The sequence below is a fragment of the Planosporangium spinosum genome (assembly GCF_049999945.1).
GTDB lineage: Bacteria > Actinomycetota > Actinomycetes > Mycobacteriales > Micromonosporaceae > Planosporangium > Planosporangium spinosum.
Genome location: NZ_JBLYUB010000038.1, coordinates 1 through 53310 on the forward strand (window position 1 = coordinate 1; position 53310 = coordinate 53310).

The following is a 53310-nucleotide window of genomic DNA, read 5'->3' on the forward strand; positions in this document are numbered from 1 at the left end:
CCACCGAGGACGGCTATGCCGCTCCGCAGACCGACACCGAGCGGGTCATCGCCGCCGTCTGGGCCGACGTGCTCGGCCTCGACCGGGTCGGCGTCCACGACAACTTCTTCGACCTCGGCGGCGACTCGGTCCGCAGCCTGCACATCGCCTCGCAACTCCAGGCGGCGTTCGACGTCGCGCTGACCCCCCGCGAGGTCCTGGTGACCCGTACCGTCGCCGCCCTGGCGGAGCTGGTCGAGGAGAAGGTCCTTTCCGAACTCGAGCGGGTTGCCCTCGGTGACGGCAACCGTGACGACCGCTAAGGAGCTCAAGCATGCCGTCATCCCGGGACAGTCGTATCTCCGCTCTTCCGGAGCACGTACAGCAAATGCTACGGCAGCGCCTGGCCGGCCGGGCGGTACGCGCCGACCGGATCCCGTCCGCCGACCGGTCCGCTCCGCTGCCGCTGTCGTTCGCCCAGCAGCGACTGTGGTTCCTCAACGAGTTCCGGCCCGGTAACGCCGAATACAACAGTGCGCTCGCCCTGCGCCTGACCGGGGCGCTCGACGTACCCGCTCTGGTACGCGCGTTGCGGGGTCTCGTCGCCCGGCACGAGTCGCTGCGGACCACCTTCGACGACGTGGACGGCAAGGGTGTCCAGGTCATCCACCCGGACGGCGACCTTCCGGTTCCCGTGGCCGACCTGACCGACCCGGCCGGTCGCGGCCGGGCAGGGCTGGACCGGTTGCTGCGGGAGGAGTACGCCAAGCCGTTCGACCTCCGGGGCGGCCCGTTGCTGCGGGCGCTGCTGGTCCGCCTGGCCGACGACGAGCATGTACTCCTGCTCACCGCGCACCACATCGTCACCGACGGCTGGTCGATGGGCATTCTGGGCGAGGAGCTGAGCGCCCTGTACGGCGCCGCGGTGCGCGACGAGGAGGCGACCCTGCCGGCGCCGTCGCTGCAGTACGCCGACTTCGCGGTGTGGCAGCGGGAACGCCTGAGCGGGCCGGCTCTGGACGAGCATCTGGGTTACTGGCGGACGCGGTTGGCGGGGCTGTCCCCGCTGGAGCTGCCGACGGACCGGCCGCGTCCAGCGGTACGCGGCTCCCGCGGTGCGGTACACGAGTTCACCATCCCGGCCGAGGTGAGCACCCGCCTGGCCGGCCTGGCCCGCGAGCAGGAGACCACGTTGTTCACCGCGCTGGTCGCGGCGTGCCAGGTGCTGTTCGCCCGGTACAGCGGGCAGGACGACATCGCGCTCGGCACGGTCGTGTCCGGCCGTAACCGGCCGGAACTGGACCGGGTCGTCGGCTTCTTCGTCAACACGGTCGTGCTCCGCGACACTGTGAACGGCTCCCGCTCCTTCCGCGAGATTCTCGGCGCCGCGAAGGAGACCGTGCTGGACGCCTTCGACCACGACGAGGTGCCGTTCGAGCGGCTGGTCGACGAGCTCCAGCCGCAGCGCGACCCCAGCCGCAACCCGCTGTTCGACGTCATGGTGGTGCTGCAGAACGGCCAGCGGCGCGCCGCCGAGTTCGCCGGCCTGCGCGTCGAGGACGTCACCGTGGCCAGGCGGGCGGCGAACTTCGACCTGACCCTGGAGTTCCAGGAGTCCGGTGGTGTGTTGGCCGGGTCGCTGGAGTACAGCACGGACCTGTTCGACGCGGCCACGGTCGAGCGGATGGTCGGCAGCCTCCAGCTTCTCCTGCGCGGGTTCGTCGCGCAGCCCGACCGGCCGGTGGCCGACGCACCGGTGCTGACCGAGGCCGAACGGTCGCGGGTGCTGCATGCGTGGAACGACACCGCCTCCACGGTCCCCGCCGGTACCGTGCCCGGCCTCGTCGCGGAGTGGGTGCGCCGTTCGCCGGACGAGGTGGCGGTGGTCTGTGGTGGCGTCGAACTGTCGTACGCGGAGCTGGAGGCGCGGGCCAATCGGTTGGCGCATCGGCTGGTCGGGCTCGGGGTGGGTCCGGAGCGGGCGGTGGCCCTGCTGATGGACCGCTCGGCGGAGTTGGCCGTCGCCGAGCTTGCGGTACTCAAGGCCGGTGGGGCGTACGTACCGGTGGATGTGAAGGCGCCGGTGGAGCGGATGCGGCTGGTGGTGGGGGAGGCCGGCGCGGGTGTGTTGGTGACCGACCGGGCGTGGCAGGCCACCGCGGGTGAGGTGCACGCCGGTGCGGTGGTCGTGGTCGACGACGCCTCCCTGGCCGCGGAGCCGGCGGAGCAACCTGCCGTGGACCTTCATCCGGACAACCTGGCGTATGTGATGTACACGTCGGGGTCGACCGGCCGGCCCAAGGGGGTGGCGGTGCGGCACCGTGACATCGCCGCCCTCGCCTTCGACCGGCGGTTCGCCGGGGGTGGGCACGAGCGGGTGCTGTTGCATTCGTCGTTGGCGTTTGATGCGTCGACGTACGAGTTGTGGGTGCCGTTGCTGCGTGGTGGTCGGGTGGTGGTGGCGCCGCCGGGGGATCTGGACGTGGAGTCGCTGCGCCGGCTGGTGGTCGGGCACGATCTGACGGCGGTGTTCGTGACGTCGGGGTTGTTCCGGGTGGTGGCGCAGGAGGATCCGGGGTGTCTGGCCGGGGTGCGGGAGGTGTGGACCGGCGGGGATGTGGTGCCGGCGGGTGCGGTGCGTCGGGTGATGGCGGCGTGTCCGGGGATCGTGGCGGTGGACGTGTACGGGCCGACCGAGACCACGACGTTCGCCACGTCGTATCCGATGGCGGCGGTGGATGAGGTGCCGGAGGTGGTGCCGATCGGGCGGCCGTTGGACAACATGCGCGTCTACGTGCTGGATGAGTGGTTGCGGCCGGTGCCGGTGGGGGCGCCGGGGGAGTTGTGTATCGCGGGTGCCGGGTTGGCGCGGGGGTATCTGGGCCGGCCGGGGTTGACGGCGGAGCGGTTCGTGGCCGACCCGTTCGGGCCGCCCGGATCCCGGATGTACCGGACCGGGGATGTGGTGCGGTGGCGGGCCGACGGGGTGGTGGAGTTCGTCGGCCGGGTCGACGACCAGGTCAAGATCCGTGGTTTCCGGATCGAGCTCGGTGAGATCGAAGCGGCGCTGACCGGCCACCCCGACATCGGTGAGGCGGTCGTGGTCGCCCGCCAGGACCAGCCCGGCGTCAAGCGGCTGGTCGCCTACCTGGTCCCAGCGCCGGGCGCGACGCCGGAGCCGGCGGCGCTGCGGGCGTTCCTGGGCGGCTCACTGCCGGACTACATGGTGCCGTCCGCGTACGTGACTCTCGACGCGCTGCCGCTCAACCCCAACGGCAAGCTCGACCGGCGGGCCCTGCCCGACCCCGACTTCGGCACGGAGACGCAGGACGGCTACGTCGCGCCCCGTACCGAGACCGAGCAGGCCCTCGCCGGCGTCTGGGCCGGAGTCCTCGGCCACGACCGGGTCGGGGTCCACGACAACTTCTTCTCCCTCGGCGGCGACTCGATCCTCAGCATCCAGGTGGTCTCCCGCGCCCGGCAGGCCGGCCTGCGGCTCACCTCCCGCGACATCTTCCAGCACCAGACCATCGCCGACCTGGCGACCGTCGTGGGCGCGGAGGCCGCCACCGTGACCGCCGACGACGGGCCCGACGGCGGCCCCGACGGCGGGCCGGCGCCCCTGACGCCGATCCAGCACTGGTTCTTCACCACTCACGGGCCGTTGCGCCACTTCACGATGTCGATGCTGGTGGAGCTGAGCGACGATGTCGACGACACCGCACTCGGTGCGGCCGTCGACGCGGTCGTGGCCCACCACGACGCGCTGCGCACGCGCTACGAGTGTGTCGACGACGAGTGGCATCAGGAGGTCGTACCGGCGCAGGCGTTCGCGGGCCTGCTCGACCGGTACGATCTGTCCACTCTGGACGCCGCCGGGCAGCGGGCCAGGATCGAGGAGGTGGCCAACGCGGCCCGGGCCGACCTCGACCTCGCCACCGGCCGGATGCTGCGGGCCGCACTGTTCCGGCTCGGCCCCGACCGGCGGCCGCTGCTGTTCCTCACCGCCCACCACCTCGTCGTCGACGGCGTCTCCTGGCGCATCCTGCTCGGTGACCTCGACGCCGCCTACCGCAGCGCGGTCGCGGGTCGGCCGGTGGAGCTGGAGCCGACCGGCACCCCGTTCACCCGCTGGGCCCACCACCTCACCCGGTACGTCCGGGACGGCGGGTTCGACGACGCCCTGCCCCACTGGACCGCCGTCCCGACGGCCGCGCCGACCGAGCTGCCCGTCGACCGTACCGGGGTCAACACCTCCGGTTCCCGGCGGCCGCTCACCGTACGGCTGGACCGGTCGGATACGGACGCGCTGCTGCACCGGGTACCCGGCGTGTACCGCACCCAGGTCAACGACGTGCTGCTGGCCGCCCTCGGCCGGGTCCTGGCGGAGTGGACCGGTCGGGACCGTACCCTCATCGCGCTGGAAGGGCACGGCCGCGAGGAGATCGGCGACGGCGTCGACCTGTCCCGTACCGTCGGGTGGTTCACCAGTCAGTTCCCGGTGAGCCTGGCCGTGTCCGCGGACGCCGACTGGGGCACCGTCCTCAAGTCCGTCAAGGAGCAACTGCGGGCCGTGCCGCACCGCGGCATGAGCTACGAGGCGCTGCGCTACCTCGGTGCCGGCGACGCGCTGGCCGCCGACCCCACACCCCGGATCAGCTTCAACTACCACGGCCAGTGGGGTGGGGTGACCGGCGAGGACGGGCTGTACCGGCCCGCACGCGACAGCGCCGACCAGCCGATCGGCCCCGACCTGGCGCCCGACGAACCGGCCACGTACCTGCTGGACGTCACCGGCCTGGTCGACTCCGGCGAGTTGGCGTTGACCTGGCTGTACTCCGACCAGGTCCACGACGCGGAGACCGTGCGCCGCCTCGCGGAGCGGATGGTCGAGGTGCTGCGGGAGATCGTCGCGCACTGCGCGCGGCCGGACGCGGGTGGGCGTACCCCGTCGGACTTCCCCCTCGCCCGCCTCGACCAGGCGGCCGTCGACCGGCTCGCCGGTGACGGCCGGGACGTCGACGACATCTACCCGCTCACCCCGCTGCAGGCGGGCATGCTCTTCCACCACCTGGTCGACGGCGACTCGGGCGCCTACGTCGACCAGGCCCGGCTGCTGCTGGACGGGGTGTCCGACCCGGGGTCGCTCGCCGGGGCCTGGCAGCGCGTGGTCGACCGGACGCCGATCCTGCGCAGCAGCATCGTCTGGGAGGGCGTCGACGAGCCGCTGCAGGTCGTGCACCGGCGGGCGACGGTACCGGTCACGCAGGTCGACTGGCGGGGACTGTCCGACGACGAGCGGGACCGGGAGCTGGCGCGGCTGGCGGCCGACGACCGCGCCCGGGGGCTCGACCTGTCGGCCGCCCCGCTGATGCGGCTGGCCATCGCCCGGATCGCCGACGACCGGGCGTGGGTGATCTGGACCTTCCACCACCTCGTGCTCGACGGATGGAGCCTGGCGCAGGTGTTCGGCGAGGTGTGCGAGCAGTACGCCGCCATCGTCGCCGGCCGGCAGCCCGCGCTGGTGGCCCGCCGGCCGTTCCGGGAGTACCTGGAGTGGCTGCGCGGGCAGGACGTCCATCGGGCCGAGGAGCACTGGCGGGACGTGCTCGCCGGCTTCGACGAGCCCACCCCGCTGCCGTACGACCGGCCGCCGGCCGAAGCGCACCGCGCCGAGTCGTCGGCGCTGATCCAGGTGGCGCTGCCAGCCGACGCCTCGGCGCGGCTGCGGGAGATCGCGCGGCAGTTCGGGCTGACCGTCAACACGATCATCCAGGGCGCGTGGGCGCTGCTGCTGTCGCGGTACAGCCGGGAACCGGAGGTGGTCTTCGGCACCACCGTCTCCGGGCGCCCCGCCGAGCTGCCCGGCGTGGAGTCGATGGTCGGCATGTTCATCAACACCGTGCCGACCCGGGCCCGGATCGACCGCGCCCGACCGGTCACCGAGTGGCTGCGGGCGCTCCAGGCCCAGCAGAGCGAGTCACGTCGCTTCGACTTCGTCTCCCTGGCCCAGATCCAGGGCTGGAGCGGCCTGCCGGGCCGGGCCAACCTCTTCGACAGCATGGTGGTGTTCGAGAACTACCCGTTCGACGAGGCCGCCTCCGCCGCGTCCGGGGTGCGTATCAGCGACGTCCAGGCGCTCGACACGACCAACTACCCGCTCGTGGTGCGCGCCTACCTGACCGACCGGCTCGGCTTCGACTTCGCCTACGATCCGCGGCTGTTCGACGCCGCCACCGCCGACGCGATGGCGGCGCGGCTGCGTACGCTGCTGACCGGGTTCGCCGCTGACCCGGACGGCACGCTCGCGGACTGGGCGTGGCTGACGCCCGACGAGCGCCGCCGGGTGCTGGTCGACTGGAACCCCGACGGCCGCGAGACGGTCGACACCACGCTGGTGGACCTGTTCGAGGCGCAGGCCGCCCGCACACCTGCGGCGACCGCGCTCACCTTCTGCGACACCAGTCTGACGTACGCCGAGCTCAACGCCCGCGCCAACCGCCTGGCGCACCGGCTGACGGCGGCCGGTGCCGGTCCGGAGCGGTTCGTCGCCCTCGCGCTGCCCCGCGGCGTCGACCTGGTCGTCGCAGTCGTGGCGGTACTCAAGACCGGCGCGGCGTACCTGCCGCTGGACCCGGACTATCCGGCCGAGCGCATCGCCCACGTCCTCGCCGACGCCGCGCCGGTCGCGCTCGTCACCACCCGGGCCGCGGGAGTGTCCACCCAGGCCGGTGGGGTCGGCCGGCTGGTGCTCGACGATCCGGAGACCGTGGCCGCCCTCGCGGCGGCTCCGGACACCGACCCCGGCGACGCCGACCGGACCGCGCCGCTACGCCCCGACCACCCGGCCTACGCCATCTACACCTCTGGCTCCACCGGAAAGCCCAAGGGCGTGGTGATCACCCACGCCAACGTGGTACGCCTGTTCACCGCGACGCGGGCCTGGTTCGGCTTCGACTCCCGCGACGTGTGGACGCTGTTCCACTCGTACGCCTTCGACTTCTCCGTCTGGGAGATCTGGGGTCCGCTGCTGCACGGCGGCCGCCTCGTCGTGGTGCCGCACGAGGTGACCCGCTCCCCGGACGACTTCCTGCGGCTGCTCGCCGCCGAGCGGGTGACCGTGCTCAACCAGACCCCGTCGGCGTTCTACCAGCTGATGCGCGCCGACGCCGACGACCCCGCGACCGGGGCGGCGCTCAGCCTGCGGTACGTGGTCTTCGGTGGTGAGGCGCTGGACCTGTGGCGGCTGGCCGACTGGTACGACCGGCACGCCGACACCGCGCCGGTACTGGTCAACATGTACGGCATCACCGAGACCACGGTGCACGTGTCCTACGTGGCCCTCGACCGGGCGGCCGCCGCGACCGCGGCCGGCAGCGTCATCGGCGAGCCGATCGGCGACCTGCGGGTGTACCTGCTCGACGCCGACCTGTCACCGGTACCGCCGGGGGTGGCCGGCGAGATGTACGTGGCCGGTGGCGGGCTGGCGCGTGGCTACCTGGCCCGGCCCGGGCTGACCGCGCAGCGGTTCGTCGCCGACCCGTTCGGCGCGCCCGGCACCCGCATGTACCGCACCGGCGACCTGGCCCGGTGGAGCCCGGACGGGGCGCTGGAGTACCTCGGCCGCGCCGACCACCAGGTCAAGATCCGGGGCTTCCGGATCGAGCTGGGGGAGATCGAGGCGGCGCTCGCCGCCCACCCGGGCGTCGGCGAGACCGTCGTGATCGCCCGCGAGGACACCCCCGGCGTCAAGCGCCTCGTCGGGTACGTCGTACCGGCCGGCGGCACCGCGCCGGCCACCGGCGAGCTGCGCGCGTTCCTGGAACGGACCCTGCCCGACTACATGGTGCCGCAGGCGTTCGTGACCGTCCCCGCCATCCCGTTGAACGCCAACGGCAAGCTGGACCGCCGGGCGCTGCCGGCGCCGGAGCGGGACGTGGCCGCCCGACTCGATCATGTACCGCCCCGCACCGACGCCGAGCGCGCCGTCGCGCGGATCTGGGGCGAGGTACTGGAGGTCGACGGGGTCGGGGCGCACGACAACTTCTTCGAACTCGGCGGCGACTCCATCCTGAGCATCCGGGTCGCCTCGCGGCTGCGGTCGGCCTTCGGCGTGCGGGTGTCACCCCGGGCGGTCTTCACCAACCCGACCGTGGCCGGGCTCGCGGCGAGCATCGACGGGCAGGCGACGGCCGGACCGGCCGGCCCGGCCGTCGTGCGGGTACCCCGCGACGGCGACCTGCCGCTGTCGTACGCCCAGCAGCGGCTGTGGTTCCTCACCGAGTTCGAGCCGGACAGCGGCCAGTACATCACCTACGCCGGCCTCCGCCTGCGCGGCGACCTCGACGTCGCCGCGCTGCGGGAGGCGCTGACCGGGCTCGTCGCCCGGCACGAGTCGCTGCGCACCACCTTCCACGCCGTCGACGGCCGGGCCGTACAGCGCCTCCACCCGCCGCGGGAGGTGCCGCTGCCCGTGCGCGACCTGTCCGAGCTGCCGGAGGAGGTGCGCGCCGCCGAGCTGGACCGCATCCTCGTCGAGGAGAGCAGCCGACCGTTCGACCTGCGCACCGGTCCGCTGCTGCGACCCTGCCTGGTCCGGCTGGCGCCCGGCGAGCACGTGCTGAGCCTGGCCCTGCACCACATCGTCACCGACGGCTGGTCGATGGGACTGCTGCTCGATGAGCTGGCCGAGCGGTACCGGGCCGCGCGTGCCGGCGAGCCGGCGACCCTGCCGGAGCCGCCGTACCAGTACGCCGACTACGCCGCCTGGCAGCGGGAGGCGCTCGCCGGGCCGGCCCTGGACGCGCACCTGGCGTACTGGCGCGATCAGCTCGCCGACGTCGCGCCGCTGGACCTGCCGACCGACCGGCCCCGGCCGGCCGTGCAGACCAGGAACGGGGCCCTGCTGGAGTCCGCGGTACCCGCCGAGGTGGCCCGGCGGCTGCGTCAGCTCGGCCACCGGCACGACGCCACCCTGTTCGTGACCCTGGTCGCGGCCTGCCAGGTGCTGCTGCACCGGTGGTCGGGCCAGCGGGACATCGCGGTCGGCACGGTCGTGTCCGGCCGGGAACGGCCCGAGTGGGAGCGGCTGGTCGGCATCCTCGTCAACACGCTGGTGCTGCGCTCCGACGTAGACGGCGGGCAGACCTTCGCCGAGCTGCTCGCCGACGTCAGGGACACCGTGCTGGCCGCCTTCGCCCACCAGGAGGTGCCCTTCGAGCGGGTCGTCGACGAGGTGCGGCCGGCCCGCGACACCAGCCGGTCGCCGCTGTTCCAGGTGATGGTGAACCTGCACAACCTGGGCAACCGCGCCCCGCGGCTGGCGGACCTCGCCGTCTCCGAGGTCGTCCCGCCGGCGGTGCCGGCCAGCTTCGACCTGAGCATCGACTTCCATCCCGGTGACGACGGCGCGCTCACCGCCGTGTTCGAGTACAACACCGACCTGTTCGACGCCGCCACCGTCCGGCGGATGGCCGACCACCTGCTGGCCCTGCTCGACGGCGTCACGTCCGACCCGGAGCGCCGGATCGCCGACGTGGAGCTGATGGCCGACGCCGAGCGGGCCTTCGTCCTCGACGAGTGGAACGCCACCGGGTGCGACGTGCCCCCGGCGATGTTCCACGAGGCATTCGAGGCACAGGCCCGCCGGACGCCGGAGGAGACCGCGCTGGTGGCCGGCGCGACCACGCTGAGCTTCGCCGAACTGGACGCCCGGGCCAACCGGCTGGCGCATCACCTGATCGGACGCGGGGTCGGCCCGGAGCGGGTGGTGGCGCTGGCGCTGCCGCGCTCGCACCAGATGATCGAGGCGATCCTCGCGGTGGCCAAGGCGGGCGGGGTGTACCTGCCGGTCGACCGGGAGCTGCCCGCCGACCGGATCGCGTTCCTGCTGCGCGACGCCGGTGCGACGCTCGTGGTGACCACCGCCGACGCCCGCGACGTCCGCACCGCCGTCGGCGGGATCGACGGGGCCGGCGGAGCCGGCGGGGTCGATGTCGTCCTGCTCGACGACGCCGGCACGCGCGGCGACCTCGCGGGGCGCCCGGCGACCCCGCCCACCGACGCCGACCGGACCGCCCCGCTCACCGGCGACAACGCCGCCTACGTCATCTACACCTCGGGCTCCACCGGCCGGCCCAAGGGCGTCGTCGTCCCGCACCGCAACCTGACCAACCTGATGGCCAGCCAGCGGCACAGCTTCCTGGCCGACGCCGGTGACCGGCGGCTGCGGGTGGCGTTGACCGCCGCCTTCTCCTTCGACACCTCGTGGGAGGGCCCGCTGCTGATGGCGGCCGGCCACGAGCTGCACGTCGTCGACGAGACCACCCGTCTCGACCCGCAGGCCCTCGCCGACTACGTCGCCGGGTACCGGATCGACTTCCTCGATTTGACCCCGTCGTACCTTCAGCGGCTGCTGCCGGCCGGGCTGCTGGCCGACGGCCGGCACCACCCGGCGGTCCTGATGCTGGGCGGCGAGGCGCTCGGGACCGGGCTGTGGGAGCAGTTGGCCGCCGTACCGGACACGGTCGGTCACAACTTCTACGGACCGACCGAGTGCACCGTCGACGCGCTGTCCTGCCGGGTGACCCCGGGGACCCGGCCGACGGTCGGGCGACCGCTGCCGAACCTGCGCGCGTACGTGCTCGACGAGCGGCTGTGGCCGGTACCGGTCGGGGTGCCCGGTGAGCTGTACCTGGCCGGCGCCCAGGTCGCCCGCGGGTACCTGGGCCGGCCGGGGCTGACCGCCGAGCGGTTCGTCGCCGACCCGTTCGGCGCGCCCGGCACCCGCATGTACCGTACCGGCGACCGGGTGCGCTGGACCGCCGACGGGATGCTGGAGTACCTGGGCCGGGTCGACGAGCAGATCAAGATCCACGGGCTGCGGATCGAGCCCGGCGAGATCGAGGCGGCCCTGCTGCGCCACCCCGACCTGGCGGAAGCCGTCGTGGTCGCCCGCGACGACGACGGCCACCGGCGGCTGGTCGGCTACGTGGCGCCCGCCGGCCCGGACACTCCCAGCGCCGCGCAGCTACGGTCCTGGCTGAAGAGCAGCCTGCCGGAGTACATGGTGCCCTCGGTGTTCGTCGCCCTCGAGCGGTTGCCGAAGACCAGCAGCGGCAAGATCGACAAGCGGGCGCTGCCCGCACCTGAGATCGAACCGGAGCGGGAGACGGACTACGTCGCCCCGGTCACGACCACCGAACAGGCGCTGGCCCGGGTCTGGGCCGACGTTCTCGGCGTCGAGCGGGTCGGCACGGGCGACAACTTCTTCGCCCTCGGCGGCGACTCGATCCTGAGCATCCAGGTCGTCTCGCACGCCCGTGCGTCCGGCATCAGCCTGACCTCCAGGGACATCTTCGTCTACCAGACGGTCGCCGAACTGGCCGCCGCCGTCGACGCCCGGCCGGCGCCGGAGCCGGCAGTAGCCGGCCCGACGGCGACCGGTCCCGCGCCGCTCACCCCGATCCAGCACTGGCTGCTCGACGATGCGCGCGACGGCGGCACCCACTTCACCATGACCACCCTGGTCGAGTTGGACGCGACCGGCCGGGACGTCGACGCCGACGCGCTGCGCGCCGCCGTCGACGCGGTGGTCGCCCACCACGAGGCGCTGCGGATGCGCTTCACCCGCACCGCCGACCGCGAGTGGCTCCAGGAACCCGCGCCGGCCGAGTCGGCGGGCGTGTTCCGCAGTCATGACCTGTCCGGCCTCGACGACGGCGCGCGGGCGGCGGCCATGGAACGGATCGCCGTGGCCGCGCAGACCGGCCTCGACGTCGAACGCGGACCGCTACTGGCCGCCGTGCTGTTCACCTTCGGCCCGGACCGGCCACCGCAGTTGCTGCTCACCGTCCACCACCTGGTGATCGACGGGGTGTCCTGGCGCATCCTGCTCGACGACCTGCAGACCGGCTACACCCAGGCCCGGTCCGGCCAGCCGATCCGGCTGGTCGACACCACCAGCGGGTACCGCGACTGGGCGCGGCGGCTGGCCGCGCACGTGCGCGCCGGTCGGCTCGACGGCGACCTCGCGTACTGGACCGGCACGTCCGCGTACGCCGCCGACCTGCCCGTCGACCGGGCCGGCGGCAACACGGCCGGCTCCACCCGTACCCTCTCGGTGCGGCTCGGCCGCGACGATACCGACGCCCTGCTGCGTACCGTCCCCGACCTCTACCGGACGCAGGTCAACGACGTGCTGCTGGCCGCGTTGGGCCGGGCCCTGTCCCGGTGGACCGGGCGGGAGCAGGTGCTGATCGGCGTCGAAGGCCACGGGCGCGAGGACATCCTGGAGGGCCTCGACCTGTCGCGGACGGTCGGCTGGTTCACCGCCGAGTTCCCGGTCGGCCTGACCGTACCCGCCACCGCGGACTGGGGGACGGTCCTCAAATCGATCAAGGAGCAGTTGCGTGCCGTGCCCCACCGGGGGCTCAGTTACGGGGCGCTGCGCTACCTGAGCGCGCCCGACTCACCGGCCGCCGCGCTGCGGTCGGACCCCGCGCCGCAGGTCACCTTCAACTACCACGGCCAGTGGGGCGGCGGCGCCGACGGGGGCGACGGCCTCTACCGCGCCTGGCTGCCGGCGATCGGGCGTGACGCCGAGCCGGAGCGCCCCCGCGCCGCCCTGCTCGACGTCACCGGGATCGTCGCCGATGGGCAGCTGGAGCTGGGCTGGACCTACGCGGGGGAGGTGCACGACGAGGCGACCGTGCGGCGGCTCGCCGACGACGTCCTCGCGGCGCTGAAGGAGATCGTCGCGCACTGCGCGACGGCGGAGGCCGGCGGCCGTACCCCGTCGGACTTCCCCCTCGCCCGGCTGGACCAGGCGGCCGTCGACCGGATCGCCGGCAGCGGCCGCGAGGTCGAGGACATCTACCCGCTGACGGCGTTGCAGGCCGGCATGCTGTTCCACGGCCTCGTCGACGACACCGGCGCCTACCTCGACCAGCTGTGCCTGCGGCTGTCGGGAGTGTCCGACCCGTACGCGCTGGGCGCGGCCTGGCAGCGCGTGGTCGACCGGACACCCGCCCTGCGCACCCGGATCGTCTGGGAGGGCGTGGCCGAGCCGGTCCAGGTGGTGCAGCGCCGGGCCGAACTGGCCGTGGTCCACCACGACTGGCGCCACCTGTCCGAGGCGGACGCCGACGGCGAGCTGCGGCGGCTGCTCGCCGACGACCGCGCGGCCGGCATCGACCTCGCCCGGGCCCCGCTGATGCGGCTGACCATCGCCCGCGTCCGCGACGACGAGACCTGGGTGATCTGGACTTCGCACCACATCGTGCTCGACGGCTGGAGCGCAGGCCAGGTGTTCACCGAGGCCTGCGAACAGTACGCGGCCGTCGCGCGGGGACGCCGGCCACGGCTGGCCACCCGCCGGCCGTTCCGCGAGTACCTGCAGTGGCTGCGCCGGCAGGACCCGCACGCGGCCCACGAGTACTGGCAGCGGTCGCTGGCCGGCTTCGATTCACCGACCCCGCTGCCGTACGACCGCCCGCCCGTCCTGGCGCACACCACCGAGTCCAGCGAGACGATCCGGATCGAGCTGCCCGAGGAGGATTCGGCCCGGCTGCACCGGGCGGCCCGGCGCAGCGGCCTGACCGTCAACACGATCATCCAGGGCGCGTGGGCGCTGCTGCTGTCGCGTTACAGCGGCGAGCGCGACGTGGTCTTCGGTACCACCGTGTCCGGCCGGCCGGCGGAGCTGCCCGGCGTGGAGTCCATGGTCGGCATGTTCATCAACACCGTACCCACCCGGGTACGGATCGACGCGGCGCAGCGGATGGTGCCGTGGCTGCGCGCGCTCCAGGCGCAGCAGAGCGAGTCGCGCCGGTTCGACTTCGTCTCCCTGGCCCAGCTTCAGGGCTGGAGCGACGTGCCGGCCGGGGTGAACCTGTTCGACAGCGCGGTGGTGTTCGAGAACTACCCGATCGACGACGCCGCGGTCTCCGGTGACGGCGTACGGGTACGCGAGGTGCGCGCGGTCGACACCACGAACTTCCCCCTGATGCTGACCGCCCACCTGGCCGACCGGCTGCACTTCGGTCTCGCCTACGACCCCGGCCTGTTCGATGCGGCCACCGCCGGGGCGGTGGCGCAGCGGCTACGGACGCTGCTGACCGGGTTCGCCGCGGACCCGGACCGGCCGCTCGCGGACTGGGCGTGGATGTCGCCCGAGGAGCGCGAACGGGTGCTGGTGGAGTGGAACGACACGGTGGCCGAGGTGCCGGACGGTACGGTGCCGGGGTTGTTCGCGGAGTGGGTGCGCCGGTCGCCGGACGAGGTGGCGGTGGTCTGTGGTGGCGTGGCGTTGTCGTACGCGGAGCTGGAGGCGCGGGCGAATCGGTTGGCGCATCGGCTGGTCGGGCTGGGGGTTCGCCCGGAGAGCGCGGTGGGTGTGTTGATGGACCGCTCGGCCGATCTGGCGGTGGCGGAGTTGGCGGTGCTCAAGGCCGGTGGGGTGTATGTGCCGCTGGATGTGAAGGCGCCGGTGGAGCGGATGCGGCTGGTGGTGGGGGAGGCCGGCGCGGGTGTGTTGGTGACCGACCGGGCGTGGCAGGCCACCGCGGGTGAGGTGCACGGCGGCGAGATCGTGGTGGTCGACGGTGACGCGGGCCTGGTCCGGGAGTCGGCCGAGCCGCCGGCGGTGGAGATCCACCCCGGCAACTTGGCGTATGTGATGTACACGTCGGGGTCGACCGGCCGGCCCAAGGGGGTGGCGGTCACCCACCGCGACATCGTCGACCTGGTGTTCGACCGGCGGTTCGCCGGTGGTGGGCACGAGCGGGTGCTGTTGCATTCGTCGTTGGCGTTTGATGCGTCGACGTACGAGTTGTGGGTGCCGTTGCTGCGTGGTGGTCGGGTGGTGGTGGCGCCGCCGGGGGATCTGGACGTGGAGACGCTGCGGGGGTTGATCGCCGGGCATGCGGTTACCGCGGTGTTCGTGACGTCGGGGTTGTTCCGGGTGGTGGCGCAGGAGGATCCGGGGTGTCTGGCCGGGGTGCGGGAGGTGTGGACCGGCGGGGATGTGGTGCCGGCGGGTGCGGTGCGTCGGGTGATGGCGGCGTGTCCGGGGATCGTGGCGGTGGACGTGTACGGGCCGACCGAGACCACCACGTTCGCCACGTCGTATCCGATGGCGTCGGTGGATGAGGTGCCGGAGGTGGTGCCGATCGGGCGGCCGTTGGACAACATGCGCGTCTACGTGCTGGATGAGTGGTTGCGGCCGGTGCCGGTGGGGGCGCCGGGGGAGTTGTGTATCGCGGGTGCCGGGTTGGCGCGGGGTTATCTGGGCCGGCCGGGGTTGACGGCGGAGAAGTTCGTGGCCGACCCGTACGGGCCGCCCGGATCCCGGATGTACCGGACCGGGGATGTGGTGCGGTGGCGGGCCGACGGGGTGGTGGAGTTCGTCGGCCGGGTCGACGACCAGGTCAAGATCCGCGGGTTCCGGATCGAGCTCGGCGAGATCGAAGCGGCGCTGACCGGCCACCCCGACATCGGTGAGGCGGTCGTGGTCGCCCGCCAGGACCAGCCCGGCGTCAAGCGGCTGGTCGCCTACCTGGTCCCGGCGCCGGGCAAGTGGGTGCCACCGGCGACCCTGCTGCGCGAACTGCTCGGCGGCTCACTGCCGGACTACATGGTGCCGTCCGCGTACGTGACTCTCGACGCGCTGCCGCTCAACCCCAACGGCAAGCTCGACCGGCGGGCCCTGCCGGCACCCGACCGCGTGGACACCGACCCGGCCGGCTACGTACCGCCCGGCACCGACGTCGAACGGGCCGTCGCCGGCATCTGGGCCGACGTCCTCGGCGCCGACCGGGTCGGACTCCACGACAACTTCTTCGAACTCGGCGGCGACTCGATCCTCAGCATCCAGGTGGTCTCCCGCCTGCGGGCCGAGCTCGGCGTCGGGCTGTCGCCGCGGGTCCTGTTCACCGCGCCGACCGTCGCCGACCTGGCCGACGCCGTCGAGACCGCGGGCGCCGACGCACCGGCGCCCATCCCGACCGCGCCCCGCGACCGCCCGCTGCCGTTGTCGTTCGCCCAGCAGCGACTGTGGTTCCTCAACGAACTCGAACCCGACAGCGCCGAATACCTGACCCCGTCGGCGGTGCGGCTGCGCGGACGGCTCGACGTCGACGCCCTCCGCACCGCGTTCACCGCACTGGTGGCCCGGCACGAGTCCCTGCGTACGACCGTCGAGACCGTCGACGGGCACGGCGTCCAGGTGGTACATCCGCCGCGGCAGGTCGACCTGCCGGTGCTCGACCTGTCCGCGCTACCGGAGCCCGACCGCGACGCCGAGCTGCGGACGGTGCTGGCACGGGTCACCACGACCCCGTTCGACCTGCGGCGGGGGCCGCTGCTGCGCACGTGCCTGGTCCGGCTGGCCCCCGACGAGCACGTGCTGGTGATGGCGATGCACCACATCATCACCGACGGCTGGTCGATCGGGGTCATCGCCGACGAGTTGAGCGCGCTGTACACCGCGGCCGTCGACGGCGAGGAGGCCACGCTGGCGCCGCTGCCGATCCAGTACGCCGACTACGCGGTGTGGCAACGGGACCGGCTGTCCGACGCGGCGCTGGCCGACGCGCTCCGGTACTGGACGGACCGGCTATCCGGCGTCCCACGGCTCGACCTGCCGACCGACCGGCCACGCCCGGTCGTGCGTACCTCGGCCGGTGACCTGTACGAGTTCGAGGTGCCGGCCGAGGTGACCGTCCGGCTCAAGGAGCTGGGCCGGCACGGCGACGCCACCCTGTTCATGACGCTGCTCGCGGCCTGCACCCTGCTGCTGCGGCGGTGGTCCGGCCAGGACGACATCGCGGTCGGCACGGTCGTGTCCGGTCGGGAACGGGCCGAGTTGGGCGGGCTGGTCGGGTTCTTCGTCAACACCCTGGTACTCCGGTCCACGGTGGACGGGGACCGGACGTTCCGCGAGTTCCTGGCGGAGGTACGCGAGACCGCACTCGGCGCCTTCGCCCACCAGGAGGTGCCGTTCGAGCGGGTCGTCGACGAGCTCCACCTGGAGCGGGACACCAGCCGCAACCCGCTGTACGACGTGATGGTGGTGCTGCAGAACACCCCCGGCCAGGCGCCGGAGCTACCCGGCGTCGCGGTCGAGGAGCTGGCCTCGCCGGTGGTCACCGCGAGCTGCGACCTCACCCTGGAGTTCCGGGAGCGCGACGGTGCCCTGGGCGGCGCGCTGGTGTACAACACCGACCTGTTCGAGGCGGCCACCATCGCGCGGATGGTCGGTCACCTGGAGGTGCTGCTGGCCGCGATCGCCGCCGACCCGGAGCGGCCCCTCGCGGAGCTGCCGCTGCTGACCGAGGCAGAGCGCCGTCAGGTCGTGGACGGATGGAACACCGCCGCCCTGGACGTACCCGAGACGATGGTCCACGAGGCGTTCGAGGCCCAGACCCGGCGGACGCCGGACGCCACCGCGCTGGTGAGCGGAGACACCGCGTTGACGTTCGCGCAAACGAACGCGCAGGCCAACCGCCTGGCCCGGTACCTGGTGCGGCGCGGCGCCGGTCCGGAGCGGGTGGTGGCGCTGGCGCTGCCCCGCTCGCACGCGACGGTCGTGGCGATCCTGGCGGTCCTCAAAGCCGGCGGGGTGTACCTGCCGGTCGACCCGGGCCTGCCCGCCGACCGGATCGGATTCCTGCTGCGCGACGCCGGCGCCGGTCTCGTCCTGACCACCGGCGACAGCGCCGAGGTCCGCGCCGCGGCCGGCGGCACCGACCTGCTCCTCGACGACCCGGCGGTACGCGCCGAGCTGGAGTCGCTGCCGGACACCGACCTGACCGACGCCGACCGGGCCGGCGGGGTGGCCCCCGACCACGGCGCGTACGTGATCTACACCTCCGGTTCCACCGGCACCCCGAAGGGGGTGGTCGTCTCGCACCGCAACCTGACCAACCTCCTGGCCAACCAGCGGGTACGGGTGTTGGCGGCGGCGACCGACGCGGTCGGCGAGCGGCCCCTGCGGGTGGCGTTGACGGCCTCGTTCACCTTCGACGCGTCGTGGGATCCGCTGTTGATGATGGCCAGCGGCCACGAGTTGCACGTCATCGACGAACTGGTCCGGGTGGACGCCGACCGGTTCGCCGCGTACGTGGCCGACCGGCGCATCGACGTGGTCAACTTCACGCCGTCGCATCTTCAGCAGATGCTGCCCGCCGGTCTGCTGTCCGACGACCGCGACCACCGGCCGTCGGTCGTCCTGCTGGGTGGCGAAGCCGCGGGCGAGGCGTTGTGGTCGCGGCTGTCGGCCGCTCCGGGAGTCACCGCCTACAACCTGTACGGGCCCACCGAGTGCACGGTGGACGCGGTGGTCTGCCGGGTGGACGAACAGCCGCGGCCGATGGTCGGCTGGCCGCTGGGCAACCTGCGGGCCTACGTTCTCGACGGGCGGCTGCGCCCGGTGCCGGTCGGCGTGGTCGGTGAGCTGTACCTGGCCGGCGCGCAGGTGGCACGTGGCTATCTCAACCGGCCGGGGTTGACCGCCCAGCGGTTCCTGGCCGACCCGTTCGGCCCGGCGGGGGAGCGGATGTACCGCACCGGGGATGTGGTGCGGTGGCGCGCCGACGGTGCGCTCGAATATCTCGGCCGCGCCGACGACCAGGTCAAGATCCGCGGGTACCGGATCGAACCCGGCGAGGTCACCGCGGCTCTCGTCGCGCACCCCGGTGTCGCTGCGGCCGCCGTGGTCGCGCGGGCGGACGCCAGAGACGTCACACGCCTCGTGGCGTACGTGGTACCGGCGGCGGGGGCGGCGGTGGACCCGGCCGAGCTGCGCGGGTTCCTGAGCGGCTCGTTGCCCGACTACATGGTGCCCGCGGCGGTGGTGACGTTGGCGGCCATGCCGCTGAGCGCCAGCGGCAAGCTGGACCGCCGGGCGCTGCCCGCCCCGGACTTCGGTGCCGCGACGGGCGGCGGCTACGTCCCGCCGCGAACCGAGGCCGAGCGGATCCTGGCCGGGATCTGGGCGGACGTGCTCGGCCTGGACCGGGTGGGGATCGAGGACAACTTCTTCGACCTCGGCGCCGACTCCATCCTGACCATCCAGGTCGTGTCGCGGGCCCGTCAGGTCGGATTCGCCCTGACCACCAAGGATCTCTTCCTGTACCAGACCGTGGCGGCGCTCGCGCCGCAGGTGTCGCAGGCGGCGACCGCGGCCGGAGCGGACGAGCCGGTCGTCGGCGAGGTACCCCTCACCCCGATCCAGCACTGGTTCTTCCAGACCCACACCGTGAACCCGCACCACTTCAACCAGTCCATGCTGGTGGAGTTGACCGCGGACGTGGACCGGGACGTCCTCGGCCGGGCGTTGGCCGCGCTGCTGGCCCATCACGACGCGCTGCGGATGCGGTTCGTGCCCGCCGACGGGGGGTGGCAGCAGGTCAACGGGCCGGTCGAACCGGTGGAGGTGCTGGAGCGGTACGACCTGTCGGCGTTGGCCCCCGATGCCCAGTCGGCCGCGGTCGAGACGACAGCCGACGAGGTCCACGCGGGCTTCCGGCTGGAGCGCGGCCGGCTGCTGCGGGCGGCGCTGTTCGAGCGGGGCGCGCCGCGGACGCCGCTGCTGCTGCTGGTGGCGCACCACCTGGTCGTCGACGGCGTCTCGTGGCGGATTCTGCTCGACGACCTGGGCGTGGCGTACCAGCAGGCGTCGCAGGGCAAGGCCATCGACCTGGGCCCCAAGTCGACCTCGTTCAAGGACTGGGCGCGCCGGCTGGGCGGGTACGTGGCCGACGGCCACCTCGACGACGAGGTGGAGTACTGGGCGGGCGTGCTGGACGTACCCGCGCTCCCGGCGAGTCGGACGGCGGACGAGCCGGCGACCGCGGCCGAGCCGGTCACGGTGGAGCTGGACGCCGACGACACCGAGGCGCTGCTGCGCGGAGCGCCCACCGCCTACCGCACCCGGATCAACGACGTGCTGCTCGCGGCTCTCGCGTGGGCGCTGTCGCGCTGGACGGGGCACAGCCGGGTGACGATCGACCTCGAGGGCCACGGCCGGGAGGAGATCGTCGACGACGTCGACCTCTCCCGGACGGTCGGTTGGTTCACCACCCTCTTCCCGGTCGCGCTCGACGTGGCGGGTGCCGACGGGGCCGACTGGCGCGGCCTGGCCAAGTCGGTCCGCCGGCAGTTGCGCGCCATGCCGCGTAACGGGTTCGGCTACGGCGCGCTGCGCTACCTCGGCCGGCCGGAGGTGCGTGACCGGCTGTCCGGCGCCGGTAGGTCGCCGGTGGTGTTCAACTACCTGGGTCAGTGGGACGCCCGCTCCCAGGAGACCTCGGACGGCCTCTACCACGCGGTGCACGGCTCGCTCGGCCGGGACGGCGACCCTGCCGACCGAAGCTTCTACCTGCTGGACATCACGGGTGGGGTCCAGTCCGGCCGGCTCCAGTTCTCCTGCTCGTACGATTCGGGCGGGGTCTCCCGCGCCACGGTCGAGAGCGTGCTCGCCGACTTCACCGAGGCGCTGCGGCGCATCGCCGGCGACTGCCGGGGGGCGCTGTGACGACGACGTCGTTGGCGCGTAACCGCAACTACCGGCTGCTGTGGGGCAGCCAGGCGCTGACCCAGTTCGGCTTCCACGCGTCGGCCATCGCCTTCCCGCTGCTCGTCCTCGCGGTCACCGGCTCGCCCGCGGCGTCCGGCATGGTGCTGGGGACGGTCGCCGCGGCGCAGCTGATGGCCGGGTTGCCGGCGGGGGCGCTGGTGGACCGCTGGGACCGCAAGAAGACCATGCTCGCCTGTGAGGCGGCACAGGCGGTCGCGGCCGGGAGTCTCGTCGCGGCCGTGGTGTGGGGCGCGGTGAGCATCGTCCACCTGCTGGTGGTCGCCGCCGTCATCGGGGTGTGCGCCGCGCTGTTCACCCCCGCGGAGGAGGCCTCCCTGCCGGCGATCGTGCCGACGGACCAGGTCGGGACGGCCGTGGCGATGAACTCGGCCCGGGCCTCGCTCGGCCACCTGTCGGGCACCGCCGCGGGCGGGTTCCTGTTCGCCGTCGGCAGGGCGGTGCCGTTCGCGGTCGATCTCGTGACCCACGTGGCGGCGTTCTGCGCCCTGGCGTTCCTGCGCCTGCCGCCGCGCGCGCCGCGCACCGGGCCGGCCGATCGCCTCGGCCGCGAGGTGGCCGCCGGCCTGCGGTGGGTGTGGCGGCACCCGCACATCCGGGTCACGGCGCTGTGCGCCGTCGTGCTCAACCTGTTCTTCAGCGCCTTCTACCTCGTGGTCATCGTGCTCGCCCGGGGGCGGGGAGTGCCGGCGGGCGAGATCGGCGTGATGGCCGCGATGCTCGGCGTCGGTGGGGTCGTCGGTTCCCTCGTCGCCCCGTACCTGCATCGCGTGCTCAGCCCGTACACGTCGATCGTCACGGTGTTCTGGGCGCTGACGGTGCTTACCCCGCTGGCCGTCTTCGCGCGCGGCGGGTACGCCATGGGCCTGCTGCTCTTCGCCATGGCCCTGCTGCCGCCGACCGCGAACACCACCATCACCACCCAGCAACTGCTGTTGACCCCCGATGCGTTACGTGGCCGGCTCAGCAGCGTGCTCGGCCTGGTCGCCGGGGTCTCGTCGGCGGTCGGCCCGGCGCTGGGTGGGTTCCTGACGGAGTGGGTCGCGCCCACCGGCGCGGTGCTGACGTGCGCCGGCGGTATCGCGGCCGTCACGGTGCTGGCCACGGTCAGCACCACGATACGGACGTTTCCCCGACACGAGGCCGTGGACGAGTCCCCGGTCGCCGTGTGAGTTCGACAATCCCGACCACCGGAACCGGAAGGAGAGCAGGATGGACGACAACGCCAGGTACCAGGTGCTGCGCAACGACGAGGACCAGTACTCGCTCTGGCTCGCCGACGCCGAGGTGCCCGCGGGCTGGCACCAGGTGGGCAAGGAGGGCACGAAGGAGGAGTGCTCGGCGTACGTCGACGAGGTGTGGACCGACATGCGGCCACGCTCGCTGCGCGAACGCATGGACGGTGCGGTCCGGTCGTAGACCGTGGTGGTTGCCCCGTCGCCCGATCCCGGTGGCGGGGCAACCGCGCGAGCGGATCCGGCCATGGCGGCCCACCTTCGAGGGCCATGGCGGCTCACCTTCGAGGAAGGAGACGTTCAGATGCACGACGTCGTCGACGCCCGCGCCGGGCGCACCCCCGAGGCGGCGCGGTGGCTTGCCGGCGACAGTCGGCAGCGCGCGGACGGCGCGCGCGTCCGGCTGTTCTGCTTCGCCCATGCCGGGGGCGGCGCGGCGTTCTTCCGACGGTGGCGGGCCGCGCTCGCGCCCGCCGTGGACGTGCGCCCGGTGCTCCTGCCGGGTCGGGAGTCCCGGCTCGACGAGGCCCCGTACCGGCGGATCGAGCCCCTGCTCGACCCGCTCTGCGCGGCGCTGGAGCCCCACCTGGACCGGCCGTACGCGCTGTTCGGTCACAGCCTGGGATCCGTGATCGCCTACGAGGTCGCCCGCCGGCTGTCGGATGGTGGGCGGCCGGGCCCGGACTGCCTGATCGTTTCCGGGCGGCAGGCGCCCCGGGCGACCTCCACGCGCCGGACCCTGTGGACGCTGCCCGATGACGAGTTCGTGGCCGCGGTCGGCCGGATGGGTGGCACGCCGCCGGAGGTGTTCGAGCACCCTGACCTGCTGACGATGGTCCTTCCGGCGCTGCGCGCGGACTTCGAACTCAGCGAGACCTATCGGCCCTTGCCGGGCGGTCGGCTCACCTGCGCGATCGCGGCGTACCTGGGGGTGGACGACCCGGAGGTCGACCGGGCGGGCCTGCTGCGATGGCATGAGGAAACAACCGGGGAGTTCACGACGAGGCTCTTCGCCGGCGACCATTTCTATCTCGCGGGTGGCCGTCCCGAGGTGCTGAGCGCGGTGCGCGAGGACCTGGACCGGGCACGTCACCCGCGCTGACGCGGGTGCCGTCGGATCCGGCGACGGCGGTAGGCCCGGGGGGTCGGGCCGGGCAGCACCGACCCCCCGGTGGGCGGATGCCGGCGAGGCGCACCGGGCCGCCCTGAACCGTCGTTGCCGAGGAGCAGCGACGGTTCCTCCGCTCCGCGGAGACATCGCGTCGACGGTCAGTGATAGGGAACAATTAGACGGTCATCATGTCAATCAAACGCAGCAAGATTTAAGCGATCGTCTGGAACAGATTCTGTAACAACTGGCCGCGCGACTCCTGCGTCAGGCCCCGGGGACGGCGGTGCCACCGATGGACGGCCACCGGCCCGTTCACGACCGAGGTTGGCTGGTGACGCCGCCGGCGGACCACGTGCCCGGCGCGCTCACGCCGTGCCCGGTGCCGGGCCGGTAGTGCCGCGCACCACCAGGTCCGTGGCGAGTTCGACGTGCCGGGCGTCGAGCTCGTGCCGCTTGAGCAGTCGCAGCAGCAGCGTGACGGCCATGCGGCCGAGCTCCGCCAGCGGCTGCCGTACGGTGGTCAGCATCGGCTGCGTCATCTGGCTGATCTCGAGGTCGTCGAAGCCGGCGATCGACAGGTCGTCGGGCACGCGCAATCCGCGCTCGACCGCCGCGCGCAGCGCCCCGATCGCGATCTTGTCGTTGAAGCCCACCAGCGCCGTGGGCCGGTCCGGCTGGTCGAGCAGCTCGCAGGCGGCGCGGTACCCGTTGTCGAGGCTCGGTTCCACCACGAACCGCAGCAGCTCGGGTGACGGTAGGACGCCGGCATCGGCCAGCGCCGCCACGTATCCGGTCATCCGGGAGTCGGTCACCAGCCACTCCCGCGGGCCCCCGATGATGCCCACCCGGCGGTGACCGAGCTCCACGAGGTGGGTCATCACGCTGCGGGCGCCGGTGACATGGGCCGCGGAGACGGCCACGATGTCCCGGGGCGGCTGCGTGCGCGGGTCCACCACCACGAACGGAAACCCCCGGTCGCGCAGCCGGATCAGGTCGTCCCCGGGTTCCGGCGGCAGGATGAGGATCCCTCCCTCGACGCCGGCCCGGCCCGGCAGGTCCGACAGCACGTCGCTGCGCTGCGCCGCGTTCCCGGCGTTGAGGATGGCCGTCATGCCGTGCAGTTCGACCGTCTCCACGATCGACGAGACGATCCGTCCGAAGTAGTCGTCGAGCAGGTACGGGCAGCGGATGTAGATCGCGTCCCGGTCGGTGCGCGGCCGTGGTGCCTGGTGGCCCAGTCGGCCCGCGGCCTGCAGCACCACCTCACGGGTACGCGGTGCGACGTTGGCCTGTCCGTTGAGGACCCGGGACACCGTCGCGACCGACAGGCCCGTCTCGGCGGCCAGTTCCCGTACCGTTGCACGCTGTCGCACGAGAGCCTCTTCGATGAGATGTGTTTCAGACCCGCTGATCATAGCCGCCGTCCTCCCGTTTTCCGGGACACGTCACTCCACCAGGGACGGAAGGCCGGCTCGTGCGCGCGGTGAGTGAAACTCATGCGCATCGATTGACACGCGGCGCTGTAACGTGTTTCGTATTGGTTACCAGTCAGGGCGCCGGGCAGCCCCGGACTGCAGCAGCGCTGGCACGCGTCCCGTCCTCCCCGACGGCGCGCGGACCCACCCGAGGACGGTCACACCTCCCACCCGTGGCCGGGGTCTGTCCACCACCGCCGCGCCCCGGCCGTACCCGGCCGCCAGAACGGCGCGTCACCCCAAGCACAGGGAGCCCCCATGCCCGAACCAGGTACCCCGCACCGGACGCGTCGACGTCGGCGCCTCCTCCTCGCCGGCATCACCGGCCTCAGCCTCGTGGCCGGTGGCACGGCCACCGTCACCCTCGGCCCGGCCGCCTTCGCCGCCGGTGAGACGGTGAACGTCTATCTGACCACCACCGGTGACAGCGCGGGCCGCACCGTCACCCGCGGGCTGCAGCGGCAGGCTCCCGTCACGTTCGGCGGCAGCGGCGGCAGCGCGAACCAGACGATCACCGTCAACGAGAACGCCACGTACCAGCCCTTCGAGGGCGCGGGCGCGTCGTTCACCGACACCGCGGCGTTCGCCCTCAGGGGAAGCGGCGCGCTGTCGGCCGCCACCCAGAACGACGTGATGACCAAGCTGTTCAGCCCGACCAGCGGCATCGGCGTCAGCGCGCTGCGCAACGTCATCGGATCGTCCGACCTGGCGCAGAACAGCTACTCGTACGACACCACGTGCTGCGACCTGAACGACTTCTCGCTGAGCCGCGACAACGACATCATGGCGTTGACCAAGCAGGCGCGCGGCCTCAACCCGGCCATGTTCGTCATGGCGTCGCCGTGGTCCGCGCCGCCGTGGATGAAGGACAACAACGCCTACAGCCAGGGCTACCTGCAGGCGCAGTACTACGGCACGTACGCGCAGTACTTCGTGAAGTACATCCAGGGCTACCAGGCCCAGGGCGTACCGATCCGGTACGTGACCGAGCAGAACGAGCCCGGCTGCTGTCCCGGCTACCCGTCGATGCAGTGGAACGCCTCGGGGCTGGACTACTTCGCCAAGACGAACCTGCTGCCGGCGCTGCAGAATGCCGGCCTGAGCACCAAACTGCTCATCGGCGACTGGAACTTCGACACCTACGACGCGTGGGTGGCGCCGCTGGTGGGCGACGCCGCGATCCGTAACCACCCGAACTTCGGCGGGATCGCCTGGCACGACTACGGCGGCTCACCCTCCCAGATGACCACCGTCCACAACCAGTACCCGAACGTGAACCAGTACGTCACCGAGCACTCCGGCGGCACCTGGGTCAGCAACCAGCACGCGGAGGACATGGGTGACCTCATCGACTACTTCCGCAACTGGGGTCGGTCCTGGACCAAGTGGAGCCTCGCCGTCGACCAGAACATGGGTCCGCACAACGGCGGCTGTGGCACCTGCACCGGGCTGGTCACCGTGCACCGCGGCGACAGTCGCTCGGGCCAGGTCGACTACACGATCGAGTACTACACGATGGGCCACCTGACCACGTTCGTGCGGCCCGGCGCGGTCCGCATCGACTCGACCGCCAACGGTACCGTCCCGAACGTCGCCTTCCGCAACTCCGACGGCTCCAAGGCGCTCATCGCCTACAACACCAGCGGCAGCACCCAGTCGATCAAGGTCAACTGGGGCGGCCAGTCCTTCACGTACAGCCTGCCGACCAGGACGTCGGCGACCTTCACCTGGAGCGGGACGCAGTCGGGGTCGCCCGCCGCGACCGGTGCCATCGTCAGCCGGGCCAACGGCAAGTGCCTCGACGTCACCGACGGCTCCACCGCCGACGGCACGTGGCCGCAGATGTGGACCTGCTACCCGGGGCCCAACCAGACCTGGCAGCGCACCGCCGACGGCGCGGTACAGGCCCTGGGCAAGTGCCTGGACGTCGCGGGCAACGCCACCACGGACGGCGCCACGGTGCACCTGTGGACCTGCTACGCCGGTCTGGCCAGCCAGCGGTGGCAGTACACCGCGGGCGGTGACCTGGTCAACGTGGCGGCGAACAAGTGCCTCGACATCAAGGACAACAACCTCGCCGACGGCGCGAAGCTGCAGCTGTGGACGTGCACCGGCGGCGACAACCAGAAGTGGAACGTGCCGGCGTGATCCGCTGAGACGGGCCCGGCGGGGTGTCCCTCCCGCCGGGCCCGTCTCCCTCACCCCTCCGGAACGACGACGAACGGCGCACACCAGCGCCCGACCACGGCTGATCTGCTGACAGCAGATTCGCTTGGCCGGCGGCTGGTCCCGGTCCGATGGTGGATGGCAGGAGGCCGAGTCTGAAGCCGAGGAGAGGCCATGCAACTTGCCGCAGGTTTGACCGCGCTGAGCGCGGGGACGCTCGATGACCAGGTGGCCGCTCGGCTGCTGCATCAGCGCATCATCGTGCTCGGCGCGGAGGTGGATGATCAGGTCGCCAACCGGCTGTGCGGCCAGTTGCTCCTGCTGTCGGCGGAGGACCCGCGCGGAGACATAAGCCTGTACATCAACTCGCCGGGTGGCTCCGTCAGCGCGGGGCTGGCCATCTACGACACGATGCGCCTCATCCCCAACGACGTGAGCACGCTGGCGATGGGGTTGGCCGGCAGCATGGCCCAGTTCCTGCTGTCGGCGGGAACGGCCGGCAAGCGGTTCAGCCTGCCGCACGCGCAGATCCTGATGCACCAGGGCTCGGCCGGATTCGGTGGCACGGCGGCCGACGTCGAGATCTACGCGCAACAGCTCGAGCGGGTCGGCGCCATGGTCCTGGGGCTGATCTCCGAACACACGGGGCAGCCGCTGGAGACGGTCGAGCGGGACAGCCGGCGTGACCGCTGGTTCACCGCGGCGGAGGCTCGCACGTACGGCCTGATCGACCACATCCTCGATCAGGTGGCCGACGTGCGTCCGGCGACGGCGCGGGGCGCGATGGGGGTGCGCGCATGAGCACCTACACGATCCCCACCGTGGTGGAGAGGACACCGAGCGGTGAGCGGGCCTACGACATCTACTCGCGACTGCTCTCCGAACGGATCATATTCATCGGCACGGAGATCGACGACGGCGTCGCCAACGTGGTGATCGCACAACTGATTCACCTGGAATCGGCGAGCGAGCAGGAGATCGGGCTGTACATCAACTCTCCGGGCGGCTCGTTCAGTGCACTCACCGCGATCTACGACACGATGCACTTCGCGCGGTGCGACATCGCCACCATCTGCGTCGGGCAGGCCGCTTCCGCGGCCGCGGTCCTGCTCGCGGCGGGTACCCCGGGCAAGCGCTCGGTGCTGCGGCACGCGAAGGTCACGCTGCATCAGCCGTCCGCACAGGCCCGCGGCACGCTGCCGGACCTGGCGGTGCAGGCCAAGGAGGTGGTCAAAGTCCGCGCCGAAATCGACGAGATTCTCAGCCGGCACACCGGCCACCCGATCGACAAGATCCGGATGGACACCGACCGGAGCTTGACCCTGTCCGCCCAGGAGGCCGTCGCGTACGGTCTCGCCGACCGGGTCATCGCCGACCGCAGGGCGCGCCCGGCGCCGCTGGCGCAGGCGAGCTGATCAAGCGGCCAGCAGGACGACATCGCCCGAGCGCCGGGCCGAGGGTGCGATGTCGTGACGCCCAGGCGCGGCTGTCAACCGCACGACCGGGGCGTGGTCGTTGACGAGATCACGCCCCACCTCGGCCAGCAGGTCGGACAACTCGATGCGCAGCGCGTCACACACGGCGGCCAGGATCTCGGAACTGGCCTCCTTGCGACCGCGTTCCACTTCGGACAGATAGGGGACCGAGACGCGCGCGTCCCGCGCGACGTCGGCCAGCGTGCGGCGCTGCTCCAGTCGGTGGCGGCGCAGGACGTTCCCGACCAGGGTGCGCAGCAGCGGTCGCGGTGGCCGCCGACGCCCGCCGCGGCCGATGTACGCCATGCCCGACATCCCGTCACCATACTCAGCGACGTCGGGCGGCCCTAACCTCGACGGCGGTCATTTCGCCGGCAGCGTAAGCGCGGCAGCGGGACCCGGGCGGCCGTGCGGGCCTCCGGGAACCGGGGGTCCACCACGGCACCCGCACGCCGTGTCTCGGGTCGACGTGCGGGTGCCGCGGTCGCCGGTCAGGCGGTGGTGCAGGTGGTTCCGTTGAGGTTGAAGGCCGTCGGCGACGGGTTGGCGCCGCCGTGGGTGCCCTGAAGCACGAACGAGACGCTGCCGTTCGCCGGGATCGAACCGTTGTAGCCGGCGTCGGCGGCGGTCACCGTGTTGCCGCTCTGCTTCACGGTGGACGTCCACGCCTTGGTGATCTTCTGGTCGCCGGCGAACGGGAACGCCAGCTTCCAGCCGTGAATGGTGCTCCTGGTCGTGTTGGTGATGGAGACGGTGGTGGTGAAGCCGTCGGTCCAGGACGTGGGCGCGTACGACACCGTGCAGCTCTGCGGCGCGGGCGGCTTCGCCCCGCCGCCGACACCGTTGACGCTGGCGGCGAACGAGGTGATGGCGAGGCCGGTGCCGCCCTGCCACGGCTCGAAGCCGGCCTGGATGCTGGTCAGGTACCAGGCGTCGGTGACCTTGCTGCGCTTCTTGATGTCGTTGACGAAGTCCAGGACGCTGAAGTTCAGGCTCGTGACCGGCGACGACGCGACGTACGAGACGACGTCGTTCATGCCGTTGTTGCCGATCCAGACGTCCCAGCTGCGGCCGCCGAGGGTCACGGTGCCGGTCTTGGTGCCGACCGGCTGGGGTCCGCCCTGGTGGTTGAGCCAGATCATGAGCTCCTGCTGGTTCACGCCGTCTTCCTTGGGCGCCGGGTCCAGCCAGATGTCGTACGCCACGTCGTAGGCGCCGCTGGTGGGGTGCGTGTAGCTGATGCTGCTCGTCGCACTCTTGACCTTGCTGACCTGCATCGGCAGGTTGGTGCCGTTCGAGCAGTTGGTGTAGTGGCAGCCGTAGTAGACGGCCGGGTATGAGGCAGGCGCGCCGTCGGTGCGCTTGCCGTGGTCCGCGGCGACCGTGAAGCCCTTGTCCGTCACGTGGATGCACTGGGCGCTGTCGGCGCCCCAGACGTTGTTCATGACGACGTACTGATCTTGAATGGTCGTCGTCTCGGTCTTGTCGCAGATCCTGGTGTCGACGTGCGTGGTGCTGCCGATGGCGTCGACCGGGGCGCCTCCGACGGCGGCGGCCGGGTTGCCGGCGGCGGTGACGACCGAGTTGTCGCGGACGGCGGCCGGGTGGCCGTCGACGGCGACAGCGGCGGTGACGGCGGCCGAGGCCGCGATTGCCAGGCCAGCGGCCATCAGGCCGCGGCGGCGGGATAGACGTGCCACGGTGCTCCTTGGTGCGAGGGGCAGGGTGCGGTTGGGAGCGCTCCCGGGAGCTGGCACGTTAGCATGTTCGCGCAGTGACGCCGCAGCTACCGAAGCGTTGACCGTCCTGGTCAACGCTGTCGGGGTGGCTGGCCTATTCCGCCCCGGCGGCTCGGTGGGGGTGTGACGGGCGGGACACGGCCGCCGATCGTCGCGCCGTGCGCGTCAGCCGTGGACGTGCGGAAGCACGCTGCTGCCGTAGAAATCGATCACCCGTTGCTGGTCGGCCTGCCCGGAGTGCACGAACGGGGTGCCACCCAGAGCGATGATCTTCTGCAGGGCGCGGATGTGCACCGCGGGATCGTCGCCAACCGTCCATTGGGCGTAGACCTCGGGCAGCGGCACCCGCTGTTCGGCGAGGGACTGGATGACCACCGGATCGGGCTGGTAGACCTGGTCCGGAGACTGGTCGGCGGTGAACCGCCACCGCTCGGCGGCATAGGTGGCCTCGTCCTGGCCGCCGACCACGACGAAGTGCTCCACGTAGATCGGCATGCTCACCGGATCCTTGCCGACGGACAGGGCGCCGGCGGCGAAGGCCACGCGCACCGCCGGGTCGGTGAAGTCGCGTTCCTGGGCGATCCAGCCGTCGCCGAGTTGGCCGGCGAGGTACGCGCTCCGCGGTCCCGCGGCGGCGACGTAGATGGGGACCGGCTCGCGCGGCAGATCGTAGAGCTTGAACTGGTCGGTCTGGTAGAAACGGCCGCGGAAGGTGGTCCGCTTGCCGGTCCACAGGGTACGGATGAGCTGGATGGCCTCGGCCAGCCGGTCGTGGCGTTCGGGGTAACGGCCGAATCGGCCCGTGGCCGCCAGTTCGTTGACCCCCTCCCCGCTGCCCACGCCGAGAAACACCCGCCCCGGCGACAGGACACCCAGCGACGCGAAGGCCTGGGCCACCTGGCTGGGGTCGTGCCGGTACGACGGGCAGGTGACGCCGGTGCCCAGCCACAGCTGCGAGGTGTGATCGCCGATCAGGGCGAGCGTCAACCAGGGGAACATGGCGTGGCCCTGGTTGTCCTGCCACGGCTGCGAGTGATCGCTGGTCCACACGTGACTGAAGCCCGCCTGCTCGGCGCAGACCGCATGGCACACCAGGGCAGGTGTGGGGAACTGCTCGTGCGCCAGGACGTATCCGACGGCGGCCTGCGGTTGCGGTGGCTCCGTACCCTGTGCCCGGCCCGGCTGTGGCGTGAGGGCACCGGCTCCCAGCGCTGCTCCGCCGAGGGCCGCCGCACCGCCTGCGGCCAGCGCTCCCAACCGACGCCGGGACAGGCCGGCGGGCGCATGGTGCTGGTCGTCGCTTGGTGATCTCTGAATCATCGCAATGCTTCCCGTGCCGGTGCGGATGGAATACCGGCCGCGGCAGCGGGGAGCCGGACGAGCGTGGCGTGCGCTGCGCGGCAGCCGGTGGCGAGGACGGGCTGCCCGGTCGGCTGCGGGGCCCCGGGGTCACTCGTACCACCGGGGCAGCCAGGCGTAGCCGGATACTCGCCGGATAGTAGTGCTACTTTCACCGTACGTTGCCGCCGTGCTCGGGCTGCCGCCACCCCTGACGACGCCACCGGCCATGTACGGCGGTTTCGCGGTTACCATCACCGCCACGTTTCCAGGAGGTCCGAAAAGTCATGAGCGATGTCGCCGAACTGGGTGCCGCGAAGTACGTGTCGGTGACGACGTTCCGTAAAGACGGACGTCCCGTGCCCACCCCGGTCTGGGCCGTGCCGGACGGCGACGGGATCGCCGTCTGGACCCCGGTCGACAGCGGCAAGGTCAAGCGGATCCGCCGTGACGGCCGGGTGACGGTGGCGCCGTGTGACTTCCGCGGCAACGCCACCGGCGATCCCGTCGAGGCCCGCGCCCGCATCGGCGAGCGCGTCGACACCGACCGCGTGCGGCGTGCTCTCGGTCGCAAGTACGGTCTGGTGGGCCGGCTGACGGTGTGGGGGAGCAAGCTGCGCCGCGGCGCGGACGGTACGGTCGCCGTCCTGATCTCGCCCGCGCGGTGACGGAACGACCGGCCGCCGGTCGCGGGCGGTGGGCGCCGCGCCGTTCGCCGGCGTGATTACCGGCCGCCGGTCCGGGAAGGACTCCCCGACGGGATCCCGCGACCGGGAGGAAGGTCATGGACGGCGGACGGCCGGCGGAGATCGAGATCGGTGTCACCGGGCCGTTCACCGGCACCCCGGCTCACCTCGGCCGGGAGATGCGGCAGGCCGCGCAACTGGCGGTCGACGAGGTCAATGCCGCCGGCGGCGTGCACGGCAACCCGGTTGTCGCGGTCACCGCCGACGACCGGGGCCGTCCGGAGGCCGGCGCCGAGGTCGCCCGCGCGTTCCGCGCCCGTGCCGCCCTGCTCGGCGTCGTCGGCCCGGACAACAGCAACGTCGCTCTGGACACGGCGCCGATCTACCGGGACGCGGACCTCGCCATGGTCCATCCCATCGTGTCCCACCCCGCGCTGACCGAGCGGAGGATGTCCAACGTGTTCCGTTTGACCAACCGCGACGACGTCACGGCCCGGGCCATCGCGTCGTACCTGCGCCGCGAGCGGGGCAAGAGCCACTGCGCGGTGGTCGAGACCGCGACGACGTACGGACGCAGCATGGCGGCCGAGTTCGTCCGGGCGTTCACCGCTCTCGGCGGCGAGGTGCGGCAGCGGTACACCGTCGAGGAGGGCGACACGGACTTCGCGCCGCTGGTCCGGCGGCTACCCGCCGAACTCGACCTGGTCTTCTACGGCGGCAGTTTCGAGGGGGCCGGCATCGTCACCGCCATGCGAAGCGCGGGACTGTCCCAGTTGTTCGCCACCGGCGACGGGTGCTGGGACCGGGCCGCCTTCCTCGAACCGGCCGGCCGCGCGGCGGCGCAGGGAGAAGGGGCACTCGTCCTCGCGGCGTCACCGGCGACGGGCCACGTACCCGGTTCGGCCGAGTTCGCCCACCACTACGAGCGCCGCTTCGGGCCGATCGGCAACTACGCGGTCAACTCGTACGACGCGGCCAGGCTGCTGCTGGCCGCTGTCGCGGCGGTGACGCGGGACGCCGGTGGTGTCCCGGACCGGCGCCGGACGCTGGAGGCGGTACGGGCCATCGAATTCCGCGGTATCGCGTATCCGGAGCCGACCCGATGGGACGCCGCCGGCGACAACCTCGCCACCGGCACCTTCCTCAATACCGTGGTCGACGGTCGGTTCCAGCAGGTCGCCGCCGTTCCCCGGCAGGACCGCGTCGAGCCGGCCGGGGACAACCGGGCGTAACGTCCGGGCCGCTCACCCGCGCGCGACACCGCCCGCGGTCCGGGTGCTCTGCTTCGGTGGGCGTGGTTGTCGGCTGGCGAGCGCCGTCTTCACGGACACCGTCAGGTAAAGCCCGTTGACCACCAGGCCGGCGAGCACGCGACCGGGATCGAACACTCCTCCGTTGGCGGTGGCTGCCGCGACATTGCTCAGAACCAGCAGTACGCCCAGGCCGGACCAGCACGCGCCGATGACCGCGACGACGAACAGCATCGTGGGCCGGCCCTGGTCGGCACGGCGCCGGCCTTTGACGGTGCACACCAGCAGCGGCACCGTCTGTGCGGCGAGGATGACCCCGCAGACCGTCAGGATACCGCCGATCAGCACCACCCAGCGGGCGTCGGAGGTCGAGGAGCCCCGTGCGGCAGCCAGCATGACCAGGCCCGCGGCGAGCAGGAGGCTGGCAGCGACGATACCGAGAATCTGTATGGTCAGCAGGAAGGTCGACCACGGCCGGTGCTTGACCGCCGGAGGCGCCGGCACACCCGAGGGCCATCCGCCCGGCTGAGCGGCCGCGGACCCATGCGCGGTCGCGGCGTCCGAGTCGACCGGCGCCGCGTGCGGGGCTGCCACGTAGGGCTGCTGGTGCCCGTACGGGTCCGGGGGACCGTAGCCGGGGGTTGCGCTGCCGGCCGGGTCGAGGTGGAAGCCGTGGTCCGGCTGCTGGTTGTGCGCGTCGTCGTGCACGCTGCTCCTGTTCGGTCGCGATGGTTGCTGCTGTGGAAACTGCGTCGGCGGTGATCGCGTGGACACCGGACCGTATCCGGCGCTGGCGGCCCATCGCACGAACGTATCCGGGCCGACGGGTTCCAGCCTCGGATCGCGACGTGTCACTGGAGTATCAGCGGTGCGGGGCTCTGCAGGCACCTGCCTCCCCGCTCCCGGCCTGCCACCTTCCCCGTCCCGGCCGCTCACCTGCCGTCCGAAAAAAGGTTCGGCGGCCCTGTCGATTTCCGGTCGGCCCCGTTCGACGTTCAGGTGAAGGGCCCGCACCGGGCGGGCCGCACGGACCGGGTACCGACCCGCACACGACGAGGAGCGCCGCCATGACCGATACGACCGCCACCACCGTCTCCGCCGCCCGCGCCGAGCGCCGCACGCGCCGGCTCGTCCGGGCCGCCTCGGTCGTCGGTGCCGCGTGCGTCACGAGCGTGATCTTCGCGATCGGCAAGGCCGCGGGCACCGAATTCACGATCACCGACCCGGGCGACAACGCCGTACCGCACACCTTCGTCCTGCCGGAGATCGCGATCATCACGCTGATCATCGGCCTCGCCGGCTGGGCGGCGCTCGCCGTCCTCGAGCGGTTCACCTCGCGGGCCCGTATCGTCTGGAGCATTCTGGCCGCCGCGGTCGTGCTGCTCTCGCTCCCGCCGATCTGGATCGAGCGGGCCACCACCGACACGCGGGTGCTGCTGGCCGTCATCCACGTCGCTGTCGGGGTGGCGCTGATCCCGATGGTGCGGGTCTCCGCCCGTCGCGGCTGAGCCCGCCGATCACCACGCCGCCCCACCCGCTCACGACGGAGCGACAGCCGTCGTAACGACGAAACTCGACATCACCGAACAGCGATCGAAAGGACACGGCAGATGAGAAAACTGATGGTGACCACGTTCCTGACCCTCGACGGGGTCATGCAGGCCCCGGGCGGACCCGACGAGGACAGCGCCGGCTTCGCGCACGGTGGCTGGTCGGTGAACTACTGGGACGAGACGATGGGCCAGGTCATGGCCGAGGCGACGAGCAGGCCGTTCGCGATGGTGCTCGGACGTAGGACCTACGACATCATGGCCGCGTACTGGCCGCACGCCGACGAGGACGGCGCCGACGTGCTCAACAACGCCACCAAGTACGTCGCGTCGCGCGGTCGTCCCACGCTGGAGTGGAACAACTCGGTCCTGATCGAGGGCGACGCGGCCGACGGCGTCGCGGCATTGAAGAAGGAAGACGGGCCGGAGCTACAGGTGCACGGCAGCGGAAACCTGGTCCAGACGCTGCTGCGCCACAACCTCGTCGACCGGTACCGCCTGTGGATCTTCCCCGTCGTCGTCGGCTCGGGCAAGCGGCTGTTCGCGGATGGCACCGTCCCCGCCGGTCTGAAGCTGGTCGACAGCAAGGTCTCCACCACCGGAGTCGTGATCGGTACGTACGAGCCGGCGGGCGAGATCCCCATCGGTTCGTTCGCGGTGGGCTGACCGGCCGCACCGGGAATCACCCAGCCTGGTGCCGTCGGGCGATCCGCTGGCGAAAGCGTGGGTCACAACGGGCCGGTCCGAAGGTTCGGGCCGGCCCGCATCGTCGATGACGACAACGGGCCGGTCCGGTCACCCCGTCGCGCAGCGCGCCGCCGACGTCGGAGTGCGGACGCTTCAGCACGGCCAACGGGGAGCGTCCAGGTCGAGGTTCTTGCGCATGGAGCTGAACCGCAACGCCCTGGCCTGGGCGCAGAACCGGGCGTTGTCGAGCCCGTACTCGACATGGAACACGGCCTTGCCGGCGCGGATGAACGGCGTGAGCTTGTCGCACTCGCCGTACCTGGCGCACTCCTCGTTGACGGCGAAGTCGAAGTCACCGACCAGCTGGGGCACCTGGTCCAGGTCGTTCTTCAGCCCGATCGACAGCCCGCGCTGGTGGGCGAGGTCGGCGAGCATCCGGTTGTAGGCGAGCTGGTCGCCCGCCGAGAGCGGGAAGCCGGTGTCGTTCGTGTAGCCGTCGACCAGGTCGGCCTCGACGGCGTCGAAGCCCGATCCCCGGCAGAGGTCGAACCGCGCGGCCATGATCGGGCGCAGGACGTCGAGCCGGCGGATGTCCAGGGAACGCTCGCCCTTCCAGCCGTTGGGCTTGCCGAGGACCCGTGGTGGGAACGCGTGGTAGTCCGGGCGGAAGGTCTCGGCGGCGCCGGCGTTGACGTAGCAGATCACCTTGCGCCCCTTCGCGTGCAGGGACCGTACGACGTCGGGGCCGTTCTCGACGCCGTCGATGTCGTACACCGGCACGTCGACGCCGGTGTCCACCGGCGTGGTGAGCTGCCACTGCCAGGGTGTACCCGGTGCCGGGACCCACCGGCGGGCACCGGGCGGCGGTACCGACGCCGTCGACGGCGGCGTGGCCGTGCCCGGCGCGGCGCCGGTCGACGTGGCGGAACCGTGCGGGGACGGGCCCTCCGGGACCGGCGGAGGGGGCGTGCCGCCGCCGGTACAGGCGGACAGCAGCGCCGCGCAGACGGCCGGGAGCGTCAGGCGCCGCACGAGCGTCGGCGTCATCGGTCGGTGGCCCGTCATCGGTCGGTGTTCCCCGCGTCGACCGGGTCGCCGGGGAGCCGGTCCCACGGATTCCCGCCGCCCTGGTTGGTGGCGTAGACGCCGCCGGCGTTGCGCTTGCCGGCCAGGTCCAGCGCGTCGCCGAGGTGCGCGTGCGGCACGGAGTGCACGAGGTGGAAGAACCTGTGCGCGGCGCTCGCCCGTACCCAGTGGGGAACGGCGGCGTCGAGGTAGGCGTGCCACGGGCCTTCGAACGTACCGAGCAGGTCCGCGTGCTCGGCGTAGGCCGGCACCGGCTGCGCGCCGTGGTTGAACGCCACCACGCCGGCGCCGTGCCGCCGCACCGACTCGGCGAGCGCGCGGTACCGGGCGACGTGCTCGGCACCGACGGAGACGCGGTCGAAGAACACGCCGTCGACGCCGTACCAGCTCTGGTAGCGCTCGAGGTCGGCCAGGGCCGCGCCGGGCGGGCGGCGGCCGTAGTCGGTGTCGACGTAACCCGCGACCGTGACGCGTGCGTCCCGGATCCGCGCGAGCACCGGTCCGAATGCCTCGTCGCGGCGTTCCCCGGGGCCACTGGCCAGGTTGAGCACGACCAGCCGTACCCGCCGGGCCAGGGTGACCAGCCGGTCCCAGTCGCCGGCCCGCACCGCGGGGTGGAAGTAGGCGGGTACGACGAGCAGCGGGCGGGCCGCCGCGGAGCGATGGGGGTTCATGTAACGCTCTTCCACAGGTCGTCCAGTGACGTGGTCAGGTCCCGGCGCGGCTGCCAGCCCAGCGCCGTGCGGATGGCGGTGATGTCGGCCTGTTGCCACGGTACGGTCGCCGAGCGCGGCGACCCCGCGGCGTCGGAGTGCACGGCCCCGGTGAACCCGGTGATCGCGACCAGGCCGTCGACGAGGGTACGGACCGGCACCGCGGTGCCGCTGCCGACGTTGAGCACCGGATGGTCGAGGACGGGGGCGGTCAGCGCGGCGTGCACGGCATCGGCGACGTCGCGGGCGTCGACGAAGTCGCGTACCGCGTCCAGCGGCCCGAGCCGTACCGCGTCGTGCGCGGCGAGCGCCCGGGCCAGTTCGGCGGCGACCCGCCCGGGCAGGCCGCTCGCCGGACAGCCCGGGCCGACCGGGTTGAACACCCGCAGGACCACCGCGTCGAGGCCGCAGGTGCGGGCCAGTTGGACGAGGCGGGTACCGGCCAGCTTGGTGGCCCCGTACACGCCGACCGGCCGGGTGGGTGTCCGCTCGTGGACGGGTACCCCGGGCTCGACCGCACCGTACTCGGCCGCTGAGCCCAGGTGCACCAGTCGCGGGGCCAGCCCGGCCCGCACCAGCCCTTCGAGCAGGGCGGCCGGGCCGACCACGTTCGCGGCGGTCAACCGCGCCGGGTCGCCGCCGACCGCCCCGGCGCAGTTCACCACCGCGTCGGGAGTCACCTTGACCACCTGCTCGGCGATCCGTGCCGCCCCGTCCGCCGAGACGTCGAGCCGGACGTACCCGGTGTGCCCGGGCCGGGGCGTGCGGCCGGCGGCGACGACCTCCCACCCGGCCGCCGCCAGCCGCCGCCCGATGTGCCTGCCGAGGAAACCGTGCCGACCGATCACGAGTACGCGCATCCTCGTCGCCTCCCTGCGTGGTGTGCGGTGCCTGGCGATCGCCGCCCCGCCAGGCGTCGCGGGCCCGGCTGCCCCCGGCGCCTACGCGCCCTTGAGGAGCCGCGGTTTGATCTCGTCGAATTCGGCGTTGGCACGGTCGTAGTCGTCGGGCCGGCCGATGTCGAGCCAGTACCCGTCGAACGCGTACTCGCCGGGTGGGTCGTCGCCGGCGATCAGATCGAGGACGAGCTCGTCGAAGCCGAGCGGCGTCCCGGGCGCGTACCCGCGCAGTGTCCGCTTGGAGAGCCCGTAGACCCCCATGCTGACCCGGTAGTCGATGGTGGGCTTCTCGGTGAACTCCACGACCCGGCTCCCGCTCGTGGTGAGCACCCCAAAATCGATCTTCACCCGGCGGGCGTAGGTCGCCACGGTCAGCGGCGCGCCGGACGCGCGGTGGCCGCTCAGCAGGTCGGCGTAGTCGAGGTCGGTCAGTACGTCGCCGTTCATGACCAGGAAGTCGTCGGGCAAGCGGTCGAGGATCTGCAGGACGGGGCCGATGGTGCCGAGCGGGTTGTCCTCGTCGGCGTAGTCGACCGCCAGGTGCCAGCGGCTGCCGTCGCCCACGTAGGACCGGATCAGGTGACCGAGGTACCCGATCGCCAGGGTCACCGTCTCGAAACCGCGCTGCGAGAGTTGGGTCAGGACGATGTCGAGGATCGAGAACTCGTCGCCGATCGGCACGAGCGGCTTCGGCAGCCGCGTGGTGTACGGCCGGAGCCGGACTCCCTTTCCGCCGGCCAGGATGATCGCATGCATTGCCCCTCCGAGGTTCACCGGTTGTACTCGTGCGGTTTGTAGTGGGCGAGGTTGGCCGGGTCCGAGAACCACTCGATGGTCGTGCGCAGGCCCTCGTCCCGGGTGCGGGTCGGCTGCCACCCGGTGCGTTCGTGCAGCCGGGACGCGTCGGCGATCAGCCGCATGACCTCGGAGTCCTTGGGGCGGATCCGTTGCGGGTCCGCGACGATCTCCGCGTCCGCGCCCATCAGCCGGATGATGTCCGCGGCGAGTTGGCCGATCGACACCTCGACGCCGGTCCCCGCGTTGAACAGCCCGCCGACCACCGCGGACGCCGGTGCGGTCCCCACCGCCACGAACGCCTCGGCCGTGTCCGCGACGTAGAGGAAGTCGCGGGTCGGGTCGAGCGCGCCGAGGTGGATCTCACGCCGGCCCGCGGCCACCTGGCTGACGACCGTCGGGATCACCGCCCGCGCGGACTGCCGGGGGCCGAAGGTGTTGAAGGGGCGCAACGTGACCGCGGGTACGCCGAAGCTGAGGTGGTAGGACTCGACGAGCTTGTCGGCGGCCAGCTTCGAGGCGGCGTAGGGCGACTGGGCCTGCAACGGGTGCGTCTCGTCGATCGGCACCGTCCGCGCCGTGCCGTAGGTCTCGCTCGTGGACGTGTGCACCAGCCGCGGTGTCCCGCAGGCACGTACCGCGTCGAGCACGTTGAGCGTGCCGATCACATTGGTGTCCACGTAGGACCGCACCGCGCGGTAGGAGTGGGGGATCGCGATGAGCGCGGCCAGGTGGTAGACGACCGCGGCACCGTCGACGAGCTCACGGGCGGAGGCCGGGTCCCGGACGTCGCCGAGCACCACCTCGACCCGGTCGCGCACGTCGACCGGCAGCGAGTCCAGCCAACCCCACGAGCCGAACGAGTTGTACAGCGCCATCGCCCGTACCCGGTGTCCGCGCCGCACCAGCGCCTCCACCAGGTGCGAGCCGATGAAACCGTCGGCTCCGGTCACCGATACCAGGTCCGTCATGAATGTGTCCTGCCCTTCGTCGTGTGAGATCCGTGGAGAGAGGGGCCGGTGGCTACCCGTGCCGGGTTGCTCCGGCGAGGACGCTGCCCGCGTACCCGAGCAGCAGCACGGCCAGCGCGGCACACGTCACCAGCTGGGCCGGCGCCGGGTCCATCCGTGCCAGGGCCGTCAGCGCGGCTTCGACTCCGAGCCCCGCCGCGCAGGCCAGGGGAGGCACCAGGGTGCCGCGGAACGATTGCAGCAGCAGCGCGACGAACAGCGCACCGCCGAGTGCGAGGTACGCGCCGCACTCGATCAGGGCCACCCACGGGGTACGCCACTGGTCGCTGGCCGCGACGGCGCCCGCCACGACGGCGAGCAGCACCGCGGTCGCCGCCAGGTACCGGGCCGTCGCGGCCAGCAGCGCCCGTCGCGCACCGGCCGCGAACTCCCACGGGTCGCGCGTGGTGCGCAGCAGCCGGTAGGTCCGCCGCCGGTACCGGTAGAGGCTCCACTCGGCGGCACCCATGCTCAGCGACAGCGGCGTTGCCAGCAGTGGCGCCAGGTGGGAGAGCTGCCCGGTCAGGTGTGACGCCACGACAAGGTAGGTGAGCAGCCCGGCGGCGGCCAGACCGAACAGCACGTGCGGGAGCGCCGCCCGCAGCTCGTGCCCCGCTGGAACCCGGCCGCCCACCGGACCGGGCCGGGCGGTGCAGGCGGCGGCGCAGCCGAGCGTCGCGGCGATCGTCGCACCCAACGTCCACCACACGGGGTGCGCGAACCAGGCCGGCCGGCCCAGCACCAGGAACCCGGCACTGCCCAGGACGCCGGGCGCCAGGCAGAGCAGGAGCCAGCGGTGTTTCCCGCGCACCAGCAGCACGGTCGCGGCGATCAGGTACGTGCCCTGACCACCCGCGAACAGCAGCGCGGCGAACGGTACCGGTACCAGCGACGTGCTGGCCGCCAGTACCCCCCACAGCACGGCCAGCGCGACACCCGCCCCGGCGCGCAGTATCCACCGCGAGCCGCCCGGGTCGAGCCGTCCCGCACGGGCGTGGCCGAGGTAGGCCAGCCCCTGGCTCAGCGCCCAGGACGCGAGCGTCGCCACGAGGAAGCCGACGAGCGCGGCGCGCCCCGCCAGCAGCGGTGCGGCCACCGGAAAGCACACCGCGGGCACCGCGTAGAGCAGGCCGTTCACGACGTGTTCGGCCGGCTTCACCTGCCATGGTTCGGGTGCCTCCGGCGGCTCCGCGGGCCGGCGCGGCACCCGGCGGTAGAGGTCCTCGGCGAGGGCGAACACGTCCGGGAAGCCGTACCGGGTGCGCACCGCCTGGTCGCTGAGCCCGTCCGCCTCCAGGGCGGCGGCGACCTCCAGCGCGTCGACGGCCGACTCGCACACCGCGGTCATCCGGCGGCGTAGCTCCGCCACGCCGCCCGGGTCACCTGGCGGCGCCGTCGGCGGGGGAGGAGCATCGGCGTACCGCCTGCTGGCGGCCGACAGGTAGACCGTACCCGCGCTCATCGCGTGTGCACCCCCAGCGCCATCTCCAGCGTCTCCGGTCCGGGGTCCGGCTCGTCGGGGTAGGTAGCCAGCAGCCGCCGGCCCGCGGCGAGCGAACAGTAGATCTCGTCGTACGTGCCGGTCGCCCGATCAACCGTGAAGTACTCCAGGACCCGCGCCCTGGCCTGTGCGCCGAGCCGCCGTCGCCGCTCGCCGTCGCGCAGCAGCTCCACGCAGGCCCGGGCGATCGCGTGCGGGTCGCGGGGCGGCACGACCACCCCGGTCTCCGCGACCGCCTCCGCCACCCCGCCGACATCGGTGGCCACGCAGACCCGCCCGCTGGTCATCGCCTCGATGACGGTGTAGGGGAAGCCCTCGGAGATGCTGCACAGCACGACCACGTGACCCGCGGCGTAGGCGTCGCGGATCTCGGGGACCCGGCCCTCGAACGTCGCGACCTCGCCGACTCCGAGCTCGTCGGCCAGCAGCTTGCAGCGTTCCAGGTAGTCTTCCCGGCCCTTCGGGGTGCCGCCGAACATCCGCAGCCGGGCCTGCGGGATCTCCTGATGGATCAGGGCGAACGCGCGGATCAGGGTCTCCAGGTCCTTGATCGGGTCGACCCGGCCGGCCCAGCTCACCGTGGGCACGTCCGGCTCCCGGTCCACCGGGGGGAACTCGGCCGGGTCGACCCCGTTGTAGATGGTGCGGATGAGCGCCGGGTCGGCGCCGAGCCGCTCCTCCCACCGTCTGTTGTAGACGTTTCCGGGGGCGATCGTGTCGGCCTCGGCGTAGGCGAGCGCGCACAGGCCGCGCAGAAACGACAGGTGCAGCGCCTTGACCGGCCAGCGGTACGGCGCGCCCTGGAATTCGAGATAGCGCTCACGCAGGTAGATGCCGTGCTCGGTGAGGAGGAGCGGGGTGCCGTACGCCCACTTGGCGGCGAGCGCCGGCAACACCGCGAGTCCGTTGGCCACGCAGTGCGAGACGTCGGCCCGTACCGGTGCCGCGGACAGCGGGCTCAGCGAGGCCTCCAGCAACTGGAGCGCGGTCAGCGCGTCGTGCAGGGTCGGCGCGGGGTCCCCGCCGGCCGGCCAGCCGGCCCGCCACGCGTCGGTGAGGAGGTGAACCGCCTGTTCGCTGCGGAAGCTGGCGCGGAGATCCGCTCGCTGGGCGTAGTCGAACAGGTGGCGTAGCGCCGCGCCGAGGCGCCGCGGTGCCTGCTCCGCGGGGCCCAGCAGCGTGTCCAGCAGTTCCCGTAGGAGGGGGACGAACAGCCGCCGGCCCGGCCGGCCCGGCTTGCGCCGGGCCGGCTGGGATCCCCACAGCGGCACCGTGACCACGGACCGCACGTTGGCCGGCAACGTCCAGGCCACCGGTTCGTCGCCGGTGGCGGCCAGGGCGACCAGGTGGAAGTCGTGGTCGGCCATGCCGCGGACGAGCTGGTCGCACCACACGGCCACCCCGCCGAAACTGTGCGGGTACGTGCCCTCGGTCATCAGCGCCACGTTCATCGTCGGATCAGCCGCCCGTCGGCGCGGTGGCGGCCAGGCGGGGCAGCGTGCGCGTCCCGGCCGGACTGGTGATCGTCACCGCGGTGCCGCGTACGGTCACGCTCAGCAGAGCCGCGACGCCGCCCCGTACCTTCGGCGGCACCGCCGCGGCCGGGTACGCCGTACCCGGCAACGTCAGTGTGGTGGCCGACGCCCCGAGCGTCAGGTGTCCCGACCGCTCACCGGCGTACGCGCTGCCGAACGCGCCGCCCCCGGCGACCGTGGTGCCGGTGGGCACCGTCACCGGAACGTTCGTACCGGCCGGTCCCGCGACGGTCACGGTACCGCCCCGCACGTAGCCGCTCACGGTGCCGGCGTCGCGCGCCTGCGCCCACGCGTCCTGCCGTTGCAGCGCCAACCCGGCGTCGGTCATCGACTGGTTCACCACGGGGGTGTTGGTCGCGAACGTGGTGCGGTAGGCCGACAGGACGCCGCCGACGGCCTGGAGCGCCAGCCTGTCCCCGGCCAGGTTCGACTGGTGCATGTAGAACGGGCGCGGGTCGTTGGACAGCACGTAGCCGAGAGTGATCTTGACCTGGAGCGGCAGGATGTACGCCGACCACCCGGTGGTCGGATTGAGCGGCGCGATGCACGTGGTGGTGGGGTTGTTCTCGCAGATGCCGCTGCCGCCGTCGGCCTTCGAGGTGTAGATCCAGTTGTACTCGGAGACCTCCTCCCGCGCCGTCGCCACGTTGAAGAACACGTTGATCGGATGGCGGGGAACCCCCGCCGCCGATCCGACCTGGCGCTGCGCCGGTTCCCGCGACGCGTCCAGGCCGAGCCAGCCGATGCCGTTCTTCACCAGCGAGCTGGCGAAGTGGGGATTGTCCACCGGTTGCTGCGGCAGGATCCTGGTGCCCGAGTGCTCACCGGCGACCAGCTCGTCCGGCCGGATCGGCAGTCCGTTGGCCCTGGCGAACTGGACGTTGTCGGCGATCTCGCGGTCGATCGTGGCCTGGTCGACCCAGACGACGTTGCCGCCGGCGTCGGTCTGGCACCGCCACGGGATCACCGTGAAGTCCTGCGCGCAGCCCAGGTACGCGTGCGTGGAGGTGTGGTTGAGCCACCGGAAGAAACTCTTGTAGGACAGGAGGGTGACGGTGAGCGGGTCGGTGGGACCACCGGCCTCGACGCTGCCGTTGCCGTTGTAGAGGAGGTCCAGCGTGTAGGTGTTCTGCAGCTGCCAGTTCAGCACGTTGACCACGTCGGCCGGGGTCATCCGGATCGGCGCCGTCGCGGGTACGCCCGGGGCGCAGTCGCCTTCGCCCGGGGTGCACTTGCCGACGTCGCTCCACCGGGAGTCGCTGGCGAAGACGTCGTCGATGTGGGTGGAGAAGTAGTTGCGCCAGTAACCAAGGTGCACGCCCCTGGTCAACCAGTCCACGATCCCGTGCGCGAGGACCCGGTACTGCTGCTGGTAGTAGTTGTAGGCGAAGGTGAGCACGAGTTGCTGGCGGCCGCCCGCGGTGAATACGCCGGCCAGCGTGCCGGTGGCGGATCCGCCGGGGACGCGCCCGGTCAGATACGGCTCGAAGTGGGCGCCGGTGGTCGGGTCGTCGGGCAGCGGGGTGGCCAGGTGGCCGTACGAGCCGTTGCCCCCGGGGCTGCCCTCGAACGCCACCGGACCGTTGAGGTACCGGAAGGCGTCCGCGCGGGCCGACGCGGTCGCGGTAGCCGTGGTGCCGTCGAACGAACCGGAGTAGACGGGTGGGTTCAGGCCGACGTTCGCGCTCGGGTAGACGTACCCGTCCACCTGCCGGACGTTGAAGGACTGTTCGAAGGTGGCCAACGCGGACTGTTCGGCCGCGGACAGTCCACTTGGCGCGTCACCCGGCAGCACCACGCCCTGGAACCTGGCGTGTGGCGTGCCGTCGGCAAGCTGGTCGGCCAGGAACGCATCGGTTATCGCCGGGCGCGCCGCGTCGGCGAGGTCAACGACCGTCGTCGGTACCCCTTCCGACGCCAACTGCTCCCGGATGGCCTGCACCCACGGTGTCCCGTCGGTGATCACCAGTACATTCAGGTCGATGCGTGGTGCATTGGTGGCGGCGGCCCGGCTCGGCGCGGGCAGCGCCGTGACGCCGGTGACGCAGGCCAGCGCCGTGACGAGTGATAATCGCAATCCTTTGACCAAGGCCACGCTGTTCCCCCTTCGGTTGAGGTCTTCCGCGCGCGCTGTTCCGGTCCGGGCGAACGGGAACGATCACAGTCGAACCGCCGCCTGGCCCGACGCGCGTCTATTCGAGCTGGCTGGGTGGATGGTGCCCGGAGCGTTGGCGTTGCCTTCCCCGTGGGGCGCAACCCACGCGGACAGAGGTACGAGGCCGGGCGGATGGCTGAGTGGTCAACGAGGACAGTGCTCGCGGCAACGGCGCCGGGCTGCCACGGTCCTGATCGTCGGTGGAATGGATCACGCCGGTCCGCGGAGGCACCGTCGCCCCGCCCCGGTTCCGCTTAGGACGTGCCTGTGACGATGGTGTCGGCCTGCACAGAAATCAACACCACCGACCTCGTTTCCCGGCGGACGGTACGCCTACCAACGGCCGGAAACGTGGATGTTGCCGCACGCGAAACCGCATCGAGAAGCCACCCTCCCCCCAGAGGTCGCTTACCGGCGGACTGGTAAGCGTCATTACCGCGCCGCTCTGCGCAAGGGTTTGCCGGCGCTGGATGCCACCGTGCGCACACCCCGCTTCCGTGACGCAGAGTTAGCGTTACACAACGCAATGGTGTCGCCGCTCCCTCGGACAGGTGCCAATTTCGGGCTACGGTCTATTGACAGCCAGTCAATTCCACCTCGTCAGGGCGCTGACGAGCGCGTCCAGGCCGCTGCCGGTGGACCGTCCGGTGTGCCCTGTGTCGGATGTCCGATGAAGACGCCCCTACCGAGCGGTGGCGTTGCACAAAAGGCCATACCAGATAGTGGGAGTCGTCCGGGTGTCATCGGTGGCTACCTGCGGCACGCCATGGCGCTGTCGTACCCCGCTTGATCCGTTATCCGGTTGACCACGGTGGCGCATGGCGACTCTTGATGACCCTCGTAGCCATCGATATTGTTCCCGGATGCTGTTCGCTCCGACGCGCCGTGAGGTGACCTTCCGGCACGGCGACTCGCGCATCGTCGGGGACCTCCACCTGCCACCGGGCGCGACACCGGACACTCCCGTCCCGGCGCTCGTCATGGTGCTCGGCTCGGGTCCGGCCTCGGGTGCCCACGCCCGCAACTGGGAGGACGCCGGCGCCCGCTTCACCGCCGCCGGCCTCGCGTTCTACGGGTACGACAAGCCCGGTTGCGGAGAGTCCACCGGTGACTGGACCCGGTTGACCTTCCACGACCGGGCCGAGGAGACCCTGGCCGCAGTCGCGGCGGTCGCCGCTCAGCCCGGCATCGACGGCGACCGGATCGCCCTGCTCGGCGGCAGTCAGGGTGGATGGATCGCTCCGTTGGCCGCGACCATGTCCGACACCGTCACCGCGATCGTCAGCATCTCGGGCCCTGGTGTCACGGTCGCCGAGTCCGAGGAGTACCAGATCGGAGCCGAAGGCGTCCGGGAGGGCTACACGGCCCAGGAGATAGCCGATGCTCTCGCGCTGTACCGCCGGGTCATCGCCCGACTGCGGACGGGAGACACCGCCCGGGAGGTCCTCGTCGACGAGATCGACGTCCTCGGCAGCCGGGCAGCGGAACTGGCGGAGATCACGAGTGTGAAGGAACTGGAGTTCTTCGCGGGAATCGCCGACTACGACCCCGTACCCGTGTTGGCGCGTCTCCGCTGCCCCATCCTCGCGATCTTCGGCTCCGACGACGTCCTGGTCCCGACCGAGGCCAGCGTCTCCGCCTACCGGAACGCCTTCGCCACGTCGGGACACCGTCAGCACCGCATCGTCGTCTTCCCCGGCGCCGACCACCGGATCCTCGTGCCCGACCCCGGCACCGGTCACCTGCGACGCGCCCCCGGTCTGTTCGAGCTCATCACCGCCTGGCTGGTCCGGACGCTACGCGCCTGACCAGCCACCGCATCCGCCCCGGCGATGAGGTCAGTCCACCGCCGGAAGGACCGGGGGCCGGTCGCGCCATGCCCGCTTGTCACGTCGGATCTCGCCGGCGGTCGTGGGGAGAGGATCGAACCGCTCGTCATCGCCAACCTGTGCCGTCGCCAGATCGCCGTAACCGGCTATGACTACGGCTGAGCGCGGGTGGCCGGTTCGCTGAGCGGAAGCCGGACCTGGAAACGGGTGTCGCCCGGGTGGGAGACGACGCCGATGTCGCCGCCGTGCCGGTTGACCACGATCCGGTACGCGATGTCGAGTCCCAGCCCGGTCCCTTCACCGACCGGTTTCGTGGTGAAGAACGGCTCGAAAACCCGTCGGCACAGCTCCGGCGGGATACCCGGCCCGGTGTCGCCGACCTCGACGAGCACCCGGTCACCGTCGGAGGCCGTCCGCACGGTGAGCGTGCCCGACCCGTTCATGGCCTGCACCGCGTTGTCGATGAGGTTGGTCCAGACCTGGTTGAGCTCGCCCGGGTGGGCCGGGATCCGGGGCAGCGTGCGGTCGAAGTCCTTGACCACCCGGACACCGTCACCGATCTTGTGGGTGAGCATGACGAGGGTGCTCTTGAGCCCGTCGTGCACGTCGATCCACTGGTATGAGGCCCGGTCGAGCTGGGAGTACTGCTTCGCCGCGGTGACCAGCGACGAGATCCGGTTGCCGGCGTCGGAGATGTCGGCCATGAGCTGTTCGGTCTCCAGGGCGTACCCGATCCAGCGCAGCGACTGGTCTAGCAGTTCGGGCGCCACGCTGCGGGAGATCTCGTCCAGGCAGTCGACGTCGAGGCCACCCGCGGCGAGGACGGGTGCCAGGTCCCAGCCGTCCGCGACACCGTGCTCGTCCATCCAGTCACCGAGCGTGTCCTCGCGGTCGCTGGCCTGTATGGGGGTCAGCTCGGGTGCCTTCGCGGCGCGTTCGATGATCGGTTCCACCAGCCGCGTCAGCGCGTGCAGCTGCTCCGGCGCGATCCGGCCGTCGGCGAGCATGCCCAGCTTGTGCCGCATCCCGGCGACCCGTTCCCGCAGCGCGGCGGTCGCGCGGACGGCGGCGGTCGCCGGGTTGTTGAGTTCGTGCATCAGCCCGGAGGTGAGCGAGCCGAGCGCGGCCAGCCGCTGGCGCTCGTCGACCACGGCCTGGTTGGCGCGGATGCCGAAGAAGAGCCCTTCGAGCAGGTGCACCGCTATGGGGAACCACTCGCGAAGCATCGTCCCGAAGTCTTCCGCCGGCAGGGCGAAGAACGCGCAGTCGCTGATCGCCCGCATCGAGGCGGGGTAGGCGTCGCCCCCCGGCTCCTCGCGCAGGTACGGGCGCACCGCGCCCATGTAGACGCCGCGGCGGTCGGTGCGCACGGTCTCCACGTCGTCGGCCTGCACCCGCCGGTACAGCGCCAGCGTGCCGGACAGCAGCACGAAGAAGTACTCGGCGGGCTCGCCCTCGGTGAACACCGTGGTGCCGGCGGGAAAGGTGCGCTGGCTGCCGTGCGCGGCGAGCCAGTCGAGCTGCTCGTCGGTCAGGGATTCGAACAGGAACAGCGTCTTCAGCTCGGCCGGAGTCATCGTGCCTCCAGGTACCGGTGCACCAGGGTCACCGCCATCGCGCCCTCACCGACGGCCGATGCCACCCGCTTGACCGAGTTGGCCCGCACGTCACCGGCGGCGAAGACGCCGGGCACGCTGGACTCGAGGTAGAACGGGTCGCGGTCGCGGTCCCAGCCGGCCGGCCGCTTGCCGTCGACCAGCAGGTCGGGGCCGGTACAGACGAAGCCGCGCCGGTCGCGGCGCACGGTGCCGTCGAGCCACTCGGTATGCGGCTCGGCGCCGATGAACACGAACAGGTGCCCGCAGGGCAGGGTGGTGGGCGTGCCGTCCTTGCTGTCGCGAACCGTGATCGCTTCCAGGTGCGCGTCGCCGTGCGCCTCGATCACCTCGCAGCGGGTACGGACCGTGATGTTGTCCACGCCGGCGATCTGCTGGGTCAGGTAGTACGACATCGACCGTTCCAGCGAGTCGCCGCGGACCAGGAGCGTGACACTGCGGGCGTAGCGGGAGAAGAAGAGCGCCGCCTGACCGGCGGAGTTGGCCCCGCCCACGACGTAGACGTCGGTGGCCGCGCACGACGGCCCCTCGGTGGCGGCGGAGCCGTAGTAGACGCCGCGTCCGACCAGCGCGGCCACGCCGGGCGCGGCGAGCGGCCGGTAGGACACCCCGGTCGCGAGGATCACCGTGTGCGCGGACAGCTCGCCTCCGTCACCGAAGCGCACCACCCGGGCCGGGCCACGGGCCTGCAGGCCCACCACGTCGCGGGTGGTGAGCACCTCGGCGTCGAACTTGCCAGCCTGCCGGCGCGCCCGTTCGGCGAGCTGCGCGCCGGACACCCCGTCGGGGAAGCCCAGGTAGTTCTCGATGCGGGAGCTCTGGCCGGCCTGCCCGCCCACGGCTCGGCGCTCCACCAGGACCGTGCGCAGGCCCTCCGAGGCGCCGTAGACCGCCGCGCCGAGCCCGGCCGGGCCCCCGCCGATGATGATCAAGTCGTAGAAGTCGCATACCGGTGCGGTGGACAGTCCGACGACGGCCGCGACCTCGGCGGTGGTGGGCGCCGACAGCGCCCGGCCGTCAGGCGTCACGACGAGCGGGACAGCCTCCGGTCCCGCCTCTGCGGCGTCCAGCAGTCGGCGTCCTTCCGCCTCGTCGGCGAAGAACCACCGGTACGGCACCAGGTTGCTGGCCAGAAAGTCACGGATCCGGTACGAGGGCGCGCTCCACCGGTGTCCGACGACCTTGACCTCCTCCACCTCCCGGTCGCCGGCCACCTGCCACGCCTCCAACAGGGCGTCCACCACCGGGTAGAGCTTCTCCTCGGGCGGGTCCCACGGCTTGAGCAGGTAGTGGTCGACGTCGACGATGTTGATCGCCTGGATTGCCGCGTCGGTGTCGGCGTACGCGGTCAGCAGTGCCCGCCGGGCCCGCGGGAACAGGTCCATCGCCTGCTCCAGGAACTCGATGCCGTTCATCTGCGGCATCCGGTAGTCGGCGAGGATGGCCGCCACCCGCCCGCCACGCAGTTTGATCTCGCGAAGCGCGTCGAGGGCCTCGGCACCCGAGGCGGCCCGGACGATCTGGTAGTCCGGAGCGTACCGGCGGCGCAGGTCACGGGCGACGGCCCGGGACACCGCCTGGTCGTCGTCGACGGTGAGCATCGCAGGACGGCCCACGTCATCGCCTCACCTCGGTCGGGAACGTTCCGGGCCGCCCGGCGACGCTTCGCGGACCGGAACGTCGGCAGCCTTCGCGCCGCACCCACCATTATCCGCTCGCCGCGCGGCCATCACGGACGGCACCACCGACGCGCGGAGTCAGGTGAACGGGTCCGTCCGGTCCGACACGTCTCGGTGCCGGCGTACGCGATGCGCCCGGCCGGCGCCCACCGGGGCCGCTCCACGGTCGTCCATGCTGGACCGCCCCGCCCGTCGGCCACGGGTCACCCGGCGGCGTCGTCTTCGCCTCCCTCGGGGTGCCACCGTGGCTCGGTGGACACCCCGGTACGCCTATTCGAGGGTGAGCCGCTGACCGGGCAGGATCAGGTCCGGGTCGGGGCCCACGACGTCGCGGTTGCGGTGGTACAGCGACCGCCAACCGCCCGTGACGTGTTCGCGTCGGGCGATGGTCCACAGGGTGTCGCCGGGCCGCACCACGTAGGTGCCGCCGTCGGCTTCCGTACCGGTGCCGGCCTGCGTCGTGGGCGTGATCTGGGTCGTGGGCGTGACCTGCGTCGTGGGCGTGACCTGCGTCGCGGGGCTGGCCTGGGTCGTGGGCGCCACCCGCGTCGACGGGGATGCCTCCGGTGTGCCCGGCCGGGTCGGCTCCGCGGACCGGGTGGGTGTGTCCGGCTCGGGCGAACCGCCGCCGGTGACGGTGGCGGTGAAGGAGTTGACGGCGAGGCCCGCGCCGCCCACCCACGGCTCGAAGCCGGCCTGGACGCTCGTCAGGTACCACGTGTCGGTGAGGTCGCTGCGGGTCTTCACGTCGTTGATGAAGTCCATGACGTTGAAGTCCCAGCTCGTCATCGTCGACGGCGCGGCGTACGAGACGACCCTGCGGTATTCGGCGTCACCGGTCCAGACATCCCAGGTACGGCCGCCGACCGTCGCGGAGCCGGCGGGGGAGCCGTACGGATGGATCGGTCCCGTCCTGTTGAACCAGATCATGATCTCCAGCTTGTTCTCGCCGTCCTTCTTCGGCGACGGATCGAGCCAGATGTCGTAGGCGGCGTTGTAGACGCCGCTTCCGGGGTACGAGAAGCTGGCGCCGCTCGTTGCGCTGCTGATCTGGTTGACCGGCATCGGCAGGTTGGTGCCGGGGGAGCAGGTGTTGTAGTGGCAACCGAGGTAGATCGCCGTGTACGAGACCGGCGCGCCGTTGGTGCGCTTGTCGTGGTTGGCGTCCGTGATCGTGAATCCGCTGTTCGCCGTGGTGAGGCACTGCGGGGTGTCGGACGCCCAGAGGTTGTTCATCACGACGTAGCGGTCCTGGACGGTGGAGCCGTACGTGTCACAGATCCGGGTGTCGGCGTGCGCGGGGCCGGCGGTGGTCACGACGGCGGCGACGGAGCTGACGAGCAGCAGGCCCGCGGTCGCGAGACCGCGGAGGGGGTGTTTCATGGTGCTCCTTGTGCGGGGGCGGTGGCGCTGGGAGCGCTCCCGAACAGAAGCTACGGCATGTTCGCATGGCTGAAAAGACACGGATGCCGTTTCGTGACTGTTGCTTTCGTCATCCCGGGCGAGGGTGATGGCAGGGTCGGAGGGGTACGTGCCGGTTGCGGAGCAGGCGCCGGTGATCGCCTCGCCGCACCGGTCCGTCGAGGCCGGTCGACCTGATCCGGCCCGGCCGCCGCCGAGGCGCGACCCTCCACAGGGGATGATGGCGACCGCCGGTCGGGGAGCCGGCCGGCCCCGTGGCCGGCACTGGTGGTCGGCGGGCCCGGTGGTCGCGGAAGGCGGTCCGCACGGGTGCGGTGCGGCGGGACCCTACCCGCTCTCGCCGAAGGTGATCTGGCGGCTCGGCACCGGGAAACTCAGGTACGGCTGACCGTCCAGCGCTTCCGCAGCGGCGTGTCGGCGGTCGCGGCCTGACGCTGCCGCGCGGTCAGCGTGGGGTCGTTCTTGAGAACGTTGCGCACGTACTGCGGCCTGCGTCGGGCGCACGGGGCATCGTCGACGCCAACCCCGGCCGCTTCGAGAGCCGAAGCACCGCTCAGTCGCGAGCGACGCGGGTCATCCGGGGGCGTGGGTGAGGACTTCCATGACGTGACCGTCGGGGTCGTCGAAGTAGACCGTCCGGCCGCCCCGGTCGTAGTTGATCTCACCTGGCCGTTTGGGCTCGTGCGGGTTGGCGTAGAAGGCCAGCCCGGTGTCGCGGATGCGGGCGAAGATCTGGTCGAACTCGTCCTCGCTGACCAGGAACGCGTAATGGTGCGGAGTGACCTGTCGGGTGCCCAGCAGGCCGGTGTCGGCGAAGTCCAGGCAGACCTCACCGACGCGCACCGGAACGAACGGACCCCACTGCGGCGCTGCCTCAAGCCCGAGGATCCGGGCCAGGAACTCGGCGGATGCCTGCTTGTCGGTGGCGGGCACGATGGTGTGGTTCAGGGAAATCGTCATCGCGTGGACCTCCCTCCCCTGCGACGGTATCGCGTCAGCCGGGCGCCTCGCCTCCGATGGTGCTACAGGCCGCCGGCCGACCCGCTCCCCACCCGCCGGCGGCCGATGGAAAACGGCCCGATTCTTCGGAGCCGCGGCGAATGGCTCGCCGCGGTCCGGGTACCACTCACACTGCCGGCCTAGTACCGATGGCGGAGTCACCCTCGGGCCGCCGGCGCAGTTCGCACCACGCGTCGTCTCATCACGCGAAACCCCAGTAGTTCCAGGTCAGTAGCCGACTTTGTGATCTCAGAGGGGAATGGTGCAGAAGATGTCCGAGAAGCTGTTCGACGAGAAGTCACTGCCCGGTACGGGGCGTCCGGCTCGCCCGCGCGGCAGAACGTGGCGGCGGCTGTCGCTGGTGGCAGCGCCGACGGTGGTGGCGGTGTCGGTCGGCGTCGCGGTGCTGAGCGGCGCTGGCGGCGCGGCCGCAAGCCAGCCGCTGGCCGGAGCCACCGTGTCGGTGACGCCGACCGGTGCGGTCAGCGCCGGTGGTGGCGGCACCGCCGGCGACACCGGAGGCGACCCGACGCTGCTGCTGTCGCTGGCCGGCGCGGGCCTGCTCGGCGCGGGTGGCCTGGTCATGGCGCGTCACCGTCGGGCCGTGAATGAGTAGGTACCTGCCGCGTCCGGTCCGCAGCGCGGTGCTCGGCACGTTCACCGTCCTGGCCGCGCTGCTGACCGTCGGCCCGCTCACCCAGATGCTGGTCGCATCCGGTCCGTCCCAGGCTGTCGGGGCCGTCCCGCCGCCCCCCCGGCCGGCCGGGGCGGCCCCCCCCCGGCC

The 53310-nt window shown here is 72.0% G+C and carries 30 protein-coding genes and 1 pseudogene; 14 read left to right on the forward strand and 17 right to left on the reverse strand.

What is annotated here, in order from left to right:
* The 5 genes from ACNTMW_RS31445 to ACNTMW_RS31465 all read left to right on the forward strand — a co-directional run.
* The coding region (locus ACNTMW_RS31445) for a phosphopantetheine-binding protein (protein ID WP_426637612.1) at positions 1–302 on the forward strand (302 nt) is incomplete at its 5' end.
* A gap of 11 nt (positions 303–313) precedes the next feature.
* A complete protein-coding gene (locus ACNTMW_RS31450; protein ID WP_426637613.1) occupies positions 314–20515 on the forward strand; it encodes a non-ribosomal peptide synthase/polyketide synthase in 20202 nt (6733 codons plus the stop codon).
* Positions 20512–21747 (forward strand): MFS transporter, encoded by a 1236-nt coding sequence (locus tag ACNTMW_RS31455; protein ID WP_426637614.1) that lies wholly within the window; start codon positions 20512–20514, stop codon positions 21745–21747. Before ACNTMW_RS31450 ends, ACNTMW_RS31455 begins: the two co-directional genes overlap by 4 nt.
* 40 nt (positions 21748–21787) lie before the next feature.
* The gene (locus tag ACNTMW_RS31460; protein ID WP_426637615.1) at positions 21788–21994 is read left to right on the forward strand and encodes an MbtH family protein; all 207 of its coding nucleotides are present in this window, start codon (positions 21788–21790) and stop codon (positions 21992–21994) included.
* Between the two features lie 120 nt (positions 21995–22114).
* A complete protein-coding gene (locus ACNTMW_RS31465) occupies positions 22115–22912 on the forward strand; it encodes a thioesterase II family protein (protein WP_426637616.1) in 798 nt (265 codons plus the stop codon).
* Positions 22913–23286: 374 nt separating this feature from the next.
* Here the strand turns inward: ACNTMW_RS31465 and ACNTMW_RS31470 are convergent, their stop codons facing one another.
* Positions 23287–24294 (reverse strand): LacI family DNA-binding transcriptional regulator, encoded by a 1008-nt coding sequence (locus tag ACNTMW_RS31470; RefSeq protein ID WP_426637617.1) that lies wholly within the window; start codon positions 24292–24294, stop codon positions 23287–23289.
* 360 nt (positions 24295–24654) lie between these two features.
* Between ACNTMW_RS31470 and ACNTMW_RS31475 the strand changes: the two genes are divergently transcribed.
* From ACNTMW_RS31475 to ACNTMW_RS31485, 3 genes are all read left to right on the forward strand, one after another.
* On the forward strand, positions 24655–26544 hold the full coding sequence (locus ACNTMW_RS31475; RefSeq protein WP_426637618.1) for an RICIN domain-containing protein: 1890 nt from the start codon (positions 24655–24657) through the stop codon (positions 26542–26544).
* A 192-nt stretch (positions 26545–26736) separates the two neighbouring features.
* The gene (locus tag ACNTMW_RS31480) at positions 26737–27363 is read left to right on the forward strand and encodes a ClpP family protease (protein ID WP_426637619.1); all 627 of its coding nucleotides are present in this window, start codon (positions 26737–26739) and stop codon (positions 27361–27363) included.
* Positions 27360–27977, forward strand: a complete 618-nt coding sequence (locus tag ACNTMW_RS31485; protein WP_426637620.1) for a ClpP family protease — start codon at positions 27360–27362, stop codon at positions 27975–27977. The genes ACNTMW_RS31480 and ACNTMW_RS31485 overlap by 4 nt, the downstream gene beginning before the upstream one ends.
* Before the next feature lie 105 nt (positions 27978–28082).
* Here the strand turns inward: ACNTMW_RS31485 and ACNTMW_RS31490 are convergent.
* The 3 genes and pseudogenes from ACNTMW_RS31490 to ACNTMW_RS31500 all read right to left on the reverse strand — a co-directional run.
* Positions 28083–28343 (reverse strand): annotated as a pseudogene (locus ACNTMW_RS31490) (helix-turn-helix domain-containing protein); the annotation flags it as partial.
* Positions 28344–28528: 185 nt separating this feature from the next.
* Entirely contained in the window at positions 28529–29737 is a 1209-nt protein-coding gene (locus tag ACNTMW_RS31495; protein ID WP_426637621.1) for a GH12 family glycosyl hydrolase domain-containing protein, read from the reverse strand.
* A gap of 204 nt (positions 29738–29941) precedes the next feature.
* Positions 29942–31096 carry a F420-dependent hydroxymycolic acid dehydrogenase gene (locus tag ACNTMW_RS31500; RefSeq protein ID WP_426637623.1) on the reverse strand — a complete coding sequence of 385 codons (1155 nt, stop codon included), beginning with the start codon at positions 31094–31096 and terminating at the stop codon, positions 29942–29944.
* Positions 31097–31401: 305 nt separating this feature from the next.
* Between ACNTMW_RS31500 and ACNTMW_RS31505 the strand changes: the two genes are divergently transcribed.
* The gene (locus ACNTMW_RS31505; RefSeq protein WP_426637624.1) at positions 31402–31782 is read left to right on the forward strand and encodes a PPOX class F420-dependent oxidoreductase; all 381 of its coding nucleotides are present in this window, start codon (positions 31402–31404) and stop codon (positions 31780–31782) included.
* Positions 31783–31898: 116 nt separating this feature from the next.
* On the forward strand, positions 31899–33032 hold the full coding sequence (locus tag ACNTMW_RS31510) for a branched-chain amino acid ABC transporter substrate-binding protein (protein WP_426637625.1): 1134 nt from the start codon (positions 31899–31901) through the stop codon (positions 33030–33032).
* 12 nt (positions 33033–33044) lie between these two features.
* On the opposite strand, the gene ACNTMW_RS31515 is transcribed toward ACNTMW_RS31510, so the two are convergent.
* Positions 33045–33758, reverse strand: coding sequence for a hypothetical protein (locus tag ACNTMW_RS31515; RefSeq protein ID WP_426637626.1), 714 nt, complete (start codon positions 33756–33758; stop codon positions 33045–33047).
* Between the two features lie 359 nt (positions 33759–34117).
* Here ACNTMW_RS31515 and ACNTMW_RS31520 point away from each other — a divergent pair, with 359 nt between their 5' ends.
* Together ACNTMW_RS31520 and ACNTMW_RS31525 are read left to right on the forward strand one after the other, a co-directional pair.
* Complete coding sequence (locus ACNTMW_RS31520) at positions 34118–34558, forward strand: DUF6069 family protein (protein WP_426637627.1); 441 nt, start codon at positions 34118–34120, stop codon at positions 34556–34558.
* A gap of 102 nt (positions 34559–34660) precedes the next feature.
* Complete coding sequence (locus ACNTMW_RS31525; RefSeq protein WP_426637628.1) at positions 34661–35266, forward strand: dihydrofolate reductase family protein; 606 nt, start codon at positions 34661–34663, stop codon at positions 35264–35266.
* Positions 35267–35440: 174 nt separating this feature from the next.
* On the opposite strand, the gene ACNTMW_RS31530 is transcribed toward ACNTMW_RS31525, so the two are convergent.
* From ACNTMW_RS31530 to ACNTMW_RS31565, 8 genes are all read right to left on the reverse strand, one after another.
* Positions 35441–36352 carry an endo alpha-1,4 polygalactosaminidase gene (locus ACNTMW_RS31530; RefSeq protein WP_426637629.1) on the reverse strand — a complete coding sequence of 304 codons (912 nt, stop codon included), beginning with the start codon at positions 36350–36352 and terminating at the stop codon, positions 35441–35443.
* Complete coding sequence (locus ACNTMW_RS31535; RefSeq protein ID WP_426637630.1) at positions 36349–37047, reverse strand: spherulation-specific family 4 protein; 699 nt, start codon at positions 37045–37047, stop codon at positions 36349–36351. The genes ACNTMW_RS31530 and ACNTMW_RS31535 overlap by 4 nt, the downstream gene beginning before the upstream one ends.
* Complete coding sequence (locus ACNTMW_RS31540; protein WP_426637632.1) at positions 37044–37946, reverse strand: NAD-dependent epimerase/dehydratase family protein; 903 nt, start codon at positions 37944–37946, stop codon at positions 37044–37046. Before ACNTMW_RS31540 ends, ACNTMW_RS31535 begins: the two co-directional genes overlap by 4 nt.
* Before the next feature lie 81 nt (positions 37947–38027).
* Positions 38028–38741: a nucleotidyltransferase family protein gene (locus tag ACNTMW_RS31545; protein WP_426637634.1), complete on the reverse strand. Its 714-nt coding sequence runs from the start codon at positions 38739–38741 to the stop codon at positions 38028–38030.
* 14 nt (positions 38742–38755) lie between these two features.
* Complete coding sequence (locus tag ACNTMW_RS31550) at positions 38756–39751, reverse strand: GDP-mannose 4,6-dehydratase (RefSeq protein WP_426637635.1); 996 nt, start codon at positions 39749–39751, stop codon at positions 38756–38758.
* A 52-nt stretch (positions 39752–39803) separates the two neighbouring features.
* Positions 39804–41252: a hypothetical protein gene (locus ACNTMW_RS31555; RefSeq protein WP_426637636.1), complete on the reverse strand. Its 1449-nt coding sequence runs from the start codon at positions 41250–41252 to the stop codon at positions 39804–39806.
* Complete coding sequence (pelF, locus tag ACNTMW_RS31560) at positions 41249–42742, reverse strand: GT4 family glycosyltransferase PelF (protein ID WP_426637637.1); 1494 nt, start codon at positions 42740–42742, stop codon at positions 41249–41251. Before pelF ends, ACNTMW_RS31555 begins: the two co-directional genes overlap by 4 nt.
* 7 nt (positions 42743–42749) lie before the next feature.
* The gene (locus ACNTMW_RS31565) at positions 42750–44903 is read right to left on the reverse strand and encodes a hypothetical protein (RefSeq protein ID WP_426637638.1); all 2154 of its coding nucleotides are present in this window, start codon (positions 44901–44903) and stop codon (positions 42750–42752) included.
* 941 nt (positions 44904–45844) lie between these two features.
* Between ACNTMW_RS31565 and ACNTMW_RS31570 the strand changes: the two genes are divergently transcribed.
* The gene (locus ACNTMW_RS31570; protein ID WP_426637639.1) at positions 45845–46789 is read left to right on the forward strand and encodes an alpha/beta hydrolase family protein; all 945 of its coding nucleotides are present in this window, start codon (positions 45845–45847) and stop codon (positions 46787–46789) included.
* Between the two features lie 173 nt (positions 46790–46962).
* Here the strand turns inward: ACNTMW_RS31570 and ACNTMW_RS31575 are convergent, their stop codons facing one another.
* The 4 genes from ACNTMW_RS31575 to ACNTMW_RS31590 all read right to left on the reverse strand — a co-directional run bounded on the left by ACNTMW_RS31575 (position 46963) and on the right by ACNTMW_RS31590 (position 52487).
* A complete protein-coding gene (locus ACNTMW_RS31575; RefSeq protein ID WP_426637640.1) occupies positions 46963–48387 on the reverse strand; it encodes an ATP-binding protein in 1425 nt (474 codons plus the stop codon).
* The gene (locus tag ACNTMW_RS31580; RefSeq protein ID WP_426637642.1) at positions 48384–50042 is read right to left on the reverse strand and encodes an NAD(P)/FAD-dependent oxidoreductase; all 1659 of its coding nucleotides are present in this window, start codon (positions 50040–50042) and stop codon (positions 48384–48386) included. Before ACNTMW_RS31580 ends, ACNTMW_RS31575 begins: the two co-directional genes overlap by 4 nt.
* A gap of 333 nt (positions 50043–50375) precedes the next feature.
* A complete protein-coding gene (locus ACNTMW_RS31585; RefSeq protein ID WP_426637643.1) occupies positions 50376–51488 on the reverse strand; it encodes a GH12 family glycosyl hydrolase domain-containing protein in 1113 nt (370 codons plus the stop codon).
* A gap of 612 nt (positions 51489–52100) precedes the next feature.
* On the reverse strand, positions 52101–52487 hold the full coding sequence (locus ACNTMW_RS31590) for a VOC family protein (protein ID WP_426637644.1): 387 nt from the start codon (positions 52485–52487) through the stop codon (positions 52101–52103).
* A gap of 310 nt (positions 52488–52797) precedes the next feature.
* On the opposite strand from ACNTMW_RS31590, the gene ACNTMW_RS31595 reads away from it, so the two are divergent.
* Positions 52798–53142: an LPXTG cell wall anchor domain-containing protein gene (locus tag ACNTMW_RS31595; protein WP_426637645.1), complete on the forward strand. Its 345-nt coding sequence runs from the start codon at positions 52798–52800 to the stop codon at positions 53140–53142.
* The last annotated feature ends 168 nt before the right edge of the window (positions 53143–53310 follow it).

Bases quoted from the DNA above. Each gene is read 5' to 3' on its own strand.
- ACNTMW_RS31450 (WP_426637613.1), top strand. From the start codon at position 314: ATGCCGTCATCCCGGGACAGTCGTATCTCCGCTCTTCCGGAGCACGTA.
- ACNTMW_RS31460 (WP_426637615.1), top strand. From the start codon at position 21,788: ATGGACGACAACGCCAGGTACCAGGTGCTGCGCAACGACGAGGACCAG.
- ACNTMW_RS31465 (WP_426637616.1), top strand. From the start codon at position 22,115: ATGCACGACGTCGTCGACGCCCGCGCCGGGCGCACCCCCGAGGCGGCG.
- ACNTMW_RS31475 (WP_426637618.1), top strand. From the start codon at position 24,655: ATGCCCGAACCAGGTACCCCGCACCGGACGCGTCGACGTCGGCGCCTC.
- ACNTMW_RS31480 (WP_426637619.1), top strand. From the start codon at position 26,737: ATGCAACTTGCCGCAGGTTTGACCGCGCTGAGCGCGGGGACGCTCGAT.
- ACNTMW_RS31485 (WP_426637620.1), top strand. From the start codon at position 27,360: ATGAGCACCTACACGATCCCCACCGTGGTGGAGAGGACACCGAGCGGT.
- ACNTMW_RS31500 (WP_426637623.1), bottom strand. From the start codon at position 31,096: ATGATTCAGAGATCACCAAGCGACGACCAGCACCATGCGCCCGCCGGC.
- ACNTMW_RS31505 (WP_426637624.1), top strand. From the start codon at position 31,402: ATGAGCGATGTCGCCGAACTGGGTGCCGCGAAGTACGTGTCGGTGACG.
- ACNTMW_RS31510 (WP_426637625.1), top strand. From the start codon at position 31,899: ATGGACGGCGGACGGCCGGCGGAGATCGAGATCGGTGTCACCGGGCCG.
- ACNTMW_RS31520 (WP_426637627.1), top strand. From the start codon at position 34,118: ATGACCGATACGACCGCCACCACCGTCTCCGCCGCCCGCGCCGAGCGC.
- ACNTMW_RS31525 (WP_426637628.1), top strand. From the start codon at position 34,661: ATGAGAAAACTGATGGTGACCACGTTCCTGACCCTCGACGGGGTCATG.
- ACNTMW_RS31530 (WP_426637629.1), bottom strand. From the start codon at position 36,352: ATGACGGGCCACCGACCGATGACGCCGACGCTCGTGCGGCGCCTGACG.
- ACNTMW_RS31535 (WP_426637630.1), bottom strand. From the start codon at position 37,047: ATGAACCCCCATCGCTCCGCGGCGGCCCGCCCGCTGCTCGTCGTACCC.
- ACNTMW_RS31540 (WP_426637632.1), bottom strand. From the start codon at position 37,946: ATGCGCGTACTCGTGATCGGTCGGCACGGTTTCCTCGGCAGGCACATC.
- ACNTMW_RS31545 (WP_426637634.1), bottom strand. From the start codon at position 38,741: ATGCATGCGATCATCCTGGCCGGCGGAAAGGGAGTCCGGCTCCGGCCG.
- ACNTMW_RS31550 (WP_426637635.1), bottom strand. From the start codon at position 39,751: ATGACGGACCTGGTATCGGTGACCGGAGCCGACGGTTTCATCGGCTCG.
- ACNTMW_RS31555 (WP_426637636.1), bottom strand. From the start codon at position 41,252: ATGAGCGCGGGTACGGTCTACCTGTCGGCCGCCAGCAGGCGGTACGCC.
- pelF (WP_426637637.1), bottom strand. From the start codon at position 42,742: ATGAACGTGGCGCTGATGACCGAGGGCACGTACCCGCACAGTTTCGGC.
- ACNTMW_RS31570 (WP_426637639.1), top strand. From the start codon at position 45,845: ATGCTGTTCGCTCCGACGCGCCGTGAGGTGACCTTCCGGCACGGCGAC.
- ACNTMW_RS31575 (WP_426637640.1), bottom strand. From the start codon at position 48,387: ATGACTCCGGCCGAGCTGAAGACGCTGTTCCTGTTCGAATCCCTGACC.
- ACNTMW_RS31585 (WP_426637643.1), bottom strand. From the start codon at position 51,488: ATGAAACACCCCCTCCGCGGTCTCGCGACCGCGGGCCTGCTGCTCGTC.
- ACNTMW_RS31590 (WP_426637644.1), bottom strand. From the start codon at position 52,487: ATGACGATTTCCCTGAACCACACCATCGTGCCCGCCACCGACAAGCAG.
- ACNTMW_RS31595 (WP_426637645.1), top strand. From the start codon at position 52,798: ATGTCCGAGAAGCTGTTCGACGAGAAGTCACTGCCCGGTACGGGGCGT.